The following is a 56,344-nucleotide window of genomic DNA, read 5'->3' as shown; positions in this document are numbered from 1 at the left end:
GCGCAACACGGCAGAGATCTTTTCGAAGGCCATGTCGGTGTTGATCTGGTCAAAGGGAACGCCCGCCTTGATCGCCGCGCACCACCACACGTCACCCCCGGCACCAAGGCTGCCCAGCCGACCGGCGTGACGGGCATCCCACAGCATGTCCCAGCTTTCTTCGCCCTGCAGATCAAACAGATCCGTCCGATAGGCAATCGAGGTCTGGCCCCATTCGAAAGGCACCATCCAAGGCATGCCGTCTTTCAGGTTATAGGGAACATTCCACAGTTCGGGGATCATGTCGGCCCAGTTCGACAAGCGTGACGTGTCGACCGGCTGGAACAGTCCCGTACTCGACCAGCGCGGCACGTCTGACAGGCACGGATGCGCAATGTCGGCGACAAAGCCGGAAGACAGCTTGTTCAAAGCCTCTTCTACCGACCCGAAAGTGACAAAATTCGGCAGTTCACCCCGCTTGGCGACGTATTCGTCGAAATAGTCGGGAATGTCGAAACCGCCCCAAGTGAAGTAGGTCGCGTGATCCTCGGCTGCGGCCTGCGCGCGGCGGGGCAGCATTGGAACGGTCACCAGACTGATCCCGCTGGCAAACAAGGACCGGCCAAAGGCACGGCGGCTAAGTTTCCCCTCACGGAGGGCACCGAGTTGGTCGAGCACGTCCATACTGTGGTCTCTCCGCTGATGTGGGTGGAACGCTGATCCGGGGGAGGCACTACAAGGGAAATTCACTGAACAAGTATTCAATCAAAGTGAGCAGCGAATCGGCTACAAGTCAAGCAATCCTTGTCGGGGTGTCGATGACAGCCGAAACCTGGGTCCGGCCCGCCCGAAGCGGCAAAAAGGGAACGCCCGACTTGGGTTGATTGCTTTGCATCAACGAAACTGATGTGTTGTCCCTCACCAAAAGCGTTCAAGCCGCCTTCAGGGACCGTCGATGCGCAAAGCCACAATCACGGACATTGCCGCCTTGGCCAAGGTGTCCACCGCCACGGTGGACAGGGTGCTGAACGGACGGCCCGGGGTATCAGCGGCCAATCGGCAGCGCGTCAATTCCGCCGCAAAGTCATTGGGCTACCTGCCGTCAGAGGACAAAGTCACCCTACCCTCGCGCCCGGCGCATCTTGAGTTTTTCATTCCCCTTGGCCGCAGCGAATTCATGCACAATCTTGCCGCGACAATCCGTGATTTCGCAGCGGACCTGCCGCTGGTTGCCTCATGCACCATCCATCCGATTGATGGGCTCATGCCCGAGAATCTGGTTCGGGCCTTGGAAAAGACCGCGCTCAGAACCAACGGCGTCGGGTTGATTACCGTGGACCATCCGATCACCCGGAATGCCATTCGGCAACTGGCCGAGTCGGGGGTTCGGGTGATCACCATCGCGTCGGATGTGCTGTCTTCCCCCCGCGCGGCCTATGTTGGTGTGGACAACCGTGTGGCGGGCCGGACGGCGGGACTGGTCATGGGACGGATGGCCGGCATCAGGGCGGGGGGCAGCCCCGCGCCGCTGGCGCTGTTTCTGGGCACCCGCGCCTATCATGGGCATGAGGAACGCGAGAACGGCTTTCGCGCCGTGATCACCGAGCAGTTTCCCCACCTGCACCTCTTGCCCGCAATCAAGACCGACGAAGACAGCGTCACAGCCCAGGCTGCCACGGCCCGGCTTTTGCGCACCCATCCCGATATCGTAGGGATCTATTGCGTCGGGGCAGGTCGGTCAGGCATTGCCCGCGCGCTGGCTGACCATGGCAGCACCCGCCCCTTCGTGATCTTTCACGACCTTACCAACGTCACCAGACGCCTTCTGGCAGAAGACAGGATCGATGTGGTGATTGACCAGAACGCGCGGCTGACGGGGGAACAAGCCGTGATCCAGCTCTTGGGCTCAATCGCATCAACCGCCCCGTTCTTGACGCTGAAGTACATCGAGCCCCGCATCATCCTGCGCGAAAACATCCCGGTGAAGTAACGCTACAAGTCCAAAGCGCGGACGGAACCGACGTCCACCTCTCGCCCTGTGCGGCGCGACCGAATGGCGGCGAAGGCAAGCGCAAGGCTGTGCAGGTTTTCCGCAGCACCATTGGCGGGTTCGGCGTCATCCTCGATCGCCACAAGAAGCGCGCCCATCGCACCGCGAAAGCCATCGTTGAACCAACTTCCCTGCAGCGCGGGACGGGCAGTGCCTGCCGATGTGGTCAAGGTCACCTGTTGCTGGCCAAGGTCCGGCCCCTCGCTGCGAAGAGACCCTTCGGTCCCGGCGACATAGGTTGTGTCACGCGGTCCGTGTGGCGCACCACCGTCGAAGACAAGCGAGGCCTGCCCCCGGTCCATCCGCACCAGAACCTGCGCCATCAGCGGCGCCTGCGCATTCTGGCCCGGGGCCGGAGCAGCCATGGCGACAACGCTTTTCGGTCGGTCGCCAAGGATACTGTGCAGAAAGTCAAACCAGTGGATGCCGAAATCATACAGGATCACGTCCTCGATCCGCTCAAACGGAGTGCCCGCGATCCAGCCATGGTTCCAGTGGACAGCGCAATGGGCGCTGACCACATCGCCGATGATCCCGGCCCGCACCGCCTCGCGCATGTAGGCCATATGTGGCGACCAGCGGCCGTTCTGGTTCACCGCCAGCTTCACACCCTTGTCGCGGGCCAGGGCCACCAGCCGACTGCCCTGTTCAAGATCAAGCACAAAAGGCTTTTGCGACAGGACATGCTTGCCCGCCTTCAGCGCCGCCTCAAGGATCGGCAGACGGTCGGCGGGGTGGGGCGTGATGTCGACAACGTCGATGGAGGGGTCGGTCAGGATATCCTCAACCCGGTCGGTCACCCGCGCCTTGGGGGCAAACTCTGCCGCGCGGGCTTCGGCCCGGGGCAAGCTGCGGTTGCAGATCGCCGCCACCTCCCACCCCGCCGTTCGGTAGGCGTCAAGATGGGCCGAGGCGATGCCTCCCGCGCCGATCAGGCCGATGCGCGGGCGATAACTGCGCGGGCCGGGGGGCTGCCACGGCAAGTCGGGCGCGGCAACTTCGGCAAGGGCCGAACTGCGCAGGGCGTAGGTGTCGGCGTCAGGCTCGCTCATGGCACCAGCGGCAGGGTGCGCTTTTCGCGGGCGGATTGCGCGGCGGTATCCACGATGCGCTGGCCGATCAGGCTTATGGCGGGGTCAAGCGGGCCGGTCAAAGCCTCACCCCGAGAGATGCAGCCAAGGACGTACTCGATGGCGTTGGTCTGGCCCGGGGGCAGAGGGTCGGACGGGATATGGTGCGGCTCTGGCTGCGCCCGCGTCTGCACGGTCAGGTGGTCGGCATAATCCCAGCTGGCGATGGTGCCTTCGGTTCCAACAAACACAAAGCCGCACTTCGGCTGCGGCTGGATCATCCAGGGGTCGCTGAAGGTGCCCCAGCGGGTTTCCATCTTCGACAGACCGCTGGCATAACGGCAGATGGTGATCGAATGCTGATCAACCTCGATCCCCGGCGTTTCGTCGATGACCGAGGTCACCTCCAGCGGGGCTTCGCCGTTTCTGTACCAGGTGCCAAGCGTCGCGCCATAGCCAAGGTAGTCCAGCAGACTGCCACCCCCGGACGCACGCTTGTACCACCATGAGGTCGGCTTCTGCCGCTCCACCTCCTCGCGGGTAACTTCCACCTTGTCGGCAAGGTGGTAAAGCGGCCCGCGGTTGCCCCCATAGGAATGAATCTCGATCACATCGCCGATCATGCCCTCATCAATCAGCCGCTTGGCGGTGACATGTGACGGAACCCAGCGCAGCGGCCAGTTGACGGCCAGCAGTTTGCCCGTCGGCTGCATGGCCGCAATCATCGCGCGGGCGTCGGCAACCGTGGCGGCGAAGGGTTTTTCGACAAACACATGAACACCATGCGCGGCCAGCATCTTAGTATAGCGGGCATGGTCGGCGGTGGCGGCACAAAGGATGGCAAGGTCGGGCTTGACTGCCATACAGGCATCGAAGTCGGTGAAGATGCGATCTTGGGGAATTGCGAACTCGGCCACCGCTCGGTCCATCGTGCTGCGGTCGGGGTCGAATATGCCCGCAATCTCGGCGTCGGGGTGGTCATGCACAAGGCGCAGAAGGTCGCCCATATGCATGTGGTCAAAACTGATGCCGACAACGCGGAACTTGGCCATGTCTTCCCCCTTAACTGCGGTCGGTCAGGCGGATGTAAAGCGCCGTGACGGCCAGAATGATCGCGCCATACAGGATGCGCCGCCCGCCCTCGGGCATTTGCAGCAGCGTCAACATGGTAGCCAGCACGGTCAGGATCAGCGCCCCAAGGATCGTGCCGCCATAGCCGCCGCGCCCGCCAAAGATCGACGTGCCGCCAATGACCGCCGCCGCGACCGAGGGCAGGTCCAGCGGCAGCGCGAGTGACAGCGAGGCGGTCTTGACCATGCCCAGATACAAAAGCCCGCTCAGCCCCGCGATGATCCCCGACAGCGAATACAGCGCCAGATGCACTTGCCAGACCCGCACCCCCGACAGACGCGCCGCCGCCTCGTTCGATCCGATGGCGTAGAGCAGGCGGCCAAAGCCGGTGCGGCGCTGAACCCAAAGGATCAACACGGCAAAGGGGATGAACAGAAACAGGCCGTTCGGAAGACCCCAGGTCCGGCCCGTGCCAAGCCAGACCAGCACCTCGGGGTAGATCGTCCCGGTCGAGATGACCGACCGTTGATAGACCAGCAAGCAACCGGTCGCGATCAGCCCGGTGCCCAGCGTCATGATCAGGGGATGCACCCGGGCAAAGGCGATACCGATGCCGTTGACCACACCAATGGCCAGCGCGCAGGCCATGGCGATGCCGATTGCACTGGGTGCGCCGATCAGGGGGGTTGCGGTGGCCGTGACATAGGCCGCGATTGTGGCGGCGGTGCCGACCGACAGGTCGATGCCGCCGGTCAGCATCGTCAGGGTCTGGCACGCCGCCAGCATCGCCAGCGGAATTGCGATCTTCAGCGTGTTGCCGACCCAGAACATGCTCAGGATCGCGGGATTGAGGATGGCCAGCACCGCGATCAGCGCCAGCAGGATCAGCGTCAGCGGGATCAGCGGCGTGTCTACCATCAGCCGCCCAAGCCGGGCCAGAACGGGGGTGTTGGTTGTGGTCGTCGTCATGCCCTGCGCCCCCGCGTTGCCAGCACCGCCCCGAACATCACGACGACGACCATGATTGTGCCCTCGACAATGGCGGCCACGTTGGGGTCGACCGACAGCAGGGTCAGGTCCATCCGCACCAGCCGCAGAACCAGCACGGCCAGGATCGGGCCAAGGATCGTGCCGCGCCCGCCACCAAGCACGACACCCCAAGGACAACCGCCGCAACCGAAGCCAGAAGGTACGGCCCCGGGATCGGCTCACCAATGCCGGTGGCCATGGTCACCGCCAACCCGCCAAGGGCTGCGAACAGCCCGCAAACCGCGTAAGCCGCGATCCGCACCGGGCCGACAGGAACGCCCGACCGGTAGGCCGCCTGCGGGTCGGACCCGACGGCGTAGAACATCAGGCCCAGCTTGCTGCGCCGGATTGGCCACCAGATCGCCGCCACCACCACAGCCAGAAACACGAAGCCGCGCGGCATCCACTCGGTCAGGCCCGCAGGTACTCCGGGTAGCGTGACGCCGCCCACGATCAGCGCCCGCAGCCATGGGGACGCCCCGCCACCCGGCGCGTTCAGGATCAACAGGGCCACACCTTGCCAGACGAACAGCATGGCCAGCGTGACCACGATGTCAGGGACCCGTGTCACCACGATCAACGCCCCATTCAGCGCGCCCATCGCAAGCCCAACCGCTAGCACGGCAACAACGGCAAGGACCGCCTGCCCCGCGTCAGGGTCGGCTCCCGCCCCATCCATCAGCACGGCCGCCGTAACACTGGCGACAGCCATCATCGCAGCAATCGAGAGGTCAATCCCACCCGCGATGACCACAACCGCCATGCCAACCGTCGCCAGCGCAAAGGGCAAGGCCGAGCGCGCCAGATTGTCCAGTCCGGAAGCCCCGAAATCCGGCTGGATCACCTTGGTGACCAGCAACAGGATCACCAGCAACCCCGCCAGTCCGGCGGTCCAGGCATTTGCCGCAATCACCCGCGTCATGCGACGGCCCCCGCTGCTTCTGGCGTCTTTTCGGTCAGGCCATAGGCCGCGCGCATCAACGTCGGCTCATCGGCATCGGCGGCGTCCATCACATCGACCACCCGACCATTGAAGATCACCACCGCCCGGTCACAGGCCAGCCGAACCTCGGCGAGTTCCGAGGTATAGTACAGCACCGCAGCCCCCTGATCCGCCAGATCGCGGACCAGCGCATAGATCTGCCGCTTGGTGCGGATGTCGATGCCCCGGGTAGGGTCAAACAGCAGCAGCGTCTGCACCCCTTTTGCAATCCAGCGCGCAATGGTCACCTTTTGCTGGTTGCCGCCGGACAGCCGCCGCACCTCACCCTGCGCGCGGGTGTCGATCTGCAGCCGCTCGATGGCGGCCCCCACGCGGGTCTGCTCCTCCCGCATCGAGATACCGCCCCAATTGGCAAACCGGGCAAGAAGCGGAAGTGCTATGTTTTCCCGCACCGACCGCTGCATCAAAAGCGCATGCGCCCGGTCACCCGGCACAAGGGTCAGCCCCGCAGCAATGGCATCGGCGGGGTGGGCAAAGGTCATCGGCTTGCCATCCACCTCGACCGTGCCGGCCGTGGCGCGGCGGTTCCCGGCAAGGACGTCAAACAGTTCGTCCTGCCCCTGTCCTTCCAGTGCGACGACGCCCAGCACCTCTCCCGGCCGCAGATCAAGCGAGACATTTGTCAACCGCGTGCCGGTGGCAAGGCCACGCACCTTCAGGCGCGGGGTGCCCTGCGAAGATGACCGTGAAGCGTTCCGCGTTGCTGCAGCCGCAGCCACACCCGCGCCCAGCATCATCTCGACAATCCGGTCCTCGATCCCGGGCTCGATGGCAAGATCGCCCACGGTCAGCCCGTCGCGCAAGACGGTGGCGCGGTCGCAGATCGCGGCAATTTCGGTAAAGCGGTGGGAAATGTAGATGACCGACCGCCCGGCATTAGCCTGCGCCCGCACGACCGAAAGCACACGGTCGACCAGATTGGTCGGCAGGGCGGCAGTCATCTCGTCAAGCAGCAGAACGTCCGGTTCAACGGCCAGCGCGCGGGCAAGGTCAACGATCCGCAACGCGGCAAGCGGCAAGGACCGGATCATCGCATCCTGGCGCAAGTCTGGCAGGCCAAGTTCGGACACCCAATGGCGAAAGCGGTCAACAGGGGTGTCGCCCAGCCGCAGATTGTCAGCCACCGACAGATCGGGGATCAGTGACGGTTCCTGATAGACCGGCACAAGGCCAGACCGCCGCGCCCCGGCTGGCGAGGCGACGGTGCTATCCTGCCCCCGGATGCGGACCTGGCCCGCGTCTGGCTTCAACGCTCCGGTCAGGATCTTCACGAAGGTGGATTTTCCCGCGCCATTGGCCCCCATCAGCGCCACGATCTGCCCGGGTGCCACCAGAAGCGAGGCATCGCGCAGCGCAACCACCGCGCCAAAATTCTTGGCGACGCCGCGCGCATCAAGCATGGCCGCAGGGGACGCGGGGGCTGGGGTCATGGCAAGGCTTTCCTGTGCGAAAATGGCCCCCGAAGCTTGTCCGGGGGCCGTCTGGGTCAGGTGGGCAGGATCACTCGCCCGGGCCTTTGCAGGCGATGATCTGATCCATCGTGTAGGTGGTCCAGCCGTCAATCGACACCGAAACCGGCCATTCCGGCGACAGGTTCGGGTTTGCGGCTGCGGCGAGGTTCGCCTTGCCTTCTTCGGTCACGTTCTCCCAAAGCGCGGGGTCGACGAGCACGGTTTTCTCGGCCGGCATCTGCCCGTCAAGGATCTGGATCGCCAGCGCCACGCCAGCGCCGCCAACCGACCCGGGGTTGGTGACGGCAGCACCTTGCAGACCTTCGACCGACGACAGCTGGCCGACAAAGCCCGCGTTGTCGGCACCCACGATCGGCACCAGCGGCGCGCCGGATTCGACAAAGGCATCCACGATCACGTTGTCGATCCCGCTGGTCCACACGCCCTGGAACGGCACGCCGGCGGCGATGATGTCATTGATCTGCTGCTTGCCCTGGTCTTGCTGCCAGCCGGTGAAGACTTCCTGAGCGATGGTGATGTTCGGGAATTCGGCCATCGCGCGCTTGAAGCCCACGTCGCGGTCATTGTCCGCGCCAGCACCAGCGGCACCGCGCATGTAGACGACGGCGCCTTCGCCACCCATGGTTTCAAACAGCCACTTGGCGCCAAGGTAGGCATATTGCTCCTGGTTGTTCGACAGGATGTAGGCCGAAGGTTCCGTCACGGCCTGGTCAACGGCAACGACAACGATGCCCGCATCCGTGGCTTCCTTGATCGCCGAGTTGATCCCTTCGCTGTTCGACGGGTTCACCACGATGGCTTGCACACCGGCCTGGATCAGGTTGCGGATGTCTTCCAGCTGGCCAGCCGCGTCAGTGTTGCGGTGGGCGATGTTCAGGCTTTCGACCTTGCCGGAGGCAAGGGCTTCGGCCTTCATGGCGCAGACCATCTGCTCGCGCCAGCCATTGCCCTGCACGGTGTTCGAGATGCCGATCTTGTAACCTTCGGCGGCGGCCATCCCGGCAAAGCCCATGGCCATGGCGGTTCCAAGCAACAGTCTTTTCATGGTGATCCTCCCAGATCGTTTGCAGTCGTTCACGTCATCCTGCGCCCGCTTCGCCACGGGCGGCCTTCTGCGCTTTCACCGTTGGCGAGGCGCTTTTTCTTTGATGTAATCCTTTTCATCGAATATGTAAAGCTTTACACGGGCAGGTGAGAGGGAAACTATACACCCGATCTGCCACCAAGGAACCCAGCCGACATGAGCCGCCCGACCATCGAGGATGTTGCCCGGATCGCCGGCGTTTCGATCGCTACGGTCAGCCGCTGCCTGCACATGCCGGACGTCGTGGCCGTCAAAACGCGCGAGCGGGTGCTGAGCGCGGTGCGGCAGACCGGGTACAACCTGAACGCGGCGGCGCAGTCCCTGCGGCAGCGCCGGTCCAATACCGTGCTGGTCGTGGTGCCGGACATCGGGAACACGTTCTTCTCTGAGATTCTGGGCGGGATCGAGGCCGAAGCTTCGGCCGCCGGGCTGACCATGCTGATCGGCGATACCGGGCGCATCAAGGCGCGCGAGGATGCCTATGTGCGCTATCTGCTGAACGGGCGGGCCGATGGGGCGTTGCTGCTGGCCGATCCACAGGCGGCGTGGTTCGACATTCCCACGCGCAACGCTGTGGGTCTGCCGCCCATCGTGACAATTTCCGAGGTGGGGCCGGACAGCGGGCCGGTCACCGTGTCCATCAACAACGAGGCGGCGGCGGCAGCGGCGGTGGGCCATCTGATCGCCCAGGGACATCGCCGGATTGCCCATGTCGCCGGGCCGGTAAGCAACGTACTGACCGAACAGCGCCTGCGCGGTTATCGCCGTGCGCTGCGCGAGGCGGGGCTGACACTGGACCCGGGGCTGGAATTCCCGGGCGACTTCGGCCTTGCCAGCGGGCGCGCGGCGTTCGAGCGGTTTCAGGCGCTCGATCCACACCCCAGCGCGCTGTTCTTTGCCAATGACGAGATGGCGATGGGGTTTCTGGCGTCCGCCTATGCGGCAGGGGTCCGGGTGCCGCGCGATGTGTCGGTCGTCGGCTTCGACGACATCCACTTTGCCCAATCCTGCATTCCGGCGCTGACCACAATCCGCCAGCCCCGCGCCGAGATGGGGGCCACCGCCATGCGGCTGTTGCTGGAGATCATCGGTGGCGCGGCCCCAGCCTCGGTACAGCTGCCCTACGAGCTGGTGATCCGCGACAGCACCACCCGCGCCTGAGGCGCGCGTCCAAGGCGTGCTGGCGCGGTACGGGATCATTTGATGAAGGGCGAAAGGATATCGCGCGCCAGTGCAAAGCCGCGCTTGACCTTGTCGTCGCTGCCTTCGAAATCCCGGTCTTCGTGTTCGATGATGACCGGCCCATCGTATCCGGCGCGGTAGAGGCCCGCGAAGAAGCCTGGCCAATCCACCTCACCCAGACCCGGCATCCTTGGCACCTGCCAGCCCATCCCGGCCGACAGGATGCCGTGGTCATAAAGGCCGTCCCGGTCGATCATCAGGTCCTTGGCGTGGACATGCACCATGCGGGGGCCGAATTCGCGCACGAACCGGGCGGCGTCGATCATCTGCCAGACAAGGTGGGACGGGTCATAGTTCATGCCGACCGCGTCGCCCCAGGTTTCGAAGATCCGGCGCCAGACGATCGGCGAATAGGCGATGTTATGCCCGCCCGGCCATTCATCATGCGAAAAGATCATCGGGCAGTTTTCAAACGCCAGCGTCACACCATTGGCCTGCGCATGGGCGACGATGGGGGCAAAGATTTCCGTGGCTCGGGTCCAGTTCTGGTCAACCGTCAGGGTCCGGTCGCCGCCGAGGAATGTGTTGACGACCTTGACGCCCATCATCCCGGCTGCCGTGATGACGCGGTTCAGGTGGGCGATCACCGCCTCGCGGTGGGCAGCATCGGCGTGCAGGGGGTTGGGATAGTAGCCTAGGCCCGACACGGTAAGCCCCTTTGCCGCAAGCATCCCCATGATCTCACCGCCGCGCGCGGGGGTCATGTCTTCGATCGGCAGGTGGGCGGTGCCGGCATAGCGGCGCTTTTCGCCCCCGGCAGCAGGCCAGCAGGCGATCTCCAACGCATGAAACCCGGCGCTTGCCGCGTAATCGGCAACGCCTTCAAGCGGAGTGTCGGCAAACGGTGCGGTCAGAATACCCAGTTGCATCAGTTGCCCCCCGCAATGTTGACCCAAGTGCCCTGTGCGGCGCTTTCCAGAACGGCGTCGCAGAACAGCATTTCATAATGCCCGTCCTCGAACGAGGCCCATGTGGACTGGGGACCCCTGCTGCCCCGGGCAACATCGGCGTAGACCTGGCTGAAGAACGCGGCCCAGGTGTCGGCAAAGCCTTCCGGGTGACCGCCGGGCATGCCAGAAGCCGCCGCGCCGAAGGGGTTCATCAGCGACGGATCGCGCAGAAGGATCTGGTTTGGGGCCTCCCGATGGCCGATCCACAGGTTTTCCGGCGCTTCCGCGCTCCACGCGGCCGAGGCTTTGGAGCCGGAAATGTCCCAGGTCAGCAGACCCCGACGGCCATGGCTGATCTGGCTGGTGGTCAGCACCCCGCGCCCGCCGTTGCCATAGCGCAGCAGGATGGTCGCAGCGTCATCAGTGGCGATCTTTCGGGTTTCCGTGGCACCCGTTGCGGTGGTGAAGGTTTCCACCGGGCCAAGCGGCTTTTGCCGTTCAGGGATGAAGGTCGCAAGTTCGGCCATAACGGCCACGGGCTTTTGCCCGGTGATGAAATTGGTCAGGTCCACCCAATGCGTACCAATATCGCTGACCGACCGCAGGGGCCCACCCTCATCCGCCTCAAGCCGCCAGTTCCAGTCGGTTTCCTTGGCCAGCCAGTCCTGATGGAACTGCCCGGTGATCAGGCGCAGGTCACCCAACTCTCCTGCTGACATCATGCCATGGGCGTGCTGGTTCAGGGGGTAGAAGCGCGTGTTGTAGCAGACCGCAGCGATCTTGCCGGACGCGCGGGCAAGGGCCAGCATGTCCGCCGACTGGGCCGAGGTCATCGACAGCGGCTTTTCGCAGATCACGTGCTTTCCGGCGCCAAGGATTGCCTTGACCTGCGGGTAGTGGGCCACGTTGGGCGAGGTGACGTGGACCACCTGAACCGCCGGATCTGCCAGCAACTCGTCCAAGGAGCCGTAGGCGCGGGGCACGCCCAGCGCCTTGGCACGCTCGGCCCCCCGCGAGGGGCTGGAGCCGAGGACGCCCGCGACCGGCACCCCAAGGCGTCGCAGGGTGTTAAGGTGGACCGAGCCGATGAAGCCGGTCCCGATGACGGCAGCGCCGATGTCACGCAATGGAATACCCTCCGTCAATGGCAAGGCAGGTGCCGGTCATGAAGCCTGCAGCCTGCGAGGCAAGGAACAGGACGGGGCCTGCAATGTCTTCAGGTTCGCCCCAGCGGCCCATGGGCGTGCGCAGGTTGACGGCAGCCACATGCGCGGGGTCGGTACGGCTGCGGGCAGACTGCTGGGTGACGATGAAGCCGGGGGCGACTGCATTGACGCGAATGCCATCCCCGGCCCAGGCGATGGCCAGCGATTTGGTCAGCTGCACTACGGCAGCCTTGCTGGCGCCGTAAGCCGGGTTCCGGGGGCTGCCGAACATCGCATACATCGACGCGATGTTGACCAGCACGCCCTTGGCCGCCTTCAGCCGGGGATGAAACGCCTCGGCCGTGCGAAAGGTGCCGTGCAGGTTCACATCAACCACATGCTGGAAGAAGGCGGGGGCCATCTCCTCTCCCCGGGCGGTGATTGCGGCGCAGTTGATCAGGATGTCGAGCCTTGGCGTCGCCTCGGCCAAGGCCTGCACTGCCGTCCCATCCGTCACGTCAAGCTGCGTATAGGCAAAGCGCCCCCGATCTTCCTCGGCCGGTTCCGGTTCCGCCCCGGTGATGGCGACCGATGCGCCCGCGTCCTGGAACGCCCGGGCAATCGCGGCGCCAATCCCGGCGCGGCTGGCGCCAACGACCAGAACCTCGGCCCCGGCAAAGTCAAAGCGGGTGTGCATCATGATCTCCTCCCGCCGCCATCCTTGCCGGGTTCCCGAGTCGATGCAATGGATTTATCAGTTTCTGCGTTTTGGTTATTCTCAACCGAACCCAGCCTGCGGCCCAGCGCCACGATCAGCGTCTGCGCCACGACCATTGCCGGCACCTGGCTGCGGAAATGGCCCAGCCGCGCTTCGTTGACATAAAGGACATGGCTCGCCAGCCCGGCCACAGGGCTAAGCGCGTTGTCGGTGATCGCCAGCACCCGCAAGCCCCGGCTGGACGCAAGGCTTGCCACCTCAACCGTTTCGGGGGTGTAGTCGTCAAAGGTCATGACCAGCAATGTGTCGGCAGGCCCGATGGCCTGCACCTGCATCGCCCGCATAGCACCCAGATTGTCCACCAGATGCGCCCGGCGGCCGATGCTGCCCAGCCCGTAGACCGTATAGGCCCCAAGCCCAAAGGCCCCCCGCGCCGCCGCGACATGTACGACTTCACTTGCCGCCAGCACCTCGACAAAGGCGGTCAGCGCGTCACGGTCCAGCGCCTCTTCGATACGAAGAAGCGATTGGACAGCAGCTTGCACAAAGCTGCCGAAGACATGGCCGGGCTGGTCAAGGTCGGCATCACCGATCCCCGGTTGGGCCATCCGTTCGGCATAGGGCAGGCGCGGGCCAAGCAGACGTTCCCGGAACACCAGCTGCAGGTCGGCAAAGCCCTGAAAGCCAAGCTCTTTGGCGAAACGGGTGATCGTGGCGGGGGGCACCTGCGCCTGATCGGCAAGGCGGGTGAGCGTGGTGACCGCCACCTCCTCCGGATGGTTGAGAAAGAACTGCGCCACTTGCGCCAGCCGTTTGCTAAGGCTGCCGGACCGGGCGGCAAGATCGGCGCGCAGGGCATCAAAATCGCGGGGTGGCCTTGTGTCGCCGGGTGAATTGCCAGCCATGGCTAAAGACCCCCCACGACTTTCTGTTCCAGGTCGATCAACGCCCCGCTCATGGGGACCGAGGCATCGCCCAGAAGAAAGACCGCCAGCCTTGCACATTCCTCGGCCGTCACAAGCCGGCCCAGCGGCATCGCGGCTTCGGCTTTGGCCAGCCACCCGGCCCCATGGCCAAGCTGATCCGCCTGCATCCGCCGTTCGCTTTCCGTGGCGACCCAGCCAAGGTTGATCCCGTTCACCCGGATGCGGTCAGCCATATGGGCATGCGCCGCGTTGCGGGTCAGCGTCGCCAGCGCGCCCTTGCTGGCCGCGTAAATCGCAAGATCAGGAGAGCCGCAGAGCGCGTTCATCGACAGGATGTTGACGATGGACCCCGCGGCCCCACGCGCCAACATGTCGTTGACACTTGCCTGCATCAGGAAGAATGCCGCGCGCGCATTGACGGCAAACAGGCTGTCCCAGACCTCGGGCTGACCGGTGGCAACCGATCCGCGTGTGGTCAGCCCTGCCGCATTGACCAAACCGTCGATCCGGCCAAACCGGGCCTTGGCGGCGGCAGCAACTGTCGCCGGGGTGGCGGGGTCGGTCAGGTCGGCCACGACGACTTCGCCTGGCACGGAAAGGCTTGCCGCCATCCGCCCGGCGCCATCCCCATCCCGGTCTACCAGCACCAGCGCACCGACGCCTTCAGCGGCCAAAAGACGGACAATGGCGGCACCAATGCCACTAGCGGCGCCAGTGACAACCACCGCCTTGTCTTCCAACCCCAGTTTCATCCAGCGATTCCCTTCAGGAAGGCGTCATGCTCCCTTGGGTCCATGGTGACGACATGGGCGGCCTCGGGAAAGGCCCCGCAGTCCACATCGGCGCGGAATTCGGTGAAGGCGGCGATCCGTTCGGCTTGCAGCCGGTCATACTCGGCGGCGAAGTTGCGGTAGGCCTTGGCGTGCCGGGGCAGGCGGCTGCGGTTTGTCCCAAGGATATCCTCGGCAAACAGATACTGGGCATCGCAGGCGGGGCCAGCGCCCATTGACCAAAGCAGGATGTCCAGCCGCGCGCTTATCGCAGTTGCGACTTCGACAGGGACAACCTCGATTTCGACGGCAAAAGCACCGGCCTCCTGCAGGCGGCGGCAGTCGTGGAACAGGGCAATCGCCTGATCGGCGGATTTTCCAACCGCGCGGAAACCGCCGGTAAAGGTGGCGCGGCTGGGGACAAGGCCCACATGGCCGACGACCGGCACATATTCCCGCGCCAGATATTCCACCGTCTGCAAGCTGCCCGAACAGTAAAGCGCATCCGCCCCCGCTTGCAGCATCTGCCCGCAGAAGCGCAGGTAGTCATCGGGCGTCCCCGCCTCGGGGTGGGCCTTGCCGGTCATGCTGAAAATGCCGGGCGCGGCCTGACGGTAGCGCGGATCGGTCACAAGGTCAGGCGGGACCGAGGCGATGTCGATCCCTGCAGCCTCGGCTGCCGCTGCCTCATCCAGGGTGACGTAGCGCAGCATGGTCTTCTGACCCTTGCCCTTGTCGGCCTTCAGATCGGCCACGGTGGGACAGCGGCGGGTCATGCGGCCCCACCGACCTGAATTTCGATCCTTCCGTCCACCACCCGTGCCGGATAGGTCGCCAGCGCCACGCAGACCGGGGCCCGTAGCGGCGCACCTGTGCGATAGTTGAAGCGGCCATTGTGCTTGGGGCATTCGATGGTGTCGTCGATGACCAGCCCATCTGCCAGATGCACCTGTTCATGCGTGCAAAGCCCGTCGGTCGCAAAAACCTCGCCCTTGGCGGATCGGTAGACGGCGAACGTCCGGCCCGCATGGTCAAAGCGCATCACATCCTCGGGGTCGATGTCGTCAACCGCGCAGACCGGAATCCACTGGGTCATGCGACACCCCTTTCCGGCACGTCGAACTGATGGAGATCGGCGCGGTAGGGCCGCGCACTGGGTGGCAAAGCGCGGAACTGGGTGTGGCCCGGGTTGGTCCGCTGCCGCCACAGCGTGGCGATCATCCCCTTGTAGGCGGCCCAGATCGACGGGTCTGGCGGCGGCAGGTCATCCTTGATCAGCGCATGCAGGCGGGGCAGCGCATGATAGGGCACCATCGGGAACATGTGGTGTTCAATGTGGTAATTCATGTTCCAATAGATCCATCGGCTGATCGGGTTCATATAGACGGTGCGGCTGTTCAGGCGGTGGTCCAGCACATCCTCGGCCAGCCCGCCATGCTGGATCAGGCCGGTCATCACCATGTGCCAAGCGCCATAAATCCGCGGCCCGCCGATCAGCATCAGCGGCAGAAGCGACCACGAGGCCAAGGCCCAGATCACCGCCGCCGCATAGATCGCGACATGAATCCGCGCCGCAAGGATTGCCTTGGGGCGCTCGCTTTCCGGAAGGTAGTCCGCCTCATCGGGAGTGATTATACCCATGGCATTGCGGGCGAGGATCCGGAAATGCAGCCAGATATCCGGGATCCCGACGAAATGCAGCGCGGCGAGCATCAGTTGCGGTGGGCGGAAATGGCCGATTTCGGGGTCACGCCCGACGATGATGGTATCGGTGTGATGGCGCGCATGGCTCCACCGCCAGCTGACGGGATTGCGCATCACCAGAAAGCTGGCGAAGTGATAGACCACATCGTTCATCCACGACGTCCGAAACGCCGTGCCATGCCCGCATTCGTGCCAGCGGCTGTCGCAGGCCGACCCGTAGAGAACGCCATAGACCAGAAAGAAAGGGACCGCCCACCAAGTGCCCCAGGTTGCCACCCCGCCCGCGCCCGAGGCGACCAGCAACCCCAACCAGATCGCGGTATCGCGCAGGGCAGGACCGTCGCGGCGTTGCATCAGGTCTTTCATCACCTTGCGCGGCACGTCCGAATGATACCATTCGGCCGAGGCCAGACCAGCCTCAACCGCGCGGGCGTTCTCGGGCCCGGTCAGGCTGTAGTCGCGCGGGACGAAAGGCATGGGGCGGGCGGTCATGTGGGTGCCTTCATGTTATTTGCGGCGCCAAGGCTGACAACATCTGCCGATATGCCAATATGATCCAGACTCAATCCGTTCCTCCCTGAACGAACCCCGATCCGCAGCGAACTAGGTGCAAGCGGTCAGGCCGATGCCTTGTGTCTCACGCTGCGGTCGAATGTCGCCACTGGCAACCCCATCAGATCACATCAGATCAGGCCGACAGCAGCCTGAAGCTGCAGCCTGATTGGCCGCGCATGAAACAGCACAGGTCGGGTGAAGCACCCGGCCTGCAACGGTTTTATGGAGTGGCTGGCTCGCGCCCCCTTTGCCTAGGGCACGGGGCGCGGCTGTACCTAGTTCAGTTCCGCCGCGCGGTCGGCGGCAACGGCGGCTTCCGCTTCGGCAACGGCGGCGGTGAAGGCGTCAAGCACTTCCGGCCCGCCCTTCACGTTGCCCTTGAACCATTCGAACACCGGATCGACAGCGGCCTTGAAGGCTGCCTTTTCTTCGGCGGTGGGAACATAGATCTCGCCCCCAGCGGCGCGGAAATCAGCATAGGCCTGAATTTCCTTGCGCTTGGGCGAGGCGAAGGTGGCCTGTTGCAGCGCCGCAAAGCCATCAACCACGATCTGCTGCTGTTCCGGCGTAAGCGACTTGAACCGGTTGTTGCCCATCCACCAGAAGGCGCCCATGTAGCTGTGGCCATCCAGCGTCAGATACTTGATCCCCGCATCGGTGAACTTCATTGACATGATGTCGGTGATGCCGTTCGCCGTGCCTTCAACCACGCCGGTCTGCAGCGAGGTGAACAGCTCCGGCCACGGGATCGGCGTGGGCGAGGCTCCCAAAGTGGTGGCCAGCGTCTGCGGCAGATCGGCCGGGACAGTGCGCATCTTCAGGCCTGCAAGGTCCGCCGGCGCGGCGATCCGGCCCTTGGTGTTGGCATAGTTCCGCCAGCCGCCCGTGTTGCCGATGGTCATCAGGCGGATCGTGTCGCCGCTGTCAGCCAGCGCCATGGCCCGCAGCTTGGCGGTAAAGTCGGTGCCGGTCAGCACCTCTTCGGCCACGCGGTCATCGCTCATCAGGTAAGGCAGGTCGAGGACCTGAATATAGGGGAACAGGCCCGCCGCCCCGCCCGAGGTGGAAATATAGATGTCGATGGTGCCATCAGCCACGCCCGCAAGGCATTCATCGCCCTTGCCGCACAGCTGCGTGCCCATGAAGATTTCCACGCCGATTGCCCCGTTCGAGGCATTCTCGACATAGTTCTTGAACACGACGAGGCCGTCATAATCCTCATCCTGTTCGTTGGAGTTGGCTGTGGCGCGCAGCATGATCTCTTGCGCCAACGCCATGCTGGCGGTGCCCGCCAGAAGTGTCGCCAGAACCAGTGACTTCAGGGTTTTCTGTAGCATGATTTTCTCCCGTTGGATTCTTGTTTGGGGTGGAAAGGTCAGTCCACGAACCCGGCCAAACGCGGCAGGGTCAGGGAAATGGCGGGGATGTAGGTGATCAGAAGGATCACCAGAAACTCGACAAGCAGGAACGGCAGCACGGCGCGGGAAATGGTTTCCACCCGCAGGCCCGATACGGCAGAGGTGGCAAACAGCACCAGCCCCATCGGCGGCGTCAGCAGGCCCACGGTCAGGTTGACCACCATGACCACGGCGAAATGCACCGGGTCCACGCCCAAAGACACGAAGATCGGCCCAAGGATCGGGCCAAGGATGATGATCGCGGGGCCAGCATCAAGGAACATGCCCACGATGAACAGCAAGAGGTTCACCAAAAGCAGCAGAAGCAACGGGTTTTCCGTGATGCTGAGAAGGGTAGAGGCCAGAAGCTCTGGCGTATGGGCCAGCGCCGCCACGGTCTTGAAGGCCATCGCGGCACCAACCAGCAGCATGACCACCGAACTGGTGATCCCTGCCCGGGTCAGCACCCCCGGCAGATCGCGCCATGTCAGGGTACGCAGCACGAAGATCGAGATGAAGAAGCTGTAGCCCACCGCGACAGCCGCCGCTTCGGTGGGCGTGAAGACGCCCGACAGGATGCCGCCCATCAACAAAACCGGGGTCATCAGCGGCCAGAAAGCCGCGCCCCCCGCCCGCGCAGCTTCGCCCCAATTGGCACGCGGCATGGCCTCAGGCAAATTGTAGCGGTTGGCCATCAGCTTGATCGTGATCATCAACGCGATCCCGATCAGCACGCCCGGCACGATCCCGGCCAGAAACAGCGCAGCGACGCTTTCGCCCATCACATAGGCGTAGATGATCATGATCCCCGACGGCGGGATGATCGGGCCGATGATGGCGCTGGCTGCGGTGATCGCGGCGGCAAAGGGCTTGGGGTAGCCCTTCTTTTCCATCTGCGGAATGATGATCGACCCAAGGGCCGAGACATCCGCCACCGCCGACCCCGAAATCCCGGCAAACAGCATCGAGTCGACCACGTTCACCTGTGCCAACCCGCCCCGGAAATGCCCGACCATCGCTTGGGCAAAGCCCACGATCCGCGCACTGATGCCACCGCGGTTCATCAGCTCCCCCGCCAGCATGAAGAAGGGGATCGCCATCAGGGGGAAGGAATTCATTCCCTCATAAACATTGCGATAAAGCAGGACGATGTCGCGTTCCTGCCCGTTCAGCCACAGCAGGATGGCTGGGGCGGCGAGAAGGCCGAAGACCACCGGCAGGCCCAGCATCAGGAAAACAAGGAACAAGGGGAGGAAGAAGCTCAGCATCTATTCCGCCCCCGATCCAAGCATCACCGTATCGGGAATGTCGCGCAGCCCCTCTGGCCCGCGAACAAGCGCATAGAGGTTGCGCAAGGCCAGTTCGACGGCCACCAACAGCAGCAGCGCCACGCCAACCAGCATCGACGCCATCATCCAGGACTTCGGCACCTTCATCCAGGTCACAAGATCAAGGCTGACGGGAACGCGCAGCGAATCCGTTTCAAACCGACCGCCGATGCCTGTGACCTCGGACCAGCCAATGCCCAGCGCAATCCACAGGACAAGGATGGTGACCCCCATCAGGAAGACCGACAGCCCGGTTGCCACCATGCGCGGCAGCAGGCGGATGATCATGTCAATGGCGACAAATCCCCCACGCCGGAACGCCGTGGGGGCCATCAGGCCGGTGGACCACATCATCAGGAAGCGCGAGGCTTCCTCGGGCCAGGGCAGGGCGTTGTTCAGGGCGTAGCGGTAGAAGACCTGCGCAAGGATCACGACAACCATCAGCCCAAGGCACACAGCCCCGATCCAGCGGCCAATCGCCAGAAGCGCGCCGTTCACAAGCCCCAACCCGTGGCAAAGCGCCAGCAGTGCGGTCACGCGTTCCTCCCTTATCCCCCTCTCCCAAGGGGTGCTTCAGCCGGTAAAGCCTCCGAACCTTCCCTTTGCGAAAACCAGCGGCTCGCCCTCCTCCAGGGCCAGCCGCAGGACCTCTCCCACGATGATCAGGTGATCGCCGCCATCATGCGTTGCATGCCGCCGGCAGTCGAAGCGCGACAGGGCCTCCGGCATGACCGGAACGCCCTCGGCGTTCAGGTGCCAGCCCAGACCGTCAAACCCGGCACCACCCCGGGCAAAGCGGGCGGGCCAATCTGTCTGCGCCTGCCCCAGGACATGAATTGCGTAATGCTCGGCAGCGGCAAACTGCGCAAATCGGGATGACGATCTGGCGGGCGACCACAGCACAAGCGGTGGGTCCAGCGACAGGCTGGAAAAGCTGTTGGCGGTGAATCCCATCGGCCCGTCGGGCCCCATGATGGTCACGACGGTCACCCCGGTCGCAAATCGGCCCAGCGCGTCGCGGAACAGACGCGCGTTGTCGGCATTCGGAATGATTCCACCGTCCGCCATCATGGCACCTCATGCCCTTGGGCCAATGTGTAAAGCTCGAACCAGGTCTGGCGGTCCATCGGCACGCGCAGGGCATCCGCGATGCTGGCGATGCGCGACAGGGTGTTGGTGCCCAAGACCGGTATCACCCGCGCCGGGTGATGCAGAAGCCAGGCCACGGCAACGGCGGTCCAGTCGGTGCCGGCGTCGCGCGCAATGGCATCCAGACGGGCGGAAAGGCCGTCCCCCGCCTCGGCGCGCAGATGGCCACCGGCAAGCGGGCTCCACGCCATGGGTGGGATAGCCCGTTCCTGCAGGAACGCCAGATCACCATTGGTGAAGGGCGCGCGGCAGTTCAGCGAAAGCTCGATCTGGTTGGTGACAAGGGGCGAGGTCATGGCCGATTGCAGCAGGCTGAAATCCCAAGGCCGGAAGTTCGAAACGCCAACAGCGCGCACCTTGCCCGAGGTGACCAGCCCATCCAGCGCCCGGCCCGTTTCGTGATGGTCCATCAGCGGGTCCGGGCGGTGGATCAGCAACAGGTCGATCCGGTCCGTCGCCATGTCACGCAGCGACGCCTCGACACTGGCAGTGATGTGGGCGGCTGAGGTGTCATAATGCTTGACCCGCGCCGCCGAATGGCGACCGGCCGGGGCGACGATATCGCATTTCGTCACGATCTCGATCTGGTCGCGCAGGGTGGGGGCCGCGCGCAAGGCGGCACCAAAGATCGCCTCGGCAACATAGCCGCCGTAGATGTCGGCCTGATCCATCGTGGTGATGCCCTGCGCCAGACAAGCCTCGACCTTCGCCTGCACATGGGCAGGGCTGGTGTCGGGATCATCGCCCAGCCGCCACATGCCATAGACCAGGCGAGAAATCTCAACGCTGCCAAGGGTCAGGCGATCCATCAGCGGCGCACTCCGCTGCCCAAGGGGGTGGCGGGGGTGGTTGCTGGCACACGGCCATAGGCATGGGGCAGGGAGCAGGTCTTCAACTCTGGCATCACTTTCGTTCCGAAATGGTCGCATTCATCCAGATGCGGATAGCCCGAGAAGATGAACGCACGGATGCCCATCTTGCGATAGGCCTCGATCTTTGACAGCACCTGATCCGTGCTGCCCACCAGCGCCGCGCCACAGCCGGACCGCGCCCGGCCGATCCCGGTCCACAGATGCGGCTCGATATAGCCAAACTGGTCAGCCAGTTCCCGCGCCCGGGCCTGATGCGCCACGCCCAAACTTATACTGTCATGCGCCCGGTCGCGGATCAGTTTGCCATATTCGTCATCCAGCTTCGACACCAGATGGTCGGCATAGTCCCGCGCCTCGGCCTCGGTATCGCGGACGATCATGTGGACGCGCAGGCCATAGTCCAGCGTCCGGCCGTGGGCTTCGGCGCGGGCGTGGACGTCCTGCATCCGCTTTGCCAGCATCTCCATCGGTTCGGGCCACATCAGGTAAACGTCACATTGCGCGCCACAGAGCTCCAGCGCATCAGGGGAATAACCGCCGAAGTACAAAAGCGGCCCGCCGTTCTGCTGGTAGGGGCGGGCGGGGTCGGTGGTGATCTTGCTGATCTGGTAGACGTCGCCCGAATATTCGATGTGCTCCCGCGTCCAAGCCTGACGCAGGATCTCCACCACCTCATGGCTGCGCTTGTAGCGATAGGCGCTGTCAGCCACCTCACCCGGGAAGTCGGATGAGATCACGTTCAACGTCAGCCGCCCTTGCAGCATATGGTCCAGCGTGGCCACCGTGCGGGCCAGCATCACCGGCTGCATCTCGCCACAGCGGATGGCCGCCAGAAAGTTGATCTTGTCGGTGATCGGCGCGCAGCCTGCAACGAAGGACAGGGTATCTTGCCCCACCTGATAGGACGACGGGCACAGGATGTTGCGAAACCCCCGCGCTTCGGCCCGCTTCACGATGTTGGAGCAATGCGCCCAGCTTGACCGCAGATCGCCATCCGGCACCCCAAGAAACTGGTAGTCGTCGGAACAAAGCGCCGCAAACCAACTGACTTCGCAGGCATCAAGATCGGGCGAGGTGATCGGAACGACCGTCATGATTCTCTTCTCCGCCAGCGCTGATTTCCCCTTGCGTAGCATCCGCTTTGATGTAGATCAATACTAGATCAATTTTTTCGGGCCACCTCGATGAATGCGCCGGGCGCCTTGCCGCTGTACCAGCAGATCGCGGAACTTCTGATCCGCGACATTGCGGCGGGTCGGCTGATCGACGGGGAACGGCTGCCCCCCGAACGCGACATGGCGGCAGAACTGGGGATTGCGGTCGGCACCCTACGGCAAGCGCTGAAATCCCTGACGGAAAAGGGCCTGCTGGACCGGGTGCAGGGATCGGGCAACTACATCCGTGCCAAGCCGGATGCCGCATCAGTCTACGCCTTGTTCCGGCTGGAGCTTGTTGCAGGCGGGGGCCTTCCCACCGCGCGCATCCTGTCCGTGGATCGTTGCATCAAGGACCCTCGGCTTCCCCCGTTCGGCACCCATGCCGAAGGGCACCGCATCCGCCGCCTGCGGTTCCTGTCCGGGCAGGTCGCCGCGGTCGAGGAGATCTGGCTGGACGCAGCCCATGCCGAACGCCTGACTGCCGCCGATCTTTCGGAATCGCTTTATCTTTACTACCGCCAGCGTCTTGGCCTGTGGATCTCCCGCGCCGAGGACAGCATCGGCCAAGGCCCGTTGCCAGACTGGGCTCCGCCAGAATTTCCCCACGCCCCCGGTGTGCCCCTGCCGCTGATCACCCGGGTCAGCTGGGCGCAGGCGGGACAATCTGTCGAAGCCTCGTTCACCTGGTATGACCCTGAAACCGTGCGCTATGTCGCACGCTTGAAATAGGACGAAACACATGCAGCGTTATGGCATCATCGGCTGCGGGATGATGGGGCAAGAGCACCTGCGCAACATCGCGCTGCTGGAAAGCGCATCGGTCGCCGCGATCTTTGAACCTGATGCAGGGATGCGCGCCGCCGCTGCCGCACTGGCACCGGGCGCGCGCATGGTCAGTTCGGTGGCCGATGTGCTGGCGGTTGAGGAGGTGAACTGCCTTCTGATCACCAGCCCGAACTACCTGCATTTGGCGCAGCTTGAAGAAATCGCGGCGATCCGGCCCCTACCGATTTTGTGCGAAAAGCCCCTGTTCACCGACCCCGCAGATGCCCCGCGCCTTGCCGCCCTGCGCGCAGCCTATCCAGCGCCGATCTGGGTGGCGATGGAATACCGCTACATGCCCCCGGTCGCCCATCTGCTGCGCGAGGCGGGGGCCGCGACCGGCGGCATCAAGATGCTGACGATCCGCGAACACCGCTTTCCCTTTCTGGCCAAGGTTGGCGACTGGAACCGGTTCAACCGAAACTCGGGTGGGACACTGGTGGAGAAATGCTGCCATTTCTTCGACCTGATGCGCCTTGTTGCCGGGTGTGATCCGGTCCGGGTGATGGCCAGCGGCGGGCAGGCGGTGAACCATCTGGACGAGATCTACGATGGCCAGCGGTCCGACATCTGGGACCATGCCTATGTCATCGTCGATTTCCAAAGCGGCATGCGGGCGATGCTGGAACTGTGCATGTTCGCCGAAGGCAGCCGCTATCAGGAGGAGATTTCCGCCGTCGGGCCCTTGGGCAAGATCGAATGTCTGGTGCCGGGACCGGGGCGGTTCTGGCCGGCGCATCTGGGGGAGGCCCCCGTTCCGAAGGTGATTGTCAGCCCGCGCAACCCTGCAGGGCCGGTAGAGCTGGACATCCCCGTTGACCCCGCGCTGCTGGCGGCTGGCGATCACAACGGATCGACCTTCTACCAGCATCAGGGCTTTGCCCGAACTGTGGCGGGGCTGCAAAGCCCTGAGGTGTCGCTGATGGATGGCTGGTGGGCTGTCGCCATTGGCATGGCCGCGCAGGAAAGCGCCATCACCGGGAAAGCCGTGGACTTTGCAGCCGCACCCTATGCGCCGGGCGCAGCGAGGCCCTAGGCCGCGCCGCCGACGCGCCTTATTGCAACTGGTTGCAACACATCCCCCTAGGCGAGGTTCTCTCTGGTGCCGCCGCATGTATAGTGCCGGGGAAACGGGACTGTTCGCAGGTTGGCAATGGCAGTGACACTCAAGGAAGTGGCGGTCCGCGCCGGGGTGTCCCGGTCTGCCGTATCGCGCACCTTCACGGATGGCGCATCCGTGTCGCCGAAGACCCGGGCAAAGGTGGAAAAGGCAGCCAACGAATTGGGTTACGCGCCCAACGCCTTGGCTTCCAGCCTGACGACAGGCCGGACAAAGCTGATCGGCCTCATCGCCAACAACTTCCACAACCCGACGCTGCTTGAGGTGTTCGATCTCTTTACCCGGGGCCTTCAGGACCGCGGTCTGCGGCCGCTTCTGGTCAACCTGACCGATGCAACCGATCCCGCCGCTTCCGTCCGGATGCTGCGGCAATACTCGGTCGATGGGGTGATCGTGGCGTCCTCCACCCTGCCATCAAGCTTTTCCGAAGCGTTCAAGAGTGCGGGTTTACCGGTCGTCCACGCCTTCGGGCGCTACTCGATTGCGCCGGATGTGCATGTTGTCGGGATCGACAACGTTGCCTGCGGACGAATGGCGGCCGAAGCACTGCTGCAGCGCGGATATACCCGCGTTGGCTTCCTGGGCGGGCCAGAAAGTGCCACATCGACCCAGGACCGCGCGGCGGGCTTTCTTCGAGCGCTGCAAGGGCATCCGGGGGTCGTCGTGACCCAGTCCTATGCCAAGGGTTACACCTTTGAGGCTGGACGGGCAGAGATGCAGCACCTTCTGGCCGGCACGCCCGCCGAAGCCTATTTCTGCGGGGATGACCTGCTGGCCATCGGCGCGCTAAGTGCCATCGAGGAGGCGGGACTGTCGGTTCCGGGTGACATCGGGCTGATCGGGCTGAACGACATGGAAATGGCCCGCTGGCAGAACATCGGGCTGACGACGATCCATCAGCCCGTCGCTCAGATCATCGCCGCCGCGATCGAACTGGTCGTCGCCACGATCGAGACTCCCGATCGCCCGCCCGAAGTGCGCCTGTTCCCCTGCCGGGTGATCACCCGCAGAACCTTGCGCGCAACGGCTGGGGAACCGGAGTTTTCAAAACCTCCGGACCGGAGCCTTTGAAGGCTCCGACCCGATTTCTTTGAAGAAATCGGTCTATCGAAACATCGGCGGGCGGGCGTCCAGCCACGCACCACCGGCCTTGGCCGAAGCCACCGCCGTATGCACCGCCGCCATTGACCGCACGCCGCTTGCCGCAGTGGGCAGACCGTCGCGGGCCGTCCCGCGAATGGCATCGGCAAGATCGCAGTAGATGTTCGCCACCGCCAGCGGGAACCCCTCAGGATGTGCAATTGCGACCCGGGACAGGCGTTTGGCATCGTCATAAAGCCCGGACTCGCCCTTCTCCATGATCTGCGTACGACCGCCGACAGGCGTATAGATCAGCTGGTTCGGCTGTTCCGAGGCCCAGCGGAAACCCCCGGTTTCGCCGAACACCTGAATGTCAAAGCCATGCTGCCGCCCGATGGCCACCGATGACGTCCAAAGCCGCCCCACAGTGCCCTTCGACATGCGGAAGTTGACCATCGCGTCATCCTCCAGCACGCGGCTTGGGATCGTCGAGGCGAAGTCGGCGCTCAGCTTTTCCACCTCGTCATCGCAGATGAAGCTGGCCATGTGCAGCGCATGGATGCCGCAATCGGCAAACTGGCCGGACACCCCCGCCATGGCCGGATCATAGCGCCAGCGAACGCGCGGATTGTCCGCATCGGTCGCATCACCGTGGTGTCCGTGGCTAAAGTTCGTCACCACCAGCCGGACCTTGCCGATATCGCCATTGCGCACCATAGCGCGGGCTTGGCGGATCATCGGATAGGCCGAGTAGCAGTAGTTGACCGCGCAGATCTTCCCGGTCTTCGCGGCGATGCGGACAATCTCTTCGCCCTCCTCCACCGTCACGGTCATGGGCTTTTCGCACAGCACGTTGAAGCCTGCCTCAAGGAAGGCCTTGGTGATCTCGAAATGGGTGGAGTTCGGCGTGGCCACCGTCACCAGATCGCAGCGGTCAGCGCGGTTCCGTTCCCCCGCCAGCATCTCCTGCCAGTCGCCATAGGCGCGGTCGGGGGCCACGCCCAACCGCTGCGCATACTCCCGCCCCACGTCGGCCCGGTGGTCCATCGCGCCTGCGACAAGGTTGAAATGCCCGTCGGCCAGCGCGCCAAGACGGTGGGCGGGGCCAATCTGGCTGCCTTCGCCGCCGCCGATCATGCCCCAGTTCAGTTTCGCCATGATATGCGCCCCTTAGAAGCCGATGGAGGAAAGGTATTCGCGGTTCTTCCGCGCGTCTTCGATGGGGCTGACATCCAGCGTCGGGTCGCAGTCCTGTTCAACCGTGCACCAGCCTTCGAAACCGGCGTCCAGCAGGATCTGCCGCACGGCGGGGAAATCGACGTCGCCCGTGCCAAGGTTGCAGAAGATGCCCTGCCCGCAGGCATCATAGAACCCTGTGCCCTTGGCGATGACATCAGCCTTCACCTTCGGATCGATGTCCTTGAAATGCATATAGCTGATGCGACCGATATGCCGCTTCATGAAGGCGACCGGATCAAACCCCGCGTAGGAATGGTGCCCGGTGTCAAAGCAGATCTTCAGTGTCTTTTCGTCAACCTCCTCCAGCAACCTCTCAAGTTCCGGTTCAAAGTCGATGAACCCGGCGGCGTGGGCGTGGATGCCAACGGTCAGTCCGTACTCCTCAGCCCCCAGCTTGGCAACCTCGGCGATCCTGTCGCGGAAGGCGGCCCATTCGGCGGCATCCATCTGTTCGGCAGCCTCGGCCCGGCCAGCAGTCGGCGCGCGTCGGGGTGAGATGCTGTCGATCAGCACCAGATGCTTCGCCCCATGCGCGGTCAGCGCCTTGCAGGTACGGATAGAGGCATCCCAGACCTCATCCCACTTCGCGGGATCGTGGAACGGTCGGAAGACCACGCCGCCGATCAACTCCAGCCCGTTCTCGGCCAAGGCCGAGCCAAGGATCGCCGGGTCCTCGGGCATGAAACCGATGGGGCCAAGCTCGATCCCCTTGTAGCCCGCACCCGCGCAGTCCGACAGCACCTGACGCCATGGCGGGTTGCGCGGATCGTCTGCAAATTCCACGCCCCAGGAACAGGGGGCATTGCCGATACGGATGGTCATTTGATCCTCACGTTTGGGGGACGGCGTGCCAGCGGCCGTCGTCCGATGCCTTGAAGGCTGTGTCGATGATCTGGCTGACGGCCAGACCGTCGCGGAAGGTGGGCCAGACGGGCTTGCCCGTGGCGATAGCCTGCAGGAAATCCCGCGCTTCGATGATGATCTGGTCCTGATAGCCGGTGCCATGACCGGGGCCTTGGCAGAAGGCGGCATAGTTCGGATGCGCCGGGCCGGTCAGGATGCGGGTAAAGCCGCGCGTCGCCTCGGGCCCTTCGGCGCGGTACAGGTGGACGGCGTTCTGATCTTCCTGATCGAACCGGATACTGCCCTTTGTACCATGGATTTCATAGGCATAGCCCATCTTGCGCCCCGTGGCGACGCGGCTGATGAACAGGTGGCCCATCACCCCGCTGGCGAAGCGCAGCATCAGTTGCGCCTGATCGTCGTTGGTCACCGGGGCGGGGCCGTTAGGGCCGGGGCGGGTGGCGTGGACGGTTTCAATCCGCGCGGAAAGTTCTTCCACCGGCCCCATCAGCGCCAGCAGGCAGTTGATCGGATGTGGGGCAAGATCGCCCATGCAGCCATTCGCACGGCCCGTGGTGCGCCATGTGGCGGGCAAGGACGGGTCGGCCAGAAAATCCTCGGTATGTTCGCCGCGGAACCATGTCAGGTCGCCAATCGCGCCTTCGGCCAATAGTTGCCGCACGAACTGGGTTGCAGGGGTGCGGACATAGTTGAAGCCGATCATGTTCGGCAAACCCGACGCTTCGGCCGCCGCAACCATCGCCCTCGCATCTTCCAGCGATGCACCCAGCGGCTTTTCGCAGAACACCGGCTTGCCTGCGGCAAAGGCCGCTTCGGCAATGGCCCGATGGGTAGACTGGGGTGAGGCGATGACCACCGCCTCAACCATTGGATCGGCCACCAGATCACGCCAATCCGCCGTCGCGCGGGCAAAGCCATAGGCGGTGCGGTAGCGTTCGGCAGACTCGGTGCTGGTGGCGGCGATCATCTCCAGTCGGGGCCGCAGGGCCGTGTCAAACACCGCACCAACAGCGGCCAGGGCCACCGCATGCGCCTTGCCCATATAGCCGCCGCCGACCAGCCCGATCCCGATGGGTCCTGCTCGCTTTGCCACTGGAAGCCCTCCCGCCTGCGGCCGGTATTGCAACCGGTTGCAAAAGATGTATCCTCCCTCCTCAAGCCGCGCAAGTCCCGTTTGAGGCTTCGCGACGGGGAGGGAATTGACATGACCAGACCGGGCGACAGCCTCAGGCTGACCGTGGCGCAGGCCATCGTGCGCTGGCTGATGAACCAGTTCATCGAGATTGACGGAGTTGAAACCCGCATCTGCGGTGGCGGCTTCGGGATTTTCGGCCACGGCAACGTGCCCTGCCTGGGTGAGGCGCTGTATCCCGTGCGGGACGACCTGCCGCTCTACCGGGGCCAGAACGAACAAAGCATGGGCTTTGCCGCCGCCGCCTATGCCAAGTACCACCTGCGCCGCCGGTTCATGTTCTGCACCGCCAGCGCCGGGCCGGGGACGGCGAACCTGCTGACCGCTGCGGCCTTGGCCCATGCCAACCGCCTGCCGATGCTGATGCTGTGCGGTGATACCTTCCTGACCCGCCTGCCCGACCCGGTGCTGCAGCAGCTGGAGCATTTCGGGAACCCCTCACTGGGCCTCAACGACGCCTTCAAACCCGTTAGCCGCTACTGGGACCGCATCACCCACCCCGCGCAGATCCTGCAATCGCTGCCAGCCGCACTGGCCACATTGCTGGACCCCGCCGATTGCGGCCCGGCCTTCATCGGCCTGCCGCAAGACCTGCAAGGCTGGGCCTACGACTACCCCGCCGCCTTCTTCGCCAAGCGCGTCCACCGCATCCGCCGCCAATCCCCCGACATGGCCGAGATTGCCGAGGCCGCCGCTCTCCTCCGCACGGCGCAGCGCCCGGTCATCGTGGCAGGCGGCGGTGTCCAGTATTCCGGCGCCGTGGCCGAACTGACCGCATTTGCCGAGACGCATGGGATTCCGGTGGTGGAAACCATCGCAGGGCGGGCGAACCTGCTTGCAGACCATCCCCTGAACATCGGCCCCCTTGGCGTGACTGGATCAGACAGCGCCAACACCATCGCCGGAGCGGCAGATGTCGTGCTGGCCGTCGGCACGCGACTGCAGGATTTCACCACGGGGTCATGGACCGTCTTTGCCCCGGACGCCCGGCTGATCGGCCTGAACGCAGGCCGCCATGATGCGGCCAAACATCAGTCGCTGGCCGTGGTGGGCGATGCCAAGCTGGGACTGCTGGCTTTGGAGGCCGCTCTCAACGGTCACCAAGCGCCCTCAGACTGGGTCACCAAGGCCCAAGCCGAGCGCAAGATCTGGGACACATACGTCGCCACAAACGTAGCCCACGGCAACCGCCCCAACTCCTACGCCCAAGCCATCGGCGTGGTGAACGCGCTGTGCCATCCGCGTGACAGGGTGGTGACGGCGGCAGGCGGCCTGCCCGCCGAGGTGACCGCCAACTGGCGCACCCTTGGCATCGGCACGGTGGATGTCGAATTCGGCTTTTCCTGCATGGGCTACGAAATCGCAGGCGGCTGGGGCGCCCGGATCGCCCAAACCGAAAAGGAGGCCGACCGCGACACGATCGTTTTCGTCGGCGACGGCAGCTACCTTCTGATGAACTCGGACATCTATTCCTCGGTCCTGACGGCCAAGAAGCTGATCGTGCTCGTGCTGGACAACGGCGGCTTTGCCGTCATCAACAAGCTGCAGAACAACACCGGGCAGGCCAGCTTCAACAACCTGATCAAGGATTGCCCCACGGTCCCCGACCCCTTCACCGTGGATTTCGAAGCCCACGCCCGCGCGATGGGGGCCAATGCCGAAACCGTGGCCAACCCCGCCGAACTGGCCGAAGCCTTCCAGCGCGCGAAGGCTGCAACCAAGACCAGCGTCATCGTGATGCAGGTTGACCCCTATGAAGGCTGGACCACCCAAGGCCACGCCTGGTGGGAGATCGGCACGGCCGAGGTCTCGGCCAGCGAAAGCGTCCGCGCCAAGCATGTTGAGGTTGAGGGCGGCCGCGCCGGCCAAAGGCGGGGCGTCTGATGGCCAACCTTGCGCGCCTTGCCGGGCGGAACTTTCTGGTCATCGGCCGCGCGGGGATGGACCTGTACGCCGACCCCCCCGGCACGAGCGTAGAGGATGCCACGCAGTTCACCACGGCGCTTGGCGGATCGTCGGCCAACATCGCAGTGGCCCTGACGCGGCAGGGGTGCAAGGCGGCGCTGGTGACCTGTGTCTCTGACGATGCGGTTGGCCGCTTTTGCCTGAACCAGCTCGACGCCTATGGCATCAACCGCACCCATGTGCGCCCTGTGGCGGGTGAAGCGCGCAACTCGCTTGCCGTGGTCGAAACGCGGCTGGAAAACTGCCAATCGGTGATCTACCGCAACAACGCCGCTGACTTTGCGATGACGGAGACGGACGTCGAGGCCGTGGATTACACCGCCTTCTCCGCCCTCATCACCACCGGCACCGTCCTTGCCGCCGAACCTTCGCGCTCTGCCGCCTTCCGCGCCTTCCATCTGGCCCGCGCCGCCGGTCTGCCCCTGATCTTCGATGTGGATTACCGGCCCTATTCCTGGCCCTCACCCGCGGTGGCCGCCGATGTCTATTCGCGCGCTGGGGCGATGTGTGATGTGATTGTCGGCAATGATGTCGAGTTTGGCTTCATGGCCGGGCACCCCGATCTGGGCCTTGCAAAGGCGCGTAGCCTGATTGCGGATGGGGCGCAGATCGTCGTCTACAAGATGGGCGAAAAGGGCGCGGTCACGATCACCCGAGAGGGTGAGTTTGCCACCGGCATCTTCCCGACCAAGGCCCTGAAACCCACCGGCGCGGGTGACAGCTTTCTGGGCGCCTTCATCGCCGGGCTGGCGGCTGGCCTTCCGGTCAAGGACGCCGTCCTGCGCGGGTCCGCCGCTGCCGCGATGGTCGTGGCCCGCATCGGCTGCGCCCCCGCCATGCCTACCATCGCCGAACTTGACGCCTTCCTTGGCCAGCACCCAAGCCCGACCAAATAGCTCTGCCGCATAGAGAGATCCCCATGCATATCGCCTCGCACGACAACCACAACCGCGCCATCGTCGACATGGACAATGCGCTTGTGCCGCTGGTCTACTTCAACATCGTCACCCTCGCGGCGGGCCAAACCTTCGACTACCGCACCCCCGGCTATGAAACCTGCGTCGTCCCCGCCACCGGGACGGTGACGGTGGAAACGGCGGGCGAGACCTTCGCGCAGATCGGCAACCGGGGCGTTGATGTCTGGGATGGCGAGCCTGAGGGCGTCTATGTCCCGCAAGACTCTGGCGCGCGGATCACGGCCCTGACCGACACGGAAATCTTCATCGCCGGGGCGAAGTTCCACGAAACCCTGCGCCCCTTCGCCGTGCGGGCCGCCGATATCGACAAGGTGCAATACGGGTCGGACGACACGAAAACCCACCGCAAGATCAAGCATATCCTGGGTGCCGCCTACCATGACCGCGTCGGCCGCCTGCTGGTGAGCGAGCTTTTCACCGTCGGCGCAGGTGGCTGGTCGGGGTTCCCCAGCCACAAGCACGACACCGACCGCCTGCCGGATGAGACGCGTCATGACGAGTGCTACAACTTCCGTTTCAAGCCCGACTATGGCTCGGGCCTGCAGATGCTGCAGCGGCTGGATAATGAACCGGGCGACGCCTATCACATCATGAACCGGTCCACCGTTCTGATCGACAAGGGCTATCACCCCTGCTGCGTCCTGCCGGGGTATGAGATGTATTATTTCACCATCCTTGGCGGCCAAAGCCAGCGCAGCCTGAAGCAGTACTTCCAGCCCACCCATGCCGCGCAACTGCACACCATCCCCGGCATCATGGATATGGTGGCCAAGTTCAAATGACCCTCGTCACCCTGCGCGATGTGCTGCAACCGGCCTTGAAGGGCGGCTATGCCGTGCCGGGGCTGGTCTGTCTGGGCTGGGAAGACATGCGCGCCTATGTCGCCGCCGCCGAGGCCGAGCGCGCGCCGATCATCCTTCAGGCCGGGCCGGGGTGCAGGGAGCACACTCCGCTGCCAATCCTTGGCCAGATGTTCCGCCATCTGGCCGAAGGCGCCAGCGTGCCGGTCGTGGCCCATCTTGACCACGGCACTTCGCTGGACGATTGCCGCATGGCGCTGGACGCAGGCTTCACGTCGCTGATGTTCGACGGATCAAAGCTGCCCCTGCAGCAGAACATCGACCAAACTGCCGCCATCGCGGAACTGGCGCATTCGGCCGGGGCATCCTGCGAGGGTGAGATCGGCTTTGTCGGTTATGCCGGGGGGCCGCCTCGGCCGGGACCGACCCCATGGAGGCCGCCCGCTTCGCGCGCGAGACGGGCGTGGATGCCATGGCGATCTCTATCGGCAACCTGCACTTGCAGCAGGGACCCGGCGCGGGGCTGGACCTTGACCGCCTGCGCGCGATCGAGGCGCTGACCACCGTTGCGCTGGTGATCCATGGGGGTTCCGGCGTTCCCGCAGAACAGCGCCGCACTCTGGCTGCAACATCCCGAATCGCCAAATTCAACATCGGCACCGAATTGCGCATGGCCTTCGGCACCGCCCTGCGCAAGGCCATCGCCGCCGACCCTGATCGCTTTGACCGGATTGCCATCCTCAAGGAAACCGAAGGCCCGATCTGCGAAGCGACAAGGGCCGTCATCCAAAACCTCGGCGCCACCGGGCGGGCCGGCACGGAAACCCAAAGCTGACGACGGTCAGCTCTGGGTCAACCACCCACGTCAGCGGATTTTCACTGCCCTGCCCTATACAGCGCCGGTCCTTTCAGATAGTGGCACCGCACGGCCAAGATTCCAGGTCGCGGACGAGGGGGTCCGCGCCAAAGGTGCATAGGCCGTTTGGCTTATCGGGTGCAAACAACGCACCCCCCTTTGGAAAGACATCCATGACGATGACAAACGTGGCCGCGCCATTGGCGCAGGCTTTGGCAGGCAAGGGCTATGAAGTCCTGACCGCCGTGCAGGCAGCTGTGCTGGCCGAAGGCGTCGCCGGGCGCGACATGCTGGTTTCGGCGCAGACCGGATCGGGCAAGACCGTGGCCTTTGGTCTGGCGATTGCGCCGGAAATTCTGGCCGGGCAGGACCGGCTGTTGTACGCCGATCAGCCCTTGGCGCTGATCATCGCCCCGACCCGGGAACTTGCCCTACAGGTCGCTCGCGAACTGGAGTGGCTCTACGCTGGCGCCGGGGCAAAGATCGCCACCTGCGTGGGCGGCATGGACTACCGCACCGAAAAGCGCGCGCTTGAACGTGGGGCGCATATCGTCGTCGGCACGCCCGGCCGCTTGCGCGACCACATCGAACGCCGCAGCCTTGACCTTTCCGGCCTGCGCGCCGCCGTTCTGGACGAAGCCGATGAGATGCTGGACCTTGGCTTTGCCGAGGATCTGGAATTCATCCTTGCCGCCGCCCCGGAAGACCGCCGCACACTGATGTTCTCGGCCACAGTGCCGAAAGAGATCGAAAAGCTGGCCGGAACCTTCCAGAAGGACGCGCTGCGCATTCAGGCGCAGGGTGAGGCGCGGCAGCACGTCGACATCGAATACCGCGCGATCAGCGTTGCCGTGCGCGACCGGGAACACGCGATCTTCAACATCCTGCGCTTCTACGAATCGCAAACCGCAATCGTGTTCTGCAAGACGCGGGTGAACGTGAACCACCTGATGGCCCGCATGGGCAACCGCGGCTTTCAGGTCGTGGCCCTGTCGGGTGAGCTTTCCCAGCAGGAACGCACCCACGCGCTGCAGGCGCTTCGCGATGGCCGGGCGCGCGTGTGTATTGCCACCGATGTGGCTGCACGCGGCATCGACCTGCCGGGCCTGGAACTGGTGATCCATGCCGACCTGCCCTCGAATTCGGAAATCCTGCTGCACCGGTCGGGACGGACCGGTCGGGCCGGGAAAAAGGGGGTCTCGGCGCTTATCGTGACCCCGGCGGAATTCAAGAAGGCCCAGCGCCTGCTGCAAGGCGCAAAGGTCACCGCGGAATGGGGTTCAGCCCCCGGCGCGGATGAGGTTCAGGCCAAGGATGACATGCGCATTCTGGAACACCCAACCCTGTCTGCCCCCATCGGCGACGAGGCGGGGATTGCAGGCGCCCTTCTGGAACAGGTCGGCCCCGAAGCCATCGCCGCCGCTTTCGTTCGGCTGTGGCGCGAAGGCCGCTCGGCCCCCGAGGTTCTGTCGACCGACGGCCCGACCCCGCCGCCCTCAGCCCCGCGTGAACGGGGCGAGTTCGGGCCTTCGGTCTGGTTCCGTCTGTCCGTAGGCCGCGCTGGCCGGGCCGAGGCGCGCTGGCTGCTGCCGAAGATCTGTGACGCCGGCGGCATCGGCAAGGACGGCATCGGTGCGATCCGCGTGCGTGAGGATGAAACCTTCGTCCAGATCGCAGCCCCGCTCGCCGACAAGTTCGGTGCTTCGGTGGAACTTGACCGTGACCTCCTGATGCAACGCATCGAGGGGGAACCTGACCTTGATCGCCCCCGCGCGCCCTCGGCCAAGTTCGAACGGCCCGAACGCAGCGAACCGCGCCGGGAAAAGCCCGCCTACACTCCGAAACCGCCGCGCGTGGTTGAGGATGACGACGCACCCGTGCGCGCGGAACCGGCGAAAAAGCCCTATGTGAAACGGGAAGACAGCCCCCGCCCGGCGGCGGCTGCGAAACCGGCCTATGCCAAACCCGCCTATTCAAAACCAGACTGGCAGGACAAGCCGAAGCCCTACGCCAAGCGCGAAGATAGCCCGCGCCCGGCCCGCGCGCCCTATGATCCGGACCGCGCCGCGCGTCCGGCCAGCGGCGATGACGCCGCCAAGAAACCCCGCTGGTCGCCCGACCAGAAATCCGCGCCCCGTTCGGCCGGCTACAAAAGCCAGGGCGGACCTGCCGGGAAACCGGCGCGTGCGGAAGGCTACAAAAGCCATGCCGCCACTGGCACCGGCTACAAGCCCAAGGCCGAAGGCTACAAGCCCCGCGAAGACAGCTTCAAACCGCGCGATGACAGCGACCGCCCGGCCCGCAAGCCCTACGCCCCGAAAGGCGACGACGCGCGCCCTTTCGTAAAGCGTGAAGGCCCACCGAAGGCAGGGGGGTTCAAAAGCCACGCTGCCGGCGGCAAGAAGCCCTTTGACAAAGCCGCCCCTCGGCCCGCAAAGCCGAAGGCGGATGCCAAGGACACCTCCAAGCGCTTCGTGCCGCCAAAAGGGCCAAAACGCTAAGGAAACCACAACCCCGCCCCGGACTTGATCCGGGGCCTCGGGGTGCAGGACGAGGCCCCGGATCAAGTCCGGGGCGCGTCGGATCAGCCCCGCAGCCTGCGCAGGGCCTCGGCATGTAGCGCCGGTGGCAGGGCCAGAACGCCCTTCGCCTGCGCGCCCGGGGTGTTGAACTGCAGGGCAGCGCCAGTCTGGTCGGTCACTACCGCCCCGGCACGTTCCGCAATCAGCCCCCCGGCGGCGATGTCCCATTCCCATGCATCGCGCAGGGTCAGCATCCCGTCATGCCGCCCTTCCGCAGCCAGACACAGCCGATAGGCAAGCGAGGCGCGGAAGCTTCGATTGATCTCTGGCACCCCGCCCGGCCATTTCTCGGGCGTCATGTTCACCTTCGTCGTCAGGATATCCGCGCCCTCCAGCCGGTCCCTGCGGCTGACGGCAATCGGCTGGCCGTCCTTCAGCGGCGGGGCTGACGCCGATGCGGTATAGATCTTGTCCAGCGCCGGCAGGAACACGACCCCCGCCGTCACCCGGCCGCGATGGGCTACGGCAAGGGAATGGGCAAAGGTCTCTTCCCCGGCGACAAAGGCACGGGTGCCGTCGATCGGGTCGATGATAAAGACGGTATCCCTGGACAGGCGGTCAGCATTGTCCGGCGTTTCCTCGGACAGCCAGCCATAATCCGGTCGGGCGGCCAGAAGCATCTGCTTCAGCATGTCATTGACCGCAAGGTCCGCCTCGGTCACCGGGCCATGCTCGCCCCCCTTGTCCCAAACCTTCGGCTCCCGCCGCCAGAAGCGCATGGCGATACGCCCCGCCTCACGCGCGGCGTCCGTCAGAAGGGCAAGGTCACGCTCCGGCAAGGGTCATCCCGTCGATCAGGATGGACGGCACACGGGTCGACAGATGGGCGCGGGCGTCGTTGCCCGGGATGATCCGCAACAGCATGTCGCGCAGGTTACCGGCAATGGTACATTCGTGGACCGGGTGTGTGATCACCCCGTTCTCCACCCAGAACCCCGAGGCCCCGCGCGAATAGTCCCCGGTGGTCGGGTTGATCGTCGATCCGATCATCGACGTGACCAGAAGCCCCGTCCCCATCTGCGCGATCAGGTCCGCGCGGCTGTGCAATCCAGGCGTCAGATCAATCCCCGACGTCGACGGCGACGGTGGCGCTGACGTCCCCCGTGACGCGCTGGCGGTGGACGGCATCCCCAGCTTGCGCCCGGTCGCAAGGTCCAGCACCCAGCCGGTGAGCACACCGTCGGACACAATCTCGCGCCGACGGGTCGCCAGCCCCTCGCCGTCAAACGGGCGTGAGGATGGGATTCGCGGGCGGTGCGGGTCTTCGATCAGCGACAGGCCCATGGGCAGGACCTGCTTGCCCAAAAGGTCACGCGCCCAGCTTGACCCGCGCGCAATCGAACTGCCGTTGATCGCTGACAACAGATGCCCGATCAGCGAGGCCGCGACCCGTTCATCATAGACCACCGGATAAGTCCCGGTCTTGGGTTTGACGGACCCGACCCGCTGCATCGTGCGTTCGGCCGCAAGCTGGCCAATCCCTTCGGCCCCCGGCATGTCCGCGGCATAGGTGCGGGATTCCCCGGCATAGTCGCGCTGCATCTCGGTGCCCGATCCGGTGAAAGCCACCCCGGACAGCGAGGTTGTCGTGCGGCCATACCCCCCCGAAAACCCGTTTGTCGCGGCAAGGTGAAGCTGACGGCGGCTGTAACCCGCCGCGGCTTCGATCTGGGTGATGCCCTTCGTCTCCAGCGCCGCAGCCTCAACCGCGCGGGCGGCGGCTTCAAGCGCTGCAGCCCCGGGCTCGTCCGCGGGGTCGGCCAGATCCAGCGCCGCAAGGTCCCAGCCTTGCGCAAGCTGGCTGGGGTCGGCCAGCCCGGCATGCGGGTCTTCCGGTGCCTCGCGCGCCATGGCGACGGCGCGTTCCGCCAATGCGGTGATCGTCGCGGCCGAGGTGTCGGAGGCTGAAACGCAAGCCTGCCGCCGCCCCATCAGCACGCGCAGGCCAATCTCAACCCCTTCAGACCGTTCCGCCTGCTCCAAGGCCCCCTTGCGGATCTCGATGGACATCGAGGTGCCGTCCACAGCCATCGCATCGGCACTTTCGGCCCCGGCCTTGCGGGCAGCCTCAAGCAAGGCGGCGGTCAGATCGGAAAGGCTGGCGGTCATGCTGTCGTCCCCTCGGCTTCACGGCTGAGGTAGCCCTGCCCACCGGTCAGTGCAAGGGCGGGGCTGGATCACCCCGCCACATTGCCCGGCAAAACCGGGCTATTGCAGCTGCTGACCGTTGGCAAAAAGCCCGCCATCCTTGAACTCGATCACCGAGGTCAGCTCATCCGGGCCGGGGCCGGGGCGGGCGAACACGCCCAGCATCATCCGCGCGCCCATCGCCTGATCGTCCGGCAGAATCCCCATCGCGATCAGGTTGTCGATCAACGCATTCACGCCCTTGATCGACACGTTGATGCTGCCCGTCGGTGCCGGAACGCCTTGAAACGACACCAGATCGGTGTTGTCAAACGTCAGGGCACCCGTCGCCCCGACCTCGGCCCCCGCTCCCTTGACCAGCACCTGTGAAAGGTCCAGCGACGTCAGCTCACCCGGAGGTTCGACGCCCTCCATCTGCACGGCGGGGTCCATGATGTCCTGCTTCCAGAACCCGGTACCCTTCACATCGACAATGAACGTCGCCGGCTCACGCGACAGCATGGCGCCGGGATCGACCAGACCCCAGACATCTTCTGACACCGTGAAATCGACCAGCTTGGTCACAAGCGCAAAGTCCTGCGGCGTTTCGGATTTCGACACCGGCATCAGAATGCTGAACGCGGTTTCCGCAAAGCCCACCACGACCTCCGGGAACGGAATCTCGGGCCCCGAGGCGGTGAAGTTCCCCCCGGCGAATGACGTGCCGTAGTTCACCTTGTCCTTGTCGATCGCAAGATTGAAACCACCGCCGGTCAGGTTGCCGGCAATCTTCACCGGGCCGCTGGCTTCGGTGATATCGGCATTCAGCGTCATCGCCCCGAAGCCGAAAGTGCTTTCCGTCGTGAAGCCCGAATTCAGCGCTACCGCCATGTTCGCCATCACTTCAGCGCCAAGGAAGTTGCCTTTCGTCGTGCCGGTAAGATCGGACAGCGCGACAGCCACTGTCCCCTCGCCCTCACCCGCAGCGCCTTTGCCAGCCACATTCAGCGCCATCGACTTGGCGGAAAAGCTGCTGTCCAGCGCGGTCTTGTCACCTTCCGTCAACACCACATAGGTGGCGGCCATTTCGGTCAGCACCAGATCAGCCTCGGTCTCCCGGGGCTGGCCATCCTTGCCGATCACTTCGTCCAGCTTGACGGATACGGTTGGCGAAACAAGGCTGTAGCTGGTTTCCGTGGCACTTCCCCCGGCGGTGATCTCGGTCCCCGGCTGCGACACCGTCAGCTTCAGCGAACTTGGGCCCTCACCGTCATCCGGGAAAGCCAGCGTCATCGGGTAGCTGTCGGCCATAGTCACGCCGACGGTTCCATCGCCATTGTCCTTGAAGCTCAGCCGGTCAAGTGCCGCCGAAAAGCTGCCGCCCATGTCATCATCAAAGGTCACGACCAGACCCGAAACCTCCAGCGTGTCGCCAGTCCGGGTGGCACTGTCAAAGGTCAGGTCCTGCCCGGCCGAGGTGGCCATCGTCTGCCAGCTCTGCCAAACCTCCTCGGGCGTGACATCGGCCCAGGCGGCCGGAGCGCCGAGAACAAGCGCAAGTGCGGTGGTGCAAGACAGGATCCGGGTCATGGGGCTATGCCTTTCGGGTTGAATATGCTGCGGCATCCTTTCTATCACCTTGGCGGGCGTCAAGGAAATCCGCAGGCCTTTCAGGTCTGGAATTCACATTGTCGGGGGCATGATGATCAAGGCAGAAGTTATGGGCAGTTGCTGCATCCTGCGGCTTGCGCGCAGCGAAAAGGCAAATGCGCTGACCGGGGCAATGCTGCAGGACTTGCGCGCCGCCATCGTCAGCGCAGGTGACTCGGGGGCCAAGGCCCTGATCCTGACCGGCGAAGGTCGCGTCTTTTCCGCCGGGGCGGACCTTGACGAAATGGCCAACGGTCTGGGAACCAGCCCGGCATGGGAGGCCCTGTCCGGGTCCATCGCCACCTTCCCCGGCCTCACCATCGCCGCGTTGAACGGCACACTTGCGGGCGGGGCCACCGGAATGGCACTGGCCTGCGATATCCGCATCGCGGTCCCCACGGCGCAGTTCTTCTACCCGGTCATGCGGCTTGGCTATCTGCCGCAACCGTCCGACCCGGCGCGCCTGACGGAGATTGTCGGGCCGGGCCGGGCGCGGATGATCCTTCTCGCTGGTCAAAGGATCGGCGCTGATGAGGCACTGGCTTGGGGTCTGATCGACCGCATCACCCCGCCCGAGGCGCTGATGGATACCGCAATGGCCCTTGCGGCGGACGCGCTGGCGGCGGATCAAACACATGTCGCGGCCTTGGCGCGGCTGGCACGAGGGGATCAGGCATGACCAACAGCTATGAAAGCGGGCGGCTGAACCTGCCCTTTGTCGGGATTTCAACCTTCGGCAAGAACCCCTATCAGCCCGACTGGTCAAAGATCGACGCTGACTTCGCAGTGCTGGGCGCGCCGTTCGATTTTGGCACCCAATGGCGGGCCGGGGCGCGGTTCGGGCCAAGGGGCATCCGCGAAGCTTCGACCCTGTTTTCCTTCGGCCATGCCGGGGCCTATGACCACGAAGACGATGTGACCTATCTGGAAGGCGTCCGCATCCTTGATATTGGCGATGCCGACATCGTCCATACCGATACCGAAACCAGTCACGCCAATATAGAAACCGGCGTCCGTGCCATTCTGGCTGCGGGCGCGGTGCCGGTTGTCCTTGGTGGCGATCATTCGATCAACATCCCCTGCATCCGCGCGTTTGAGGGTCGTCCGATTCACATCGTCCAGATCGACGCGCATCTGGATTTCGTCGATGTCCGCCACGGGGTGCGCCATGGCCACGGCAACCCGATGCGGCGCGCGGCGGAACAATCCCACGTCACCGGCCTTAGCCAGCTCGGGATCCGCAACGTCAGCTCCACCTCCAAGGAAGGCTATGACGCCGCCCGCGCGATGGGGTCAGACATCCTGTCGGTCCGACAAATGCGCAAGCTGGGGGTCGAGGCAGTGCTGGCCCGCATCCCGGCAGGGGTGGACTACTACCTGACGCTGGACATTGACGGCTTCGACCCCTCGATCGCCCCCGGCACAGGCACCCCGTCGCACGGCGGTTTCTTGTACTATGAAGTGCTGGAACTGATCGACGGGCTGACCAAGCAGGGCCGGATCGTGGGGATCGACCTTGTCGAGGTCGCGCCCGACTATGACCACACCGGCACGACCACGATCCTTGCGGCCCAGATCCTTCTCAACACCATCGGGCGCATTGCCCATAACGCGAAGCGCTAGGCCATGGCCCTGCGTCCCGCGGCGCTGGTCATCGGCGCCGGGCCTGCGGGCCTCATGGCGGCGGAAGAGCTCGCGCGCGCCGGACTGCCGGTAGTCGTGTGTGAGGCAAAGCCGTCGATCGGGCGCAAGTTCCTGATGGCGGGGAAATCCGGGCTGAACGTCACCAAGGATGAGCCCGTCCCGGCCTTCATCGCGCACTACGACGGGCCTGCGCTGCGTCCGATGCTGGAGGCGTTTGGCCCTGCCGAGGTTCAGGATTGGTGCCGTGCCTTGGGGCAAGAGGTGTTCACCGGGTCCTCTGGCCGGGTGTTTCCGGTGGCGATGAAAGCCTCCCCCCTCCTCCGCGCCTGGGCGGAAAGGCTGGCGGCGGCGGGGGTGGAGTTTCGCACCCGCTGGCGCTGGGCGGGGTTTGAGGGGCCCGGCTTTCGCTTCGACACCCCGGAAGGCCCGCAGGTGCTGACGCCCGGCGTCACCGTGCTGGCGCTTGGCGGAGCCAGTTGGCAGCGGCTGGGGTCTGACGCGGCATGGGTGCCCTGGCTGCGGGAGAAAGGGGTTGGCATCGCACCTTGGAAGCCCGCGAACATGGGGTTTGGCGTTGACTGGTCCCCGAAGATGGCCCCGCTTTTCGGCCAGCCGGTCAAGGGCGCGGCCCTGATCGCTGGGGACCGGCGTGAACGGGGGAGTTTGTGATCTCCTCCCGCGGGGTGGAGGGTGGGGGCATATACGCCGTCAGCCGCGACCTGCGGGACGGGGCGGCGCTGGCGCTGGACCTGTTGCCCGACCTGACCGAGGCCGAGATTGCCCGGCGTCTGGCGGGCATGAAGCCCGGTGAGACCGCCGCGAACCGGCTGCGGAAGCTGGGGCTGGGCAAGGTGCAGGTCGCGCTGGTGATGGAGTTTTCCCGGGGCGCGCCGTTTGACCACCTCAAGCGGCTGCCGATCCCGTTGACAGGCCCCCGCCCGCTGGACGAGGCGATTTCGGTGGCGGGTGGGGTGGAATGGGCCAGCGTGACCGAGGGGCTGGAGTTGAAGGCCCTGCCGGGGGTCTTTGTCTGCGGCGAGATGCTGGACTGGGAGGCGCCTACCGGGGGGTATCTGCTGACGGCCTGCTGGGCCACGGGGCGATGGGCCGGGCGGGCGGCAGTGTCCCTTGCAGGGACATGAGCTGCGCCCGTTTCTTTTCAGTGGGTTGGCGGTAGGCATTTACCGGGCGTTAAGACTTTGCGTCCGTTGAAACCTGGGCCAGACAGGCCTCAAGGCTGCGGATCGTGCAGGCTTTCAAGCCACGGCAGCGCCTCGGCCAGCAGGATGTCGATGGTGCGGTCCAGTTGGGCGGGTTTTTCCAGCACGTCGAGAAAGGCCAGCCGTCCCGGATCCTCACCCCCGCCGCCGCCGAAGCGAACAAGGGTCATGTCTTCGCCATCGTCCCAGTCGGGGTGGTCTGGCGGATCACCTTCCGGCGTGAGGAAGCGGAGGACAATCTGCACCTCCCAGCCATAACGGCTGCGTTGCAGATGGACGGCCGATTTGCCTGCCGGGGAAACGCGGGTCCAGGTGCTGCCTTTCAGGCCATAGCCTTGTGGCACAAGGGCTGCATCCAAGGCGGCGACGATGGCCTGATAGGCCGCCTCGCGCTGCTGCGGAAAGGCCGGGTCATGCGCGGCGGTATATTTGCGGGCGGCGAGGTCTTCGTCGAGCGGGTCCGTCAACTTCCACCTTTTGGCGCTGTTTCAGCTGGTTCGGTGCTTGCAGGTGTGTTTTGGCCTTCCAAAATCAGGCCGAACTTCAGAGTTCGAACTGGATCGTTGAGTTTCTCCAAACCGAGCCGTTCCCGGAAGCTGTCACGTAGCGCTGTAAGCAATGGCTCATAACTTATCCAATCCGCGTTCCTGGCGAATGCCTCTGAAACTGCCTTTGCGCTCTCCCGCGTTTTGAGATCGGCGTAGAGGTCCAGTGTGTTGAAAGCTCTTTCGAGCTTCAGCTTTCGATTGAACGCTTCCTCAGGAGCCATGCCTGGATGTTCAAGCGCTTCGCAGACTAGAAAGTAGGCCTCCTGATACTTGTTCGCCACAAATTCAGTGCGCCTTGCTTCGCGATCATCCTTCTTGCGGAACCAACGAGTGAGCCAAGCGCCAATTGCGCCTGCAAGAAGAGGCGAGACAAACAGCCATAATTGGGCTGCAGATACTCCAAGAATGATCGGTTCATCGTACCAAGGACTCACACGCTCAATCCCCCTGCCAGATCCGGCACGTCCAGCGCGGAGAACCCGTAGTGGCGCAGCCAGCGCAGGTCTGCCTCGAAGAAGGCGCGCAGGTCGGGGATGCCGTATTTCAGCATGGCGATCCGGTCGATGCCCATGCCGAAGGCGAAGCCCTGCCACTGCGTCGGGTCAACCCCTGCCGATTGCAGGACCTTGGGGTGAACCATGCCCGAGCCGAGGATTTCCATCCACTTGTCGCCTTCGCCAATCTTCAACTGGCCGCCGACGTTGGAATAGCGGATGTCCACCTCGGCCGAGGGTTCGGTGAAGGGGAAGTGGCTGGCGCGGAAGCGGAGTTCGACCTTGTCCACCTCGAAGAACGCGCGGCAGAATTCTTCCAGCGTCCATTTCAGGTTGGCCATGGAGATGTTGCGGTCAATCGCCAGACCTTCGACCTGATGGAACATCGGCGTGTGGGTCTGGTCCATGTCCATGCGGTAGACGCGGCCCGGCGCGATGACGCGGATCGGCGCGCCCTGATCCATCATCGCCCGGATCTGGACCGGGCTGGTATGGGTGCGCAGGACGTGCGGCGGGCGGTTGTCGCCGGGCGCGCGGTGCATGAAGAAAGTGTCATGTTCCTGCCTGGCGGGGTGTTCCGGCGGAATGTTGAGGGCGTCGAAGTTGTACCAGTCGGATTCCACCTGCGGGCCTTCGGCCACGGAAAACCCCATATCGGCGAAGATGGCGGTCAGTTCTTCCATGACCTGACTGACGGGGTGGATCGTCCCACGCGGGCGCGGGCGGCCCGGCAGGGTGACATCCAGCCATTCCGCCTTGAGCCGTTCATCCAGCGCCGCATCGCCCAGCGCGGTCTTGCGGGCGCGGAGGGCGGCGTCAATCTCATCCTTCAGGATGTTCAGGCTGGCACCGGCGGCCTTCCTTGCCTCAGGCTCCATCTTGCCCAAGGTGGCCATCAGCGCGCTTATTTCGCCCTTCTTGCCAAGGGCGGCAAGGCGCACCTCTTCGAGGCCGGATTCATCCGCTGCACCGGTGACGGCGGCAAGATATTTGGCCCTGAGCGTGTCGATCCCGTCCATCTGGCGTCTCCTGAAGGTCGGGGGTTGTGCTAGCGGGGAAGGGCCGGTGATGCAAGGGTTGGGGTCTTTCGCGCGGGCTGGATTTGCGTGTGAAGGGTGGGAGACCGCGGGGTTAGGTCGGCAAAGCCTGAGGCGCGTAGTTGGCTGCGTGTTCCTCTGTCGGCGGAATCGGGCGGATGATGTCGACAAGGACGCCATCCGGGGCGGCGACGATGAAGTGGCGCTGGCCGAAGTCTTCGTCCCGCAGGGGTTGAAGGATTGTGAGGCCTTGGGATTTGAGGCGGTCATGCTGGGTGTCGGGGTCTTCAACCTCGAAGTTCAGGATGACTCCACCCGTCCGGTTGCGGGCGCTTTCGGGGATGGTCGGGTGGTCTTGGGCAACAAGGGCAAGGTTGACGGCCTGGTCTTCGGTGGATTGAAGATGGGCGTACCAGTCGGCCATGAACAGCGGGCGGAAGCCGAAGTGCTGTGTGTAGAAGGCGGCGGCTATAGCGACGTCAGACGACAGCAGGACGGGGTAGTGCGAGGTGAAGCGCATGGGTCTTTCCTTCCGGGCAAGGTTTGATACACTGTGAATGTAAGTAACATACAGGATGTATGTATGCAAGAGCCTCGTCGAACGCAAAAGGACCGCAGTGAGGCGATGCGGGCCCTGTTGTTGCGGGTGGGAAGGGACCTTTTTGTGCGCAACGGCTTTGCCGCGACCGGTACGCCCGAGATTGTGGCCGAGGCGGGGGTGACGCGCGGGGCGCTGTACCACCACTTCGCCGACAAGGAGGATCTGTTCACCGCCGTCATCCGCGCCGAAGCCGAGGCGGTGGCAGCAGAGATCGAGGCGGTGGATTATTCGGGCCTGTCGGGGATCGAGGCGCTGGTCCGGGGGGGTGAGGCGTTTCTGGCGGCCATGGGTGAGCCGGGACGCGCGCGGCTGATGCTGGTTGAGGCGCCGGCCGTGCTGGACCCCGCCGTGCTGGCCGAGATTGATGCCGCGACGGGCGGGCGAACGCTTGAGGCTGGCCTTGCGGCGGCGGGTGTTGCGCCGGCTGGGCCGCTTTCCGCGCTGCTGTCGGCGGCCTATGACCGGGCGGCGCTGGCCATCGACCGGGGTGCTGCGGCGGAGGACTGGGTGCAGGCAGTGGAGCGGTTGGTGCGGGGGGTTGTCAGATGATCACAAGGGCCTTCACCAAGGGCGATGCGGTGTCCGAGGCGGTGTATTCGGATTGCGAACGCTACCGCTATCTGCTGACGCGGGTCTGGGCGCCGGGACCGAAGGCGTTGTTCGTGATGCTCAACCCGTCAACCGCGACCGAGGTGCAGAACGACCCGACCGTCGAGAGGTGCGAGCGGCGGGCGCGGGTGCTTGGGTTCGGGGCGTTTCGGGTGACGAACATCTTTGCCTTTCGGGCCACCGATCCAAAGGTGATGCGCGCGGCGGAGGATCCGGTCGGTCCGGGTAATGATGCGGCGATCCGGGACAGTCTGGACTGGGCGGATCAGGTCATCTGCGCCTGGGGCAATCATGGCGTGCTTGGCGCGCGCGGGGCAAAGGTTGAGGCGATGCTGCGCCAGTCCGGGCTGCCGTTGTTCCATCTGGGCCTGACGGGCCAGGGCCAGCCGCGCCACCCGCTTTATGTGGGTTACGACCAGCGGCCGCAGGTCTGGTAGCGCGGTTCAGGCGGCGGAGAGACGAATATCGTCCAGCCGAACCGTGCTGCCCTGAATCGTCGCCACGGGCGCGCCGTCCAGAAGGATGGTGCTTTGCCTGCCATCCTCACTGGTTTCCAGCGTGAGCGACGGGTCGGGATGCGCCGCAGGGTCGTATATGATGATCAGCTGGTCACGATCAGCGTCATAGTCCGAGATGTGGGCGATGCCCCCATCGGTCAGCCAGTTCTGCAGGATGAAATCATCATCCCCGTCACCGCCCGAGGCATGGTCGCCCGCCCCCATGACCAGCGTGTCATTGCCTGCGCCGCCGTTCAGAAAGTCTTCGTCGAAATCGTCAATGTCGCCCTCAAGGCCTGAGAGCCAGTCATTCCCGGCGCCGCCGTCGACGATGTCACTGCCTGCGCCACCGGCGAGGCGGTCGTCCCCGTAGCCGCCAGCCAGCCAATCATTGCCAGCGCCCGCGTCCAGCAGATCATCGCCTTCGCCGCCAAGCAGGCTGTCATCGCCTGCGCCGCCATACAGACTGTCGGTCCCGGTGTGCCCGGCGAGGGAGTCATTCCCGTCGCCGCCATGCAAAAGATCATCGCCGGCCTGACCTTCGATACTGTCGTTGCCAGACCCGCCGTCGACCGTGTCGGACCCATCGCCGCCCCAGACCCCGTCATTGCCGCTGTCGGCGTCGATCAGGTCATTGCCGGCCCGCCCGTCAATCAGGTCCTTCCCGGCCAAGCCGCTGATCTGGTCATTGCCATTGCCGCCGGACAATACCTCGTCCTCGGGTGAGCCGCACAGGGACAGGTCGGCAGGCTGGTCGTCGGGGAGATCGTCAGACAGGGCGATGGGGTCAAGCAGATCGCCGTTGTCGAGCAGGTCAGAACAGGTGTCGGCGCTGTCATCCAGCGAATCCTTGTCAGCGTCATCCGCATCGTCCGGGTCTTGCGACCGGGTCTGCGGCGACAAGGCGGCATCAGCCGCAACACCGGCCATCAGCACCCCGAAAAGACCAAACAGTGTCAGCACAGCGGCAACCCCTTGAACAACGACCACAGCCACGGCCGTTTACCAAACCCATCCGTTAACCTTTTGGTTTGAAACGGAATTGACCGACCCAATCTATCACAATCCGCGCGGCCCGGACCGTGAAACTGACAGAAAGGTTAATGCCCGATGCCCGCGTTGCCGCCCGGCCCGGCGCTTGATCCCCTTCCCTTTGCTGACGAATCCGCCTATACGCCCGCATCCGCGCTTTCGCGGACACTCCAAGGGCCTTGCTGGACGACATCCCGGCCTGTGCCATCACCCTTTGCCAAGGAGACCCCGATGTCGATCACGGTTGAAGAAAAAGCACGTCTTATCAAGGAATACGCGACCAAAGAGAACGACACCGGTTCGCCGGAAGTTCAGGTTGCGATCCTGTCGTCGCGCATCGCCACGCTGACCGAACACTTCAAGAGCCACAAGAAAGACAACCACTCGCGTCGTGGTCTTTTGATGATGGTCGCCCAGCGCCGCAAGCTTCTGGACTATCTGAAAAAGAATGATGAGCCGCGCTATACCGCGCTGATCACCCGTCTGGGCCTGCGCCGCTAAGCGCCAGCCACCGGAATTCAGGAAACGCCCGCGCCGCAAGGTGCGGGCGTTTTGCTTTGAACGCAACGGCAGGAGCCCCGGACTTGAGCAAGCGCCCTGCCCCGGCCATATAGAGACAGAAGAACGGAGGCCGCGCATGGCAGACGACAGATTTCCCGGGTGGCATGGCACCACGATCCTTGCCGTGCGGCGGGGCGGTGAAGTGGTGGTGGCGGGCGACGGGCAGGTTTCGCTGGGCCAGACCGTTATCAAGGGCAGCGCGCGCAAGGTGCGCAGGCTGTCGCCCGGTGGGCATGACGTGGTTTGCGGCTTTGCCGGGTCAACCGCCGACGCCTTCACCCTGCTGGAACGGCTGGAGAAAAAGCTTGAGGCGGCGCCGGGGCAATTGGCGCGCGCCTGTGTGGATCTGGCCAAGGACTGGCGGATGGACAAATACCTGCGGAACCTTGAGGCGATGCTGATCGTGACCGACGGGAAGGAGCTTTTCGTCATCACCGGCGCGGGCGACGTGCTGGAGCCGGAGCATGACATTGCCGCCATCGGATCCGGCGGGAACTTTGCGCTGGCGGCGGCCCGGGGGCTGATGGTCACTGACCTTTCCGCCGAGGAGATCGCCCGCCGCGCCATGGCGATAGCGGCGGATATCTGCGTTTACACCAATGGCAACCTGACCGTGGAGCGGATCAAAGCATGAGCTTTACCTTCGAAGACCTGCGTGCCGCCGTCGCCGCCGGTGTCCTGACCGAGGCGCAGGCCGCGTCAGTCACTGCACTGGCCAATGACCGCGCTGGAAAGCGGGCCGCCATGCCGGCAGAAGATGAACCGTTCGAGTTCTTCCGGGGCTTTTCCGAAATCTTCGTGTCGATCGGCTTGGTCATCCTGCTTTCCGGTATCGCCACGATGCTGGCCTGGTTCGGTGGCATTGCGTTGATGTCGGTGCTGCCCTTGATCTGCGCGGGTATCTGCTGGTGGTGGGCGGGGTATTTCACGCTGAAGCGGCGGATGAACCTGCCGTCGATGGTATTGGCCACGGCGTTTGGTGGCGGGATCTATCTGTCGGCGATCACTATTCTTGGGCAGGCGGGCCTATCGCTGCGCGTGGTGGTCGTGGTCTCCTTCGTGCTGGCGGCACTGGGCATGGGGCTGTGGTATCGCCGGTTCCGGCTGCCGTTTTCGGCGTTCATCCTGGGGCTCTTTGCCCTTGGGGCGATTTACACGCTGACCGCCTCGGTCGATTCGCTGGGCGGGTTTGTTGAAGGCAGCCGGGGTGGCATGGGTGGGTTCTTCGACCTGCGTGAAAGCCCGCAGTTCGCCACCGCCACATTGCTGTTCGGCGTTGCGGTCTTTCTGGTGGCGATGTGGTTCGACACCCGTGACCCGCACCGCCTTGGCCGCCATGCCGCCACCGCCTTCTGGCTGCACATGCTGGCCGCGCCCGCGCTGGTGAACACCGTGGCGCTGACGCTTTACAACTCGGGCGGGGCCGGCGGGATTGGCCTTCTGGTCGTGGCTTTGGTCATCATCACGCTTCTGGCGCTGGTGATCGACCGCCGGTCCTTCCTGACCGCCGCCATCGCCTACATCGCGCTGGTCATCGCCTGGGTGGTGGGGGACAGCGGCGACTTCGGGACCTGGACCTTCATCCTGATCGCCCTTGGCGGCCTGATCACGGCCATCGGCACCTGGTGGGTCCCCCTGCGCGCCGGGGTGATGCGCGTCCTGCCCGACTTTCCCGGCAAATCACGCCTGCCGCCCTATGGGAGCACCGAATGACCGACCTGACCCCGCGTGAGATCGTCTCGGAGCTTGACCGGTTCATCATCGGTCAGGCCGATGCCAAGCGCGCCGTTGCGGTGGCGTTGCGCAATCGCTGGCGCAGAAAGCGGCTGGGGGATGATCTGCGGGATGAGGTTTACCCCAAGAACATCCTGATGATCGGCCCGACCGGTGTGGGCAAGACCGAGATCAGCCGCCGTCTGGCCAAGCTGGCCCGCGCGCCGTTCCTGAAGGTCGAGGCGACCAAGTTCACCGAAGTTGGCTATGTCGGCCGCGATGTGGACAGCATCATCCGCGATCTGGTGGATGTGGCGATGAACGACACCCGCATCCAGATGCGCGAGGATGTGAAGGCCCGCGCCCATAAGGCCGCTGAGGATCGGGTGATCGAGGCGCTGGCCGGCAAGGACGCCCGCGAACAGACGCGGGAGATGTTCCGTGGCAAGCTCAAGCGCGGTGAACTGGACGACACGATGATCGAGATTGATGTCGCCGAGGCCCCCGCCATGCCGCTGGGCATGGGGATGCCGGGGATGGAACAGCAGATGCAGGGGCTGCAGGACCTTTTCAAGGCCTTTGGCGGGCGGACGAGCCGCAAGCGGATGACCGTCCTGCAAAGCCATGACATCCTGATCGGGCAAGAGGCCGACAAACTGCTGGACGATGAGGCGGTGAAGGCCGCCGCGTTGGAGGCGGTGCAGGAAAACGGGATCGTCTTTCTGGACGAGATCGACAAGATCTGCGCCCGGGCTGATGCGCGGGGGGCTGACGTTTCCCGCGAGGGCGTACAGCGCGACCTGCTGCCCTTGATCGAAGGCACCACGGTGTCCACCAAGCATGGACCGGTCAAGACCGACCATATCCTGTTCATCGCCAGTGGCGCTTTCCACATTGCCAAGCCGTCGGACCTGTTGCCCGAACTGCAGGGCCGCCTGCCGATCCGCGTCGAGCTCCAGCCGCTGACCGAGGGGGACTTTGTCCGCATCCTGACCGACACCGACAATGCCCTGACCCGGCAATACGCCGCCCTGATGGGGACCGAGAAGGTGACTGTCACCTTCACCGATGATGGCATCGCCGCTCTTGCCAGGATCGCGGCCGAGGTGAACCGCACCATCGAAAACATCGGCGCGCGTCGGCTTTACACGGTGATGGAGCGGGTGTTCGAGGAGCTGTCGTTCAACGCCCCCGACCGCTCAGGCGCTGAGGTGACCGTCGATTCAGCCTTTGTAGAGACGAATCTTGGGGCTTTGTCGCGGTCAGCCGACCTGTCGCGCTATGTGCTGTAGCCCATGACCGCAATCGCCCCACCTGCCCCGCGCTTTCCGCAAGGTTGGCCGCGGTTCGGGATGGGAACGGCGTCCTTGGGCAATATCTTCGCGACCTATTCCGAAACGGTCGCTGCCGAGACCTTCGCCGCCGCATGGCAGGCGGGGGTACGTTACTTTGACACCGCGCCCTGGTATGGCCACGGCCTTGCCGAGCATCGGCTGGGCAGCGCGATGCGGGACTGGCCGCGGGATCAAACGTTCATTTCCACCAAGGTCGGCCGGGTCTATGAGCCCGCCCCACGCGGTCAGGATGCGCGGGTGCAGTGGCAAAACGGGCTGAACTTTGCGGTCCGCTATGACTATTCCGCCGAAGGTTTTGCCGCCTCTGTCGCGCAAAGCCGGTTGCGGCTGGGGCAGCCGGTGGTTGATACGCTGGTCATCCATGATCTGGACAAGGACTATCACGGCACGGCGTTTGACGGGCATATGCAGGCGCTTACCGCGTCGGGCCTTGCCTACCTGCACCGCCTGAAAGCTGAAGGCGAGATTTCCGCCGTCGGCATGGGGATGAACACGCTGTCCGACTTTGCGGCGATTGCGCCGTGGATCGACGTGGATTTCTTCCTTGTCGCCATGCCCTATACGCTTGTCGATCAGGCCGCGCTGCACGGGCCGATGGCGGATTGCCTGCGGCGGGGGATCAAGGTGGTCATCGGCGCGCCCTTCGCCTCGGGCCTGCTGGCCGACCCTTCGGCCTCCGGGGTGATGTATGCCTATGCCCCTGCCAGCGCGGAGATGATCGCCAAAGCCCTTGCGATTGAGGCCGTTTGCGCGCGCCATGACGTGCCGCTTGCCGCCGCCGCCTTGCAGTTTCCGCTGCTGCATCCTGCTGTGGTGTCAGTGATCCCCGGCGCGGTTTCGGCCGCGCAGGTCCGTCAGAATGCCAGCAATGTGGCGCGGCAGATCCCGGCGGATCTTTGGGCCGACCTCAAGATACAGGGGTTGATTGACCCGCTGGCCCCTACCGGTTGAAAGGCTGCGGGCAGGCGGTGTAAGGTCACTGCATTGCCGGGGGAAAACCGTGACCGATGACGCCGTGACGCCGATGATGGCGCAATATCTGGAGATCAAGGCGCAGAACCCCGGCGCCCTGCTGTTCTACCGGATGGGCGATTTCTACGAGATGTTCTTTGACGACGCCGTGGCCGCCGCCGCCGCGCTGGACATCGCGCTGACGAAACGCGGGTTTCATCTGGGCGAGCCGATTGCCATGTGTGGCGTGCCAGTCCATTCGGCCGAGGGCTATCTTCTGTCGCTGATCCGCAAGGGCTTTCGCGTGGCCATCGCCGAACAGCTGGAGGACCCGGCCGAGGCGAAGAAGCGCGGGTCCAAATCCGTGGTCAAACGGGACGTCGTGCGGCTGGTCACGCCCGGCACGCTGACCGAAGATTCCCTGCTGGAGGCCCGCCGCCACAACTTTCTTGCCGCCTATGCCGAGGTGCGCGATGCCGGGGCGGTGGCCTGGGCCGACATTTCGACCGGTGAATTCCGGGTGATGCCGTCAAGCCTTGTGCGGCTTGGCCCCGACCTTGCCCGCATCGCCCCGCGCGAGTTGTTGCTGAGCGAGGCGCGGGAGCGTGAAATAGTCTCTAACATTGCGGAAAACGGGGTTTCCGTGACGCCGCTGTCCCGTGGCAGCTTTGATTCCACCAACGCGGAAAAGCGCCTGTGCGAGATGTTTGGCGTAGCCTCATTGGATGCTTTCGGGACCTTTGACCGGGCCGAAGTTTCGGCCATGGGCGCGCTGATCGACTATCTGCACCTGACCCAGCGCGGGCGGATGCCCCTCCTCCGCCCCCCGGTGCGCGAGGCTTTGGGCGGTGCGATGCAGATCGACGCCGCCACCCGCCGAAACCTGGAACTGACGCGGGCGCTTTCCGGCGGACGGGACGGGTCGCTGCTGGCCGCGATTGACCGGACCGTCACGGCTGGCGGGGCGCGGCTGCTGGAGCGTCGGCTATCGTCGCCCGCGCTGGACCTTGGGGTGATCCGCGAACGGCAGGCGGCGCTGGGCTATCTGCTGGAGGCGCCGTCCCTGCGCGACCACCTGCGCGAGGCACTGCGGCGGGTGCCCGACATTGACCGCGCGCTGTCCCGTCTGGCGCTTGATCGCGACGGCCCCCGCGACATGACCGCCATCCGCGCCGGGCTGGAGCAGGCCGAGCGGATCGCCGCGCTTCTGGCCGAGGCCCCGCCCTTGCTGGCACAGGCGGCGGGGGCGCTGGTTGGCCATGGCGTTTTGGTGGATTTGCTGACGCAAGCGCTGGTGGCCGAACCGCCGCTGCTGATGCGCGACGGCGGCTTTATCGCGCCGGGATATGACGGGGATCTGGACGACACCCGCGCCCTGCGGGACGAGGGGCGTGGCGTCATCGGCCGGATGCAGGCCGAATATGCCGAATTGGCAGGAATTCCCGGCCTGAAGATCAAGCACAACAACGTTCTGGGATACTTCATCGAAGTCACGACCACGCATGAAGACCGGATGCGGGCCAAGCCCGAAGTCTTCATCCACCGCCAGACGACCGCAGGCCAAGTGCGCTTTACCACGCTTGCGCTCAGCGATCTGGAGACGCGGATCCTGAACGCCGGCAACCACGCGCTTGAGATTGAAAAGCGTCACTATGCAGGCCTGAAAGCCCAGATTCTCGCCACCTCGGCCCCCATCGCCCAAGCCGCCCGCGCGCTGGCCGAGATCGACCTTGCCGCCGCCTTCGCCGACCTGTCGGCGGATGAGGGCTGGTGCGAACCACAGATCGACGACAGCCGCGCGTTCCAGATCATCGGCGGTCGGCACCCGGTGGTGGAACGCGCGCTGCGCCTGCAGGGCGGCACCCCCTTCGTGGCCAACGACTGTGATCTGACCGAAGCAACTACCCCGGCGATCTGGCTGCTGACCGGGCCGAACATGGCGGGGAAATCCACCTTCCTGCGTCAGAACGCGCTTATCGCCCTACTGGCACAGGCGGGCAGCCATGTGCCGGCCACCAGCGCCCGGATCGGTCTGGTCAGCCAGCTGTTCAGCAGGGTCGGCGCGTCCGACGATCTGGCGCGGGGCCGGTCGACCTTCATGGTGGAAATGGTGGAGACCGCGGCCATCCTGAACCAGGCTGACGACCGCGCGCTGGTCATCCTGGATGAGATCGGCCGCGGAACCGCCACTTACGACGGCCTCTCCATCGCCTGGGCCACGCTGGAACATCTGCATGAGACCAACCGCTGCCGCGCCCTCTTCGCCACGCATTACCATGAGATGACAGCACTGGCTGGCAAGCTGACGGGGGTGGAGAACGCCACCGTCACGGTCAAGGAATGGGAAGGCGACGTGATCTTCCTGCACGAAGTCCGCAAGGGTGCGGCTGACCGTTCTTACGGCGTTCAGGTGGCCCGGCTGGCCGGCCTGCCGCCATCGGTCATCGACCGCGCCAAGGTGGTGCTTGAGGCGCTGGAGAAGGGCGACCGCGAAGGCGGGTCACAGAAGGCTCTGATCGACGACCTGCCTCTGTTCCGCGCCGCGCCCCCACAAGCACCCCGCCCTGTGAAACAGGACTCCGCCGTCGAAGCCCGCTTGCGCGACATTCACCCCGATGACCTTACCCCGATCGAGGCGCTGCGTCTGGTTTACGAACTCAAGCAAGCCACGAAAACTTAACTAAAATTTCGCTTTCTCTTCCCCAAATATCCTCGGGTGAGGTCCGGAGAGGGCAGACAGCCCTCTCCGGGGGTATTGCAGCAGATCAGCCTGGGGTCGAGGATACGCCCACCTGTGCAGGGCGCAAAAGCCGGTCGTGCAACAGGAAGCCCTCGGTCATCACCTGGATGATCTGTCCGGCCTTGGTGCCCGGCATTGGCGCTTCGAACATCGCCTGATGCAGCTGTGGGTCGAACATGTCGCCGATAGCTGGCGAGATCATGGTAATCCCGTGCCGCGTCATCACGTTGGTCAGCTCACGCAGCGTCAGCTCTACGCCCTCGATCAGCGCGGCTGACGTAGCGCGGCTTTCCTCGGGGATCGCTTGCAAAGCACGGCTCAGGTTGTCATGCACCGGCAACAGGTCGCGCGCCAAGCGCGTGCCGCCGTACATTTCGGCTTCCTTGCGGTCACGCTCTGCCCGCTTGCGCGAGTTTTCAGCCTCGGCCAGCACGCGCATGAACTTGTCGCGCATCTCATCGCGTTCGGCCCTCAGTGCCTCCATCTCGTCGATGGTGGCGTCCATTTCAAAGTCTTCCAGCTTCACGTCCGTTGAAGCTGCTTCATCTTGCGACATCGTCATGTCCTCGTCTGTCTATCAGCCCTTGCCCCGGTCCGAGACAAGGCGGCCCACCAGCTGGGCGGTGTAGTCCACGATCGGGACGATCCGGCCATAGTTCAGCCGGGTCGGACCGATGACGCCCACCGCGCCGATGATTTTCCGATCAGCGTTCATATAGGGAGAAACCACCAGACTTGAACCGGAAAGTGAGAAAAGCTTGTTCTCGGACCCGATAAAAATGCGCACGCCCTCGCCTGCTTCGGTCAGGTGGAGGAACTCGGCGATGTCGCGTTTGCGTTCAAGATCATCGAAGAGCACGCGAATCCGTTCGATTTCCGACTGATCCGCCGCCCCGTCGATCAGGTTCGCGCGTCCGCGCACGATCAGGCGTTCCGACGCCTCGCCCGCGTTTTCCCAAAGGGCAAGGCCGCCTTCGACCAACTCCCGCGCCAGCGAATCAATTTCCTGCCGCCGGGTGGCGATTTCGGCCACGATCCGGTGGCGCAGTTCCGAAAGCGTCCGCCCTTCCGCCAAAGCGTTCAGGAAATTCGCCGCTTCCCGCATGGACGATGGCGTTTGCCCCGGTGGCGGCGTGAAGATGCGGTTTTCCACCTGCCCGTCGGCAAAGACCAAGACCACCAGCGCCCGGTCTGCCGCGAGGCTGACAAATTCGATATGCCGGATCGCCGCCTCACGCTTGGGCGACAGAACTACGCTGGCCCCGCGGGTGATCAGCGACAGGGCCGCCCCCACTTCATCCAGCAGGGTTGCGACGTCATGGTCATTCGTGCCCAGCGTCGCGTCGATCTTTTCCTGATCCTCGGGCGCAACCGTGCCCACCTCCAGCAGACTGTCGACGAACATCCGCAGGCCGGCCTGCGTGGGTATCCGCCCGGCCGAGATATGGGGGCTGTCG

The 56,344-nt window shown here is 64.6% G+C and carries 53 protein-coding genes and 2 pseudogenes (2 of these 55 cut by a window edge); 21 read left to right on the top strand and 34 right to left on the bottom strand.

What is annotated here, in order from left to right:
• A protein-coding gene (locus EI545_RS11120; RefSeq protein WP_125325542.1) for an ABC transporter substrate-binding protein crosses the window boundary here: on the bottom strand, positions 1–663 show its 5' portion. Its footprint begins 459 nt before the window's first position; the window shows 663 of its 1,122 coding nt (coding positions 1–663); it begins with the start codon at positions 661–663; its stop codon lies beyond the left edge, outside the window.
• A gap of 271 nt (positions 664–934) precedes the next feature.
• Between EI545_RS11120 and EI545_RS11115 the strand changes: the two genes are divergently transcribed.
• A complete protein-coding gene (locus tag EI545_RS11115; protein WP_125325541.1) occupies positions 935–1,969 on the top strand; it encodes a LacI family DNA-binding transcriptional regulator in 1,035 nt (344 codons plus the stop codon).
• Between the two features lie 2 nt (positions 1,970–1,971).
• On the opposite strand, the gene EI545_RS11110 is transcribed toward EI545_RS11115, so the two are convergent.
• The 6 genes from EI545_RS11110 to EI545_RS11085 form a co-directional block, all read right to left on the bottom strand.
• Positions 1,972–3,081: a Gfo/Idh/MocA family protein gene (locus EI545_RS11110; protein ID WP_125325540.1), complete on the bottom strand. Its 1,110-nt coding sequence runs from the start codon at positions 3,079–3,081 to the stop codon at positions 1,972–1,974.
• The gene (locus EI545_RS11105) at positions 3,078–4,151 is read right to left on the bottom strand and encodes a Gfo/Idh/MocA family protein (RefSeq protein WP_125325539.1); all 1,074 of its coding nucleotides are present in this window, start codon (positions 4,149–4,151) and stop codon (positions 3,078–3,080) included. Before EI545_RS11105 ends, EI545_RS11110 begins: the two co-directional genes overlap by 4 nt.
• Positions 4,152–4,161: 10 nt before the next feature.
• Entirely contained in the window at positions 4,162–5,139 is a 978-nt protein-coding gene (locus EI545_RS11100; RefSeq protein ID WP_125325538.1) for an ABC transporter permease, read from the bottom strand.
• 103 nt (positions 5,140–5,242) lie between these two features.
• Positions 5,243–6,121 (bottom strand): ABC transporter permease, encoded by an 879-nt coding sequence (locus EI545_RS11095; RefSeq protein WP_245989953.1) that lies wholly within the window; start codon positions 6,119–6,121, stop codon positions 5,243–5,245.
• Positions 6,118–7,602 (bottom strand): sugar ABC transporter ATP-binding protein, encoded by a 1,485-nt coding sequence (locus tag EI545_RS11090; protein ID WP_245989952.1) that lies wholly within the window; start codon positions 7,600–7,602, stop codon positions 6,118–6,120. The genes EI545_RS11095 and EI545_RS11090 overlap by 4 nt, the downstream gene beginning before the upstream one ends.
• A 100-nt stretch (positions 7,603–7,702) precedes the next feature.
• On the bottom strand, positions 7,703–8,719 hold the full coding sequence (locus EI545_RS11085; protein ID WP_125325536.1) for a substrate-binding domain-containing protein: 1,017 nt from the start codon (positions 8,717–8,719) through the stop codon (positions 7,703–7,705).
• A 195-nt stretch (positions 8,720–8,914) separates the two neighbouring features.
• Here EI545_RS11085 and EI545_RS11080 point away from each other — a divergent pair, with 195 nt between their 5' ends.
• A complete protein-coding gene (locus EI545_RS11080) occupies positions 8,915–9,919 on the top strand; it encodes a LacI family DNA-binding transcriptional regulator (RefSeq protein ID WP_125325535.1) in 1,005 nt (334 codons plus the stop codon).
• A gap of 35 nt (positions 9,920–9,954) precedes the next feature.
• Here EI545_RS11080 and EI545_RS11075 read toward each other — a convergent pair whose 3' ends face one another.
• The 14 genes from EI545_RS11075 to EI545_RS11010 form a co-directional block, all read right to left on the bottom strand.
• A complete protein-coding gene (locus EI545_RS11075; protein ID WP_125325534.1) occupies positions 9,955–10,869 on the bottom strand; it encodes a sugar phosphate isomerase/epimerase family protein in 915 nt (304 codons plus the stop codon).
• Complete coding sequence (locus EI545_RS11070) at positions 10,869–12,017, bottom strand: Gfo/Idh/MocA family protein (RefSeq protein ID WP_125325533.1); 1,149 nt, start codon at positions 12,015–12,017, stop codon at positions 10,869–10,871. Before EI545_RS11070 ends, EI545_RS11075 begins: the two co-directional genes overlap by 1 nt.
• A complete protein-coding gene (locus EI545_RS11065) occupies positions 12,010–12,735 on the bottom strand; it encodes an SDR family NAD(P)-dependent oxidoreductase (protein WP_216842437.1) in 726 nt (241 codons plus the stop codon). Before EI545_RS11065 ends, EI545_RS11070 begins: the two co-directional genes overlap by 8 nt.
• Positions 12,732–13,658, bottom strand: a complete 927-nt coding sequence (locus tag EI545_RS11060) for a MurR/RpiR family transcriptional regulator (RefSeq protein WP_164517271.1) — start codon at positions 13,656–13,658, stop codon at positions 12,732–12,734. The genes EI545_RS11065 and EI545_RS11060 overlap by 4 nt, the downstream gene beginning before the upstream one ends.
• Positions 13,659–13,660: 2 nt before the next feature.
• Positions 13,661–14,431 carry an SDR family oxidoreductase gene (locus EI545_RS11055; protein ID WP_125325531.1) on the bottom strand — a complete coding sequence of 257 codons (771 nt, stop codon included), beginning with the start codon at positions 14,429–14,431 and terminating at the stop codon, positions 13,661–13,663.
• Positions 14,428–15,225 carry a 3-methyl-2-oxobutanoate hydroxymethyltransferase gene (locus tag EI545_RS11050; RefSeq protein ID WP_125325530.1) on the bottom strand — a complete coding sequence of 266 codons (798 nt, stop codon included), beginning with the start codon at positions 15,223–15,225 and terminating at the stop codon, positions 14,428–14,430. Before EI545_RS11050 ends, EI545_RS11055 begins: the two co-directional genes overlap by 4 nt.
• A complete protein-coding gene (locus EI545_RS11045) occupies positions 15,222–15,545 on the bottom strand; it encodes a MocE family 2Fe-2S type ferredoxin (RefSeq protein ID WP_125325529.1) in 324 nt (107 codons plus the stop codon). Before EI545_RS11045 ends, EI545_RS11050 begins: the two co-directional genes overlap by 4 nt.
• Positions 15,542–16,645 (bottom strand): fatty acid desaturase family protein, encoded by a 1,104-nt coding sequence (locus EI545_RS11040; RefSeq protein WP_125325528.1) that lies wholly within the window; start codon positions 16,643–16,645, stop codon positions 15,542–15,544. The genes EI545_RS11045 and EI545_RS11040 overlap by 4 nt, the downstream gene beginning before the upstream one ends.
• A gap of 338 nt (positions 16,646–16,983) precedes the next feature.
• Complete coding sequence (gene dctP, locus EI545_RS11035) at positions 16,984–18,045, bottom strand: TRAP transporter substrate-binding protein DctP (protein WP_125325527.1); 1,062 nt, start codon at positions 18,043–18,045, stop codon at positions 16,984–16,986.
• 38 nt (positions 18,046–18,083) lie between these two features.
• Complete coding sequence (locus tag EI545_RS11030; protein WP_125325526.1) at positions 18,084–19,373, bottom strand: TRAP transporter large permease; 1,290 nt, start codon at positions 19,371–19,373, stop codon at positions 18,084–18,086.
• A complete protein-coding gene (locus EI545_RS11025) occupies positions 19,374–19,970 on the bottom strand; it encodes a TRAP transporter small permease (RefSeq protein WP_174258176.1) in 597 nt (198 codons plus the stop codon).
• A gap of 36 nt (positions 19,971–20,006) precedes the next feature.
• Positions 20,007–20,501, bottom strand: coding sequence for a flavin reductase family protein (locus tag EI545_RS11020; RefSeq protein WP_216842521.1), 495 nt, complete (start codon positions 20,499–20,501; stop codon positions 20,007–20,009).
• Positions 20,501–21,391: an aldo/keto reductase gene (locus EI545_RS11015; protein ID WP_125325524.1), complete on the bottom strand. Its 891-nt coding sequence runs from the start codon at positions 21,389–21,391 to the stop codon at positions 20,501–20,503. The genes EI545_RS11020 and EI545_RS11015 overlap by 1 nt, the downstream gene beginning before the upstream one ends.
• Positions 21,391–22,548, bottom strand: a complete 1,158-nt coding sequence (locus EI545_RS11010) for an LLM class flavin-dependent oxidoreductase (protein WP_125325523.1) — start codon at positions 22,546–22,548, stop codon at positions 21,391–21,393. Before EI545_RS11010 ends, EI545_RS11015 begins: the two co-directional genes overlap by 1 nt.
• 90 nt (positions 22,549–22,638) lie before the next feature.
• Between EI545_RS11010 and EI545_RS11005 the strand changes: the two genes are divergently transcribed.
• The 3 genes from EI545_RS11005 (at position 22,639) to EI545_RS10995 (ending at position 25,624) form a co-directional block, all read left to right on the top strand.
• Positions 22,639–23,340 carry a GntR family transcriptional regulator gene (locus EI545_RS11005; RefSeq protein ID WP_125325522.1) on the top strand — a complete coding sequence of 234 codons (702 nt, stop codon included), beginning with the start codon at positions 22,639–22,641 and terminating at the stop codon, positions 23,338–23,340.
• Positions 23,341–23,350: 10 nt separating this feature from the next.
• Complete coding sequence (locus tag EI545_RS11000; RefSeq protein WP_125325521.1) at positions 23,351–24,469, top strand: Gfo/Idh/MocA family protein; 1,119 nt, start codon at positions 23,351–23,353, stop codon at positions 24,467–24,469.
• Positions 24,470–24,586: 117 nt separating this feature from the next.
• Positions 24,587–25,624: a LacI family DNA-binding transcriptional regulator gene (locus EI545_RS10995; RefSeq protein ID WP_125325520.1), complete on the top strand. Its 1,038-nt coding sequence runs from the start codon at positions 24,587–24,589 to the stop codon at positions 25,622–25,624.
• A gap of 33 nt (positions 25,625–25,657) precedes the next feature.
• On the opposite strand, the gene EI545_RS10990 is transcribed toward EI545_RS10995, so the two are convergent.
• The 3 genes from EI545_RS10990 to EI545_RS10980 are packed head-to-tail and all read right to left on the bottom strand — an operon-like array spanning position 25,658 to position 28,778.
• Positions 25,658–26,791 (bottom strand): Gfo/Idh/MocA family protein, encoded by a 1,134-nt coding sequence (locus EI545_RS10990; RefSeq protein WP_125325519.1) that lies wholly within the window; start codon positions 26,789–26,791, stop codon positions 25,658–25,660.
• A 12-nt stretch (positions 26,792–26,803) separates the two neighbouring features.
• On the bottom strand, positions 26,804–27,694 hold the full coding sequence (locus tag EI545_RS10985; protein WP_125325518.1) for a TIM barrel protein: 891 nt from the start codon (positions 27,692–27,694) through the stop codon (positions 26,804–26,806).
• 7 nt (positions 27,695–27,701) lie between these two features.
• On the bottom strand, positions 27,702–28,778 hold the full coding sequence (locus tag EI545_RS10980; RefSeq protein ID WP_174258191.1) for a Gfo/Idh/MocA family protein: 1,077 nt from the start codon (positions 28,776–28,778) through the stop codon (positions 27,702–27,704).
• A gap of 162 nt (positions 28,779–28,940) precedes the next feature.
• Between EI545_RS10980 and iolD the strand changes: the two genes are divergently transcribed.
• The 5 genes and pseudogenes from iolD to EI545_RS10955 all read left to right on the top strand — a co-directional run bounded on the left by iolD (position 28,941) and on the right by EI545_RS10955 (position 36,027).
• Positions 28,941–30,812, top strand: a complete 1,872-nt coding sequence (gene iolD / locus EI545_RS10975) for a 3D-(3,5/4)-trihydroxycyclohexane-1,2-dione acylhydrolase (decyclizing) (protein WP_125325517.1) — start codon at positions 28,941–28,943, stop codon at positions 30,810–30,812.
• Complete coding sequence (iolC, locus tag EI545_RS10970; RefSeq protein WP_125325516.1) at positions 30,812–31,789, top strand: 5-dehydro-2-deoxygluconokinase; 978 nt, start codon at positions 30,812–30,814, stop codon at positions 31,787–31,789. Before iolD ends, iolC begins: the two co-directional genes overlap by 1 nt.
• A gap of 23 nt (positions 31,790–31,812) precedes the next feature.
• A complete protein-coding gene (locus EI545_RS10965; RefSeq protein ID WP_125325515.1) occupies positions 31,813–32,652 on the top strand; it encodes a 5-deoxy-glucuronate isomerase in 840 nt (279 codons plus the stop codon).
• A pseudogene (locus tag EI545_RS10960) lies at positions 32,649–33,505 on the top strand (class II fructose-bisphosphate aldolase). The gene EI545_RS10965 and the pseudogene EI545_RS10960 overlap by 4 nt, the downstream one beginning before the upstream one ends.
• A 194-nt stretch (positions 33,506–33,699) precedes the next feature.
• Positions 33,700–36,027 carry a DEAD/DEAH box helicase gene (locus tag EI545_RS10955; protein ID WP_125325514.1) on the top strand — a complete coding sequence of 776 codons (2,328 nt, stop codon included), beginning with the start codon at positions 33,700–33,702 and terminating at the stop codon, positions 36,025–36,027.
• Positions 36,028–36,110: 83 nt separating this feature from the next.
• Here EI545_RS10955 and EI545_RS10950 read toward each other — a convergent pair whose 3' ends face one another.
• The 3 genes from EI545_RS10950 to EI545_RS10940 form a co-directional block, all read right to left on the bottom strand.
• Positions 36,111–36,887, bottom strand: coding sequence for a 3'(2'),5'-bisphosphate nucleotidase CysQ (locus EI545_RS10950; RefSeq protein ID WP_125325513.1), 777 nt, complete (start codon positions 36,885–36,887; stop codon positions 36,111–36,113).
• Entirely contained in the window at positions 36,874–38,217 is a 1,344-nt protein-coding gene (locus EI545_RS10945) for a TldD/PmbA family protein (protein WP_125325512.1), read from the bottom strand. Before EI545_RS10945 ends, EI545_RS10950 begins: the two co-directional genes overlap by 14 nt.
• A 99-nt stretch (positions 38,218–38,316) precedes the next feature.
• Positions 38,317–39,825: a DUF2125 domain-containing protein gene (locus EI545_RS10940; protein ID WP_164517270.1), complete on the bottom strand. Its 1,509-nt coding sequence runs from the start codon at positions 39,823–39,825 to the stop codon at positions 38,317–38,319.
• Positions 39,826–39,937: 112 nt separating this feature from the next.
• On the opposite strand from EI545_RS10940, the gene EI545_RS10935 reads away from it, so the two are divergent.
• The 3 genes and pseudogenes from EI545_RS10935 to EI545_RS10925 all read left to right on the top strand — a co-directional run bounded on the left by EI545_RS10935 (position 39,938) and on the right by EI545_RS10925 (position 42,671).
• Positions 39,938–40,564 (top strand): enoyl-CoA hydratase/isomerase family protein, encoded by a 627-nt coding sequence (locus tag EI545_RS10935; protein ID WP_425471648.1) that lies wholly within the window; start codon positions 39,938–39,940, stop codon positions 40,562–40,564.
• A complete protein-coding gene (gene speB / locus EI545_RS10930; protein ID WP_125325509.1) occupies positions 40,561–41,508 on the top strand; it encodes an agmatinase in 948 nt (315 codons plus the stop codon). Before EI545_RS10935 ends, speB begins: the two co-directional genes overlap by 4 nt.
• 3 nt (positions 41,509–41,511) lie before the next feature.
• Positions 41,512–42,671 (top strand): annotated as a pseudogene (locus EI545_RS10925) (TIGR03862 family flavoprotein).
• An 89-nt stretch (positions 42,672–42,760) separates the two neighbouring features.
• Here the strand turns inward: EI545_RS10925 and EI545_RS10920 are convergent.
• From EI545_RS10920 to EI545_RS10905, 4 genes are all read right to left on the bottom strand, one after another.
• Complete coding sequence (locus EI545_RS10920) at positions 42,761–43,216, bottom strand: hypothetical protein (RefSeq protein ID WP_125325508.1); 456 nt, start codon at positions 43,214–43,216, stop codon at positions 42,761–42,763.
• Positions 43,213–43,731 (bottom strand): hypothetical protein, encoded by a 519-nt coding sequence (locus tag EI545_RS10915; RefSeq protein ID WP_125325507.1) that lies wholly within the window; start codon positions 43,729–43,731, stop codon positions 43,213–43,215. Before EI545_RS10915 ends, EI545_RS10920 begins: the two co-directional genes overlap by 4 nt.
• Positions 43,728–44,801 (bottom strand): phenylalanine--tRNA ligase subunit alpha, encoded by a 1,074-nt coding sequence (gene pheS / locus EI545_RS10910; RefSeq protein ID WP_164517381.1) that lies wholly within the window; start codon positions 44,799–44,801, stop codon positions 43,728–43,730. Before pheS ends, EI545_RS10915 begins: the two co-directional genes overlap by 4 nt.
• Positions 44,802–44,922: 121 nt before the next feature.
• Complete coding sequence (locus tag EI545_RS10905) at positions 44,923–45,348, bottom strand: VOC family protein (protein ID WP_125325505.1); 426 nt, start codon at positions 45,346–45,348, stop codon at positions 44,923–44,925.
• A gap of 63 nt (positions 45,349–45,411) precedes the next feature.
• Between EI545_RS10905 and EI545_RS10900 the strand changes: the two genes are divergently transcribed.
• Both EI545_RS10900 and EI545_RS10895 read left to right on the top strand, forming a co-directional pair.
• Positions 45,412–45,978 carry a TetR/AcrR family transcriptional regulator gene (locus EI545_RS10900; protein ID WP_125325504.1) on the top strand — a complete coding sequence of 189 codons (567 nt, stop codon included), beginning with the start codon at positions 45,412–45,414 and terminating at the stop codon, positions 45,976–45,978.
• A complete protein-coding gene (locus EI545_RS10895; RefSeq protein ID WP_125325503.1) occupies positions 45,975–46,475 on the top strand; it encodes a DUF1643 domain-containing protein in 501 nt (166 codons plus the stop codon). Before EI545_RS10900 ends, EI545_RS10895 begins: the two co-directional genes overlap by 4 nt.
• Before the next feature lie 6 nt (positions 46,476–46,481).
• Here EI545_RS10895 and EI545_RS10890 read toward each other — a convergent pair whose 3' ends face one another.
• On the bottom strand, positions 46,482–47,498 hold the full coding sequence (locus EI545_RS10890) for a calcium-binding protein (protein WP_125325502.1): 1,017 nt from the start codon (positions 47,496–47,498) through the stop codon (positions 46,482–46,484).
• Positions 47,499–47,798: 300 nt separating this feature from the next.
• Here EI545_RS10890 and rpsO point away from each other — a divergent pair, with 300 nt between their 5' ends.
• The 6 genes from rpsO to mutS all read left to right on the top strand — a co-directional run bounded on the left by rpsO (position 47,799) and on the right by mutS (position 54,827).
• Positions 47,799–48,068, top strand: coding sequence for a 30S ribosomal protein S15 (rpsO, locus tag EI545_RS10885; RefSeq protein WP_125325501.1), 270 nt, complete (start codon positions 47,799–47,801; stop codon positions 48,066–48,068).
• Positions 48,069–48,204: 136 nt separating this feature from the next.
• Positions 48,205–48,762, top strand: a complete 558-nt coding sequence (gene hslV, locus EI545_RS10880; RefSeq protein ID WP_125325500.1) for an ATP-dependent protease subunit HslV — start codon at positions 48,205–48,207, stop codon at positions 48,760–48,762.
• Positions 48,759–49,841, top strand: coding sequence for a hypothetical protein (locus EI545_RS10875; protein WP_125325499.1), 1,083 nt, complete (start codon positions 48,759–48,761; stop codon positions 49,839–49,841). The genes hslV and EI545_RS10875 overlap by 4 nt, the downstream gene beginning before the upstream one ends.
• The gene (gene hslU / locus EI545_RS10870) at positions 49,838–51,133 is read left to right on the top strand and encodes an ATP-dependent protease ATPase subunit HslU (protein WP_125325498.1); all 1,296 of its coding nucleotides are present in this window, start codon (positions 49,838–49,840) and stop codon (positions 51,131–51,133) included. The genes EI545_RS10875 and hslU overlap by 4 nt, the downstream gene beginning before the upstream one ends.
• A gap of 3 nt (positions 51,134–51,136) precedes the next feature.
• Complete coding sequence (locus tag EI545_RS10865) at positions 51,137–52,147, top strand: aldo/keto reductase (protein ID WP_125325497.1); 1,011 nt, start codon at positions 51,137–51,139, stop codon at positions 52,145–52,147.
• A gap of 49 nt (positions 52,148–52,196) precedes the next feature.
• A complete protein-coding gene (mutS, locus tag EI545_RS10860; RefSeq protein ID WP_125325496.1) occupies positions 52,197–54,827 on the top strand; it encodes a DNA mismatch repair protein MutS in 2,631 nt (876 codons plus the stop codon).
• Between the two features lie 85 nt (positions 54,828–54,912).
• On the opposite strand, the gene EI545_RS10855 is transcribed toward mutS, so the two are convergent.
• Positions 54,913–55,392, bottom strand: a complete 480-nt coding sequence (locus EI545_RS10855; RefSeq protein ID WP_245990369.1) for a nucleotide exchange factor GrpE — start codon at positions 55,390–55,392, stop codon at positions 54,913–54,915.
• A 72-nt stretch (positions 55,393–55,464) separates the two neighbouring features.
• Positions 55,465–56,344: the 3' portion of a heat-inducible transcriptional repressor HrcA gene (gene hrcA / locus EI545_RS10850; RefSeq protein ID WP_125325494.1), read on the bottom strand. 188 nt of this gene lie beyond the right edge of the window; 880 of the gene's 1,068 nt are visible here — the last part of the coding sequence; its start codon lies beyond the right edge, outside the window — the gene reads right to left on this strand; the stop codon is at positions 55,465–55,467.

Source organism: Tabrizicola piscis (assembly GCF_003940805.1).
Taxonomy (GTDB): domain Bacteria; phylum Pseudomonadota; class Alphaproteobacteria; order Rhodobacterales; family Rhodobacteraceae; genus Tabrizicola; species Tabrizicola piscis.
The sequence above is the reverse complement of the archived record's forward strand: the minus strand, read 5'-3'. Positions and strand labels throughout refer to the sequence as shown.

Excerpts from the sequence above, each read along its gene's own strand:
- EI545_RS11115 (WP_125325541.1), top strand. The coding sequence starts at position 935 with ATGCGCAAAGCCACAATCACGGACATTGCCGCCTTGGCCAAGGTGTCC.
- EI545_RS11095 (WP_245989953.1), bottom strand. The coding sequence starts at position 6,121 with ATGACGCGGGTGATTGCGGCAAATGCCTGGACCGCCGGACTGGCGGGG.
- EI545_RS10990 (WP_125325519.1), bottom strand. The coding sequence starts at position 26,791 with ATGGCGAAACTGAACTGGGGCATGATCGGCGGCGGCGAAGGCAGCCAG.
- EI545_RS10935 (WP_425471648.1), top strand. The coding sequence starts at position 39,938 with ATGATCAAGGCAGAAGTTATGGGCAGTTGCTGCATCCTGCGGCTTGCG.
- EI545_RS10955 (WP_125325514.1), top strand. The coding sequence starts at position 33,700 with ATGACGATGACAAACGTGGCCGCGCCATTGGCGCAGGCTTTGGCAGGC.
- EI545_RS10865 (WP_125325497.1), top strand. The coding sequence starts at position 51,137 with ATGACCGCAATCGCCCCACCTGCCCCGCGCTTTCCGCAAGGTTGGCCG.
- EI545_RS11060 (WP_164517271.1), bottom strand. The coding sequence starts at position 13,658 with ATGGCTGGCAATTCACCCGGCGACACAAGGCCACCCCGCGATTTTGAT.
- EI545_RS10905 (WP_125325505.1), bottom strand. The coding sequence starts at position 45,348 with ATGCGCTTCACCTCGCACTACCCCGTCCTGCTGTCGTCTGACGTCGCT.
- iolC (WP_125325516.1), top strand. The coding sequence starts at position 30,812 with ATGGCCAACCTTGCGCGCCTTGCCGGGCGGAACTTTCTGGTCATCGGC.
- speB (WP_125325509.1), top strand. The coding sequence starts at position 40,561 with ATGACCAACAGCTATGAAAGCGGGCGGCTGAACCTGCCCTTTGTCGGG.
- EI545_RS11090 (WP_245989952.1), bottom strand. The coding sequence starts at position 7,602 with ATGCTTGATGCGCGCGGCGTCGCCAAGAATTTTGGCGCGGTGGTTGCG.
- EI545_RS10900 (WP_125325504.1), top strand. The coding sequence starts at position 45,412 with ATGCAAGAGCCTCGTCGAACGCAAAAGGACCGCAGTGAGGCGATGCGG.
- dctP (WP_125325527.1), bottom strand. The coding sequence starts at position 18,045 with ATGCTACAGAAAACCCTGAAGTCACTGGTTCTGGCGACACTTCTGGCG.
- EI545_RS11015 (WP_125325524.1), bottom strand. The coding sequence starts at position 21,391 with ATGGATCGCCTGACCCTTGGCAGCGTTGAGATTTCTCGCCTGGTCTAT.
- EI545_RS11110 (WP_125325540.1), bottom strand. The coding sequence starts at position 3,081 with ATGAGCGAGCCTGACGCCGACACCTACGCCCTGCGCAGTTCGGCCCTT.
- EI545_RS10945 (WP_125325512.1), bottom strand. The coding sequence starts at position 38,217 with ATGACCGCCAGCCTTTCCGATCTGACCGCCGCCTTGCTTGAGGCTGCC.
- hslV (WP_125325500.1), top strand. The coding sequence starts at position 48,205 with ATGGCAGACGACAGATTTCCCGGGTGGCATGGCACCACGATCCTTGCC.
- EI545_RS10875 (WP_125325499.1), top strand. The coding sequence starts at position 48,759 with ATGAGCTTTACCTTCGAAGACCTGCGTGCCGCCGTCGCCGCCGGTGTC.
- EI545_RS11065 (WP_216842437.1), bottom strand. The coding sequence starts at position 12,735 with ATGATGCACACCCGCTTTGACTTTGCCGGGGCCGAGGTTCTGGTCGTT.
- EI545_RS11030 (WP_125325526.1), bottom strand. The coding sequence starts at position 19,373 with ATGCTGAGCTTCTTCCTCCCCTTGTTCCTTGTTTTCCTGATGCTGGGC.
- EI545_RS10965 (WP_125325515.1), top strand. The coding sequence starts at position 31,813 with ATGCATATCGCCTCGCACGACAACCACAACCGCGCCATCGTCGACATG.
- EI545_RS11010 (WP_125325523.1), bottom strand. The coding sequence starts at position 22,548 with ATGACGGTCGTTCCGATCACCTCGCCCGATCTTGATGCCTGCGAAGTC.
- hslU (WP_125325498.1), top strand. The coding sequence starts at position 49,838 with ATGACCGACCTGACCCCGCGTGAGATCGTCTCGGAGCTTGACCGGTTC.
- EI545_RS11100 (WP_125325538.1), bottom strand. The coding sequence starts at position 5,139 with ATGACGACGACCACAACCAACACCCCCGTTCTGGCCCGGCTTGGGCGG.
- EI545_RS11085 (WP_125325536.1), bottom strand. The coding sequence starts at position 8,719 with ATGAAAAGACTGTTGCTTGGAACCGCCATGGCCATGGGCTTTGCCGGG.
- EI545_RS11055 (WP_125325531.1), bottom strand. The coding sequence starts at position 14,431 with ATGAAACTGGGGTTGGAAGACAAGGCGGTGGTTGTCACTGGCGCCGCT.
- EI545_RS10995 (WP_125325520.1), top strand. The coding sequence starts at position 24,587 with ATGGCAGTGACACTCAAGGAAGTGGCGGTCCGCGCCGGGGTGTCCCGG.
- EI545_RS11105 (WP_125325539.1), bottom strand. The coding sequence starts at position 4,151 with ATGGCCAAGTTCCGCGTTGTCGGCATCAGTTTTGACCACATGCATATG.
- rpsO (WP_125325501.1), top strand. The coding sequence starts at position 47,799 with ATGTCGATCACGGTTGAAGAAAAAGCACGTCTTATCAAGGAATACGCG.
- EI545_RS10985 (WP_125325518.1), bottom strand. The coding sequence starts at position 27,694 with ATGACCATCCGTATCGGCAATGCCCCCTGTTCCTGGGGCGTGGAATTT.
- iolD (WP_125325517.1), top strand. The coding sequence starts at position 28,941 with ATGACCAGACCGGGCGACAGCCTCAGGCTGACCGTGGCGCAGGCCATC.
- EI545_RS10895 (WP_125325503.1), top strand. The coding sequence starts at position 45,975 with ATGATCACAAGGGCCTTCACCAAGGGCGATGCGGTGTCCGAGGCGGTG.
- EI545_RS11050 (WP_125325530.1), bottom strand. The coding sequence starts at position 15,225 with ATGACCCGCCGCTGTCCCACCGTGGCCGATCTGAAGGCCGACAAGGGC.
- EI545_RS11045 (WP_125325529.1), bottom strand. The coding sequence starts at position 15,545 with ATGACCCAGTGGATTCCGGTCTGCGCGGTTGACGACATCGACCCCGAG.
- EI545_RS11040 (WP_125325528.1), bottom strand. The coding sequence starts at position 16,645 with ATGACCGCCCGCCCCATGCCTTTCGTCCCGCGCGACTACAGCCTGACC.
- EI545_RS10940 (WP_164517270.1), bottom strand. The coding sequence starts at position 39,825 with ATGACCCGGATCCTGTCTTGCACCACCGCACTTGCGCTTGTTCTCGGC.
- EI545_RS10980 (WP_174258191.1), bottom strand. The coding sequence starts at position 28,778 with ATGGGCAAGGCGCATGCGGTGGCCCTGGCCGCTGTTGGTGCGGTGTTT.
- EI545_RS11000 (WP_125325521.1), top strand. The coding sequence starts at position 23,351 with ATGCAGCGTTATGGCATCATCGGCTGCGGGATGATGGGGCAAGAGCAC.
- EI545_RS10855 (WP_245990369.1), bottom strand. The coding sequence starts at position 55,392 with ATGGACGCCACCATCGACGAGATGGAGGCACTGAGGGCCGAACGCGAT.
- EI545_RS11005 (WP_125325522.1), top strand. The coding sequence starts at position 22,639 with ATGAATGCGCCGGGCGCCTTGCCGCTGTACCAGCAGATCGCGGAACTT.
- EI545_RS11075 (WP_125325534.1), bottom strand. The coding sequence starts at position 10,869 with ATGCAACTGGGTATTCTGACCGCACCGTTTGCCGACACTCCGCTTGAA.
- EI545_RS11080 (WP_125325535.1), top strand. The coding sequence starts at position 8,915 with ATGAGCCGCCCGACCATCGAGGATGTTGCCCGGATCGCCGGCGTTTCG.
- EI545_RS11020 (WP_216842521.1), bottom strand. The coding sequence starts at position 20,501 with ATGGCGGACGGTGGAATCATTCCGAATGCCGACAACGCGCGTCTGTTC.